At 40.6% G+C, this 57,671-nt stretch carries 47 protein-coding genes and 1 pseudogene (1 of these 48 only partly in view); 24 read left to right on the top strand and 24 right to left on the bottom strand.

Features of this window, described 5'->3' with window-relative positions; translation table 11 throughout:
* Window positions 1–255: 255 nt before the first annotated feature.
* The 6 genes from AWW68_RS12610 to AWW68_RS12585 all read right to left on the bottom strand — a co-directional run bounded on the left by AWW68_RS12610 (window position 256) and on the right by AWW68_RS12585 (window position 10,562).
* Window positions 256–2,937 (bottom strand): ABC transporter permease, encoded by a 2,682-nt coding sequence (locus AWW68_RS12610; protein WP_068221573.1) that lies wholly within the window; start codon window positions 2,935–2,937, stop codon window positions 256–258.
* Complete coding sequence (locus AWW68_RS12605; protein WP_068221571.1) at window positions 2,934–3,266, bottom strand: PadR family transcriptional regulator; 333 nt, start codon at window positions 3,264–3,266, stop codon at window positions 2,934–2,936. The genes AWW68_RS12610 and AWW68_RS12605 overlap by 4 nt, the downstream gene beginning before the upstream one ends.
* A 174-nt stretch (window positions 3,267–3,440) precedes the next feature.
* The gene (locus tag AWW68_RS12600) at window positions 3,441–3,911 is read right to left on the bottom strand and encodes a phage tail protein (protein ID WP_068221569.1); all 471 of its coding nucleotides are present in this window, start codon (window positions 3,909–3,911) and stop codon (window positions 3,441–3,443) included.
* A 3-nt stretch (window positions 3,912–3,914) separates the two neighbouring features.
* Window positions 3,915–5,468 carry a phage tail sheath family protein gene (locus AWW68_RS12595; protein WP_068221567.1) on the bottom strand — a complete coding sequence of 518 codons (1,554 nt, stop codon included), beginning with the start codon at window positions 5,466–5,468 and terminating at the stop codon, window positions 3,915–3,917.
* A 224-nt stretch (window positions 5,469–5,692) separates the two neighbouring features.
* Window positions 5,693–8,098, bottom strand: coding sequence for an ABC transporter permease (locus AWW68_RS12590; RefSeq protein WP_068221565.1), 2,406 nt, complete (start codon window positions 8,096–8,098; stop codon window positions 5,693–5,695).
* Between the two features lie 46 nt (window positions 8,099–8,144).
* Window positions 8,145–10,562 (bottom strand): ABC transporter permease, encoded by a 2,418-nt coding sequence (locus AWW68_RS12585; RefSeq protein WP_084375677.1) that lies wholly within the window; start codon window positions 10,560–10,562, stop codon window positions 8,145–8,147.
* A gap of 170 nt (window positions 10,563–10,732) precedes the next feature.
* On the opposite strand from AWW68_RS12585, the gene AWW68_RS12580 reads away from it, so the two are divergent.
* Genes AWW68_RS12580 through lspA form a run of 3 tightly spaced genes read left to right on the top strand, consistent with a single transcriptional unit; the run spans window position 10,733 to window position 13,987 of the window.
* Window positions 10,733–12,103, top strand: coding sequence for a sigma-54-dependent transcriptional regulator (locus AWW68_RS12580; RefSeq protein WP_068221561.1), 1,371 nt, complete (start codon window positions 10,733–10,735; stop codon window positions 12,101–12,103).
* Window positions 12,093–13,421 carry a sensor histidine kinase gene (locus tag AWW68_RS12575; RefSeq protein WP_068221559.1) on the top strand — a complete coding sequence of 443 codons (1,329 nt, stop codon included), beginning with the start codon at window positions 12,093–12,095 and terminating at the stop codon, window positions 13,419–13,421. The genes AWW68_RS12580 and AWW68_RS12575 overlap by 11 nt, the downstream gene beginning before the upstream one ends.
* A 56-nt stretch (window positions 13,422–13,477) precedes the next feature.
* The gene (gene lspA, locus AWW68_RS12570; RefSeq protein WP_068221558.1) at window positions 13,478–13,987 is read left to right on the top strand and encodes a signal peptidase II; all 510 of its coding nucleotides are present in this window, start codon (window positions 13,478–13,480) and stop codon (window positions 13,985–13,987) included.
* A 129-nt stretch (window positions 13,988–14,116) separates the two neighbouring features.
* Here lspA and AWW68_RS20115 read toward each other — a convergent pair whose 3' ends face one another.
* Complete coding sequence (locus AWW68_RS20115) at window positions 14,117–14,278, bottom strand: zinc ribbon domain-containing protein (protein ID WP_157717639.1); 162 nt, start codon at window positions 14,276–14,278, stop codon at window positions 14,117–14,119.
* Window positions 14,279–14,426: 148 nt separating this feature from the next.
* On the opposite strand from AWW68_RS20115, the gene AWW68_RS12565 reads away from it, so the two are divergent.
* The 6 genes from AWW68_RS12565 (at window position 14,427) to mnmE (ending at window position 21,000) form a co-directional block, all read left to right on the top strand.
* Window positions 14,427–15,086 (top strand): metal-dependent transcriptional regulator, encoded by a 660-nt coding sequence (locus AWW68_RS12565; protein ID WP_068221555.1) that lies wholly within the window; start codon window positions 14,427–14,429, stop codon window positions 15,084–15,086.
* Entirely contained in the window at window positions 15,086–15,997 is a 912-nt protein-coding gene (locus AWW68_RS12560; RefSeq protein ID WP_068221553.1) for a metal ABC transporter solute-binding protein, Zn/Mn family, read from the top strand. The genes AWW68_RS12565 and AWW68_RS12560 overlap by 1 nt, the downstream gene beginning before the upstream one ends.
* 56 nt (window positions 15,998–16,053) lie before the next feature.
* Window positions 16,054–16,845 carry a metal ABC transporter ATP-binding protein gene (locus AWW68_RS12555; protein ID WP_068221551.1) on the top strand — a complete coding sequence of 264 codons (792 nt, stop codon included), beginning with the start codon at window positions 16,054–16,056 and terminating at the stop codon, window positions 16,843–16,845.
* A 1-nt stretch (window position 16,846) separates the two neighbouring features.
* Window positions 16,847–18,133, top strand: a complete 1,287-nt coding sequence (locus tag AWW68_RS12550; RefSeq protein WP_068221549.1) for a metal ABC transporter permease — start codon at window positions 16,847–16,849, stop codon at window positions 18,131–18,133.
* Between the two features lie 101 nt (window positions 18,134–18,234).
* Window positions 18,235–19,140, top strand: a complete 906-nt coding sequence (locus AWW68_RS12545; protein ID WP_068221547.1) for a metal ABC transporter permease — start codon at window positions 18,235–18,237, stop codon at window positions 19,138–19,140.
* Between the two features lie 477 nt (window positions 19,141–19,617).
* Entirely contained in the window at window positions 19,618–21,000 is a 1,383-nt protein-coding gene (gene mnmE / locus AWW68_RS12540) for a tRNA uridine-5-carboxymethylaminomethyl(34) synthesis GTPase MnmE (protein ID WP_068221545.1), read from the top strand.
* 238 nt (window positions 21,001–21,238) lie between these two features.
* Here mnmE and AWW68_RS12535 read toward each other — a convergent pair whose 3' ends face one another.
* Together AWW68_RS12535 and AWW68_RS12530 are read right to left on the bottom strand one after the other, a co-directional pair.
* Complete coding sequence (locus tag AWW68_RS12535; RefSeq protein ID WP_068221543.1) at window positions 21,239–22,543, bottom strand: type II toxin-antitoxin system HipA family toxin; 1,305 nt, start codon at window positions 22,541–22,543, stop codon at window positions 21,239–21,241.
* Window positions 22,537–22,887: a helix-turn-helix domain-containing protein gene (locus AWW68_RS12530; RefSeq protein ID WP_068224080.1), complete on the bottom strand. Its 351-nt coding sequence runs from the start codon at window positions 22,885–22,887 to the stop codon at window positions 22,537–22,539. The genes AWW68_RS12535 and AWW68_RS12530 overlap by 7 nt, the downstream gene beginning before the upstream one ends.
* 243 nt (window positions 22,888–23,130) lie before the next feature.
* On the opposite strand from AWW68_RS12530, the gene AWW68_RS12525 reads away from it, so the two are divergent.
* From AWW68_RS12525 to AWW68_RS12515, 3 genes are read left to right on the top strand one after another with little or no spacing between them, the layout of a single operon-like run.
* The gene (locus AWW68_RS12525) at window positions 23,131–24,042 is read left to right on the top strand and encodes a helix-turn-helix transcriptional regulator (protein WP_068221541.1); all 912 of its coding nucleotides are present in this window, start codon (window positions 23,131–23,133) and stop codon (window positions 24,040–24,042) included.
* A gap of 19 nt (window positions 24,043–24,061) precedes the next feature.
* A complete protein-coding gene (locus AWW68_RS12520; protein ID WP_157717638.1) occupies window positions 24,062–24,532 on the top strand; it encodes a hypothetical protein in 471 nt (156 codons plus the stop codon).
* Window positions 24,529–25,404 carry a hypothetical protein gene (locus tag AWW68_RS12515; protein ID WP_157717637.1) on the top strand — a complete coding sequence of 292 codons (876 nt, stop codon included), beginning with the start codon at window positions 24,529–24,531 and terminating at the stop codon, window positions 25,402–25,404. Before AWW68_RS12520 ends, AWW68_RS12515 begins: the two co-directional genes overlap by 4 nt.
* Here AWW68_RS12515 and AWW68_RS12510 read toward each other — a convergent pair.
* On the bottom strand, window positions 25,401–26,024 hold the full coding sequence (locus tag AWW68_RS12510) for a uracil-DNA glycosylase family protein (RefSeq protein ID WP_068221535.1): 624 nt from the start codon (window positions 26,022–26,024) through the stop codon (window positions 25,401–25,403). The genes AWW68_RS12515 and AWW68_RS12510 overlap by 4 nt on opposite strands.
* Before the next feature lie 93 nt (window positions 26,025–26,117).
* Here AWW68_RS12510 and AWW68_RS12505 point away from each other — a divergent pair, with 93 nt between their 5' ends.
* The 5 genes from AWW68_RS12505 to AWW68_RS12485 all read left to right on the top strand — a co-directional run bounded on the left by AWW68_RS12505 (window position 26,118) and on the right by AWW68_RS12485 (window position 30,819).
* A complete protein-coding gene (locus AWW68_RS12505) occupies window positions 26,118–28,103 on the top strand; it encodes a hypothetical protein (RefSeq protein ID WP_068221533.1) in 1,986 nt (661 codons plus the stop codon).
* A 383-nt stretch (window positions 28,104–28,486) separates the two neighbouring features.
* Window positions 28,487–28,705: a helix-turn-helix domain-containing protein gene (locus AWW68_RS12500; RefSeq protein WP_068221531.1), complete on the top strand. Its 219-nt coding sequence runs from the start codon at window positions 28,487–28,489 to the stop codon at window positions 28,703–28,705.
* On the top strand, window positions 28,702–29,028 hold the full coding sequence (locus AWW68_RS12495; protein WP_068221529.1) for a HipA N-terminal domain-containing protein: 327 nt from the start codon (window positions 28,702–28,704) through the stop codon (window positions 29,026–29,028). The genes AWW68_RS12500 and AWW68_RS12495 overlap by 4 nt, the downstream gene beginning before the upstream one ends.
* Before the next feature lie 5 nt (window positions 29,029–29,033).
* The gene (locus AWW68_RS12490; RefSeq protein ID WP_245660235.1) at window positions 29,034–30,014 is read left to right on the top strand and encodes a type II toxin-antitoxin system HipA family toxin; all 981 of its coding nucleotides are present in this window, start codon (window positions 29,034–29,036) and stop codon (window positions 30,012–30,014) included.
* Between the two features lie 109 nt (window positions 30,015–30,123).
* Window positions 30,124–30,819 carry a DsbA family oxidoreductase gene (locus tag AWW68_RS12485; RefSeq protein WP_068221525.1) on the top strand — a complete coding sequence of 232 codons (696 nt, stop codon included), beginning with the start codon at window positions 30,124–30,126 and terminating at the stop codon, window positions 30,817–30,819.
* 130 nt (window positions 30,820–30,949) lie between these two features.
* Here AWW68_RS12485 and AWW68_RS12480 read toward each other — a convergent pair whose 3' ends face one another.
* Window positions 30,950–31,972 (bottom strand): acyl-CoA dehydrogenase family protein, encoded by a 1,023-nt coding sequence (locus tag AWW68_RS12480; protein WP_221405998.1) that lies wholly within the window; start codon window positions 31,970–31,972, stop codon window positions 30,950–30,952.
* Window positions 31,941–32,546 (bottom strand): nicotinamide riboside transporter PnuC, encoded by a 606-nt coding sequence (gene pnuC, locus AWW68_RS12475; RefSeq protein ID WP_068221523.1) that lies wholly within the window; start codon window positions 32,544–32,546, stop codon window positions 31,941–31,943. The genes AWW68_RS12480 and pnuC overlap by 32 nt, the downstream gene beginning before the upstream one ends.
* 293 nt (window positions 32,547–32,839) lie before the next feature.
* Between pnuC and map the strand changes: the two are divergent.
* The 4 genes and pseudogenes from map to AWW68_RS12455 all read left to right on the top strand — a co-directional run bounded on the left by map (window position 32,840) and on the right by AWW68_RS12455 (window position 35,720).
* Window positions 32,840–33,604, top strand: a pseudogene (map, locus tag AWW68_RS12470) (type I methionyl aminopeptidase).
* 64 nt (window positions 33,605–33,668) lie between these two features.
* Window positions 33,669–34,352, top strand: coding sequence for a hypothetical protein (locus tag AWW68_RS12465; protein WP_068221521.1), 684 nt, complete (start codon window positions 33,669–33,671; stop codon window positions 34,350–34,352).
* A gap of 180 nt (window positions 34,353–34,532) precedes the next feature.
* Entirely contained in the window at window positions 34,533–34,868 is a 336-nt protein-coding gene (locus AWW68_RS12460; protein ID WP_068221519.1) for a hypothetical protein, read from the top strand.
* Window positions 34,869–34,937: 69 nt separating this feature from the next.
* Entirely contained in the window at window positions 34,938–35,720 is a 783-nt protein-coding gene (locus AWW68_RS12455) for an oxygenase MpaB family protein (RefSeq protein ID WP_068224076.1), read from the top strand.
* 864 nt (window positions 35,721–36,584) lie between these two features.
* Here AWW68_RS12455 and AWW68_RS12450 read toward each other — a convergent pair.
* The 4 genes from AWW68_RS12450 to AWW68_RS12435 form a co-directional block, all read right to left on the bottom strand.
* A complete protein-coding gene (locus AWW68_RS12450) occupies window positions 36,585–37,238 on the bottom strand; it encodes a response regulator (protein ID WP_068221517.1) in 654 nt (217 codons plus the stop codon).
* Between the two features lie 392 nt (window positions 37,239–37,630).
* Window positions 37,631–39,586, bottom strand: a complete 1,956-nt coding sequence (locus tag AWW68_RS12445) for a tetratricopeptide repeat-containing sensor histidine kinase (protein ID WP_068221515.1) — start codon at window positions 39,584–39,586, stop codon at window positions 37,631–37,633.
* 30 nt (window positions 39,587–39,616) lie between these two features.
* A complete protein-coding gene (locus AWW68_RS12440; RefSeq protein ID WP_068221513.1) occupies window positions 39,617–40,264 on the bottom strand; it encodes a hypothetical protein in 648 nt (215 codons plus the stop codon).
* 6 nt (window positions 40,265–40,270) lie between these two features.
* Window positions 40,271–41,242, bottom strand: coding sequence for a hypothetical protein (locus AWW68_RS12435; RefSeq protein WP_068221511.1), 972 nt, complete (start codon window positions 41,240–41,242; stop codon window positions 40,271–40,273).
* A 954-nt stretch (window positions 41,243–42,196) separates the two neighbouring features.
* On the opposite strand from AWW68_RS12435, the gene AWW68_RS12430 reads away from it, so the two are divergent.
* Complete coding sequence (locus tag AWW68_RS12430; protein WP_068221509.1) at window positions 42,197–43,141, top strand: NYN domain-containing protein; 945 nt, start codon at window positions 42,197–42,199, stop codon at window positions 43,139–43,141.
* A gap of 142 nt (window positions 43,142–43,283) precedes the next feature.
* Here AWW68_RS12430 and AWW68_RS12425 read toward each other — a convergent pair whose 3' ends face one another.
* The 5 genes from AWW68_RS12425 to AWW68_RS12395 form a co-directional block, all read right to left on the bottom strand.
* Window positions 43,284–45,206 carry a hypothetical protein gene (locus AWW68_RS12425; RefSeq protein ID WP_068221507.1) on the bottom strand — a complete coding sequence of 641 codons (1,923 nt, stop codon included), beginning with the start codon at window positions 45,204–45,206 and terminating at the stop codon, window positions 43,284–43,286.
* A gap of 730 nt (window positions 45,207–45,936) precedes the next feature.
* Window positions 45,937–46,275 carry a hypothetical protein gene (locus AWW68_RS12415; RefSeq protein WP_157717636.1) on the bottom strand — a complete coding sequence of 113 codons (339 nt, stop codon included), beginning with the start codon at window positions 46,273–46,275 and terminating at the stop codon, window positions 45,937–45,939.
* A 17-nt stretch (window positions 46,276–46,292) separates the two neighbouring features.
* Window positions 46,293–47,063: a tetratricopeptide repeat protein gene (locus AWW68_RS12410; RefSeq protein ID WP_221405997.1), complete on the bottom strand. Its 771-nt coding sequence runs from the start codon at window positions 47,061–47,063 to the stop codon at window positions 46,293–46,295.
* A gap of 720 nt (window positions 47,064–47,783) precedes the next feature.
* Window positions 47,784–50,651 carry a CHAT domain-containing protein gene (locus AWW68_RS12400; protein ID WP_157717635.1) on the bottom strand — a complete coding sequence of 956 codons (2,868 nt, stop codon included), beginning with the start codon at window positions 50,649–50,651 and terminating at the stop codon, window positions 47,784–47,786.
* 9 nt (window positions 50,652–50,660) lie between these two features.
* Entirely contained in the window at window positions 50,661–51,389 is a 729-nt protein-coding gene (locus AWW68_RS12395) for an MORN repeat-containing protein (RefSeq protein WP_068221495.1), read from the bottom strand.
* A 425-nt stretch (window positions 51,390–51,814) separates the two neighbouring features.
* Between AWW68_RS12395 and AWW68_RS20110 the strand changes: the two genes are divergently transcribed.
* On the top strand, window positions 51,815–52,171 hold the full coding sequence (locus tag AWW68_RS20110) for a hypothetical protein (protein WP_157717634.1): 357 nt from the start codon (window positions 51,815–51,817) through the stop codon (window positions 52,169–52,171).
* A 308-nt stretch (window positions 52,172–52,479) separates the two neighbouring features.
* Here AWW68_RS20110 and AWW68_RS12380 read toward each other — a convergent pair whose 3' ends face one another.
* On the bottom strand, window positions 52,480–53,499 hold the full coding sequence (locus AWW68_RS12380; RefSeq protein WP_068221488.1) for a hypothetical protein: 1,020 nt from the start codon (window positions 53,497–53,499) through the stop codon (window positions 52,480–52,482).
* Window positions 53,500–53,503: 4 nt separating this feature from the next.
* On the bottom strand, window positions 53,504–55,333 hold the full coding sequence (locus tag AWW68_RS12375; protein WP_068221486.1) for a hypothetical protein: 1,830 nt from the start codon (window positions 55,331–55,333) through the stop codon (window positions 53,504–53,506).
* Between the two features lie 443 nt (window positions 55,334–55,776).
* On the opposite strand from AWW68_RS12375, the gene AWW68_RS12370 reads away from it, so the two are divergent.
* Window positions 55,777–56,862 (top strand): sensor histidine kinase, encoded by a 1,086-nt coding sequence (locus AWW68_RS12370; RefSeq protein ID WP_068221484.1) that lies wholly within the window; start codon window positions 55,777–55,779, stop codon window positions 56,860–56,862.
* A 478-nt stretch (window positions 56,863–57,340) separates the two neighbouring features.
* Here AWW68_RS12370 and AWW68_RS12365 read toward each other — a convergent pair whose 3' ends face one another.
* On the bottom strand, window positions 57,341–57,671 hold the final stretch of the coding sequence (locus tag AWW68_RS12365) for an excinuclease ABC subunit UvrA (protein WP_068221482.1). Its footprint extends 4,454 nt past the window's final position; only the last 331 of its 4,785 coding nucleotides appear in the window; its start codon lies off the right edge, out of view; the stop codon is at window positions 57,341–57,343.

Below are 57,671 nucleotides of genomic sequence, written 5' to 3'. Positions count from 1 at the left end.
TGGTCAATTAGGAATTTGGCCTGTAGAGTCCAAATAGGACCGTTTAACAGTCTTGCGGAGATCCAAAATGAATACTATTGAATTTTGTGGTAATCTGAAGGTTCTCAACACCGATTCAAATAAGAGAAAAGCTGTTTAAGCATTTAAGCGAAGTAGTGACTCAATTATTAAAGGATGTCATCTTCATATCTTTTGCAAAGAAAGAGATGACATCCTTTTTCAAAGAAACCTAAAGACACTATAGCCCTCTTATAGCTACTCTACCCTCAATGCTTTGACAGGATTAATTCGTGAAGCTCTGATGGCATGATATGCGATTACCATTAGCATCAATAAAAATGATAGCAATCCGCTGATAAGGAAAACCACAATTCCCACATCTATTCTATAGGCAAAATCGCTTAACCACTGATTCATGATATACCAGGTTATCGGAATAGAAATAACGAATGCTAGTAATAACTGAATACCAAACTGACGAACAAGAATATTCATGATTGTCATTGGCGAAGCACCAAGAACTTTGCGTATTCCAATTTCTTTAACCTTGGTATTGACGACCAAAATAGTAAGTCCTAACAAACCAAAGGAAGCAATAAGAACACTGATTATGGTGGCAATTCCCGCGATTTTATTCACCCTAGCTTCGTCTTCATACATCAACTTCAAACGCTCATCTACAAAGTCAAAAACGAGCTCTTCATTCGGAAAAGTCTCGGCCCAAACATTCTCCAGAAGCGCTTGAACGCCTAACAAACTCTCACCTTTATATTTAAAAAACACTTTCGGAATGGGGTAACTATCGAAGGTCAAATCGCTGATACCTTGGGTAATTGGCTCACTATTTTGAGAAATAACAAGTGGCTCAACTTGGGTATGTAATGACTGAAAATTGAAATCTTTAGTAACCCCAATAATAGTATGTTTCCCAAACTCTTCACCTGGTAACTTTTTGCCAACGGGATCTTCCGTTCCAAAGAAATACTCTGCAGCAGACTCATTGATAAGAATAGATTCTCGTTTATCAATCTCCAAATTCGGGTCGAAATCTCTACCAGCAACCATCTCTATTCCAAAACCAGAAATGAAATATGGGTCGGTTAATACCAAGTGAAACTGACGGAATTGATCATTGAGGTCTCTGAAACCCATGGTTGTCCACCCAGGTGTTCCGAAAATATGCATTGTTGCCCCTAAATCGGTTACCTCAGGGTATTGGCTTAGCTTCGCTTTGATGATTTCTGCATTCTCAAATCCAGAATCGATCTGTCGAAAAATGCCCTCACTTCCATCTTTAGGATACATGTTTAGGTAAACCATAGCCTCTTTCTCATAGCCCACATCAGAATTTTGAAGAAAATTCAACTGTTGTTTCATAACTAAAGAGCCAGAGATCAGGAAAATGGTCAGCAGCAACTGAAACACAATCAGCGCTTTGCGAAGCACACCTACTCCTCTTCCACCCGAAGAACCTCCACGAATTATGGCTATAAGTTTAAGGTTTGAGAGCACAAAGGCAGGGTAAATACCCGTAGCAATTCCGACAAAAAGAACAATTAGACCATAAACGGCAATGCTTTGCGCATCTACTGGAATCTCTATTTGGGTTCCTGCCAAGTGGTTGAAAGTTGGTAAAAGCGCGTAAGCTAAACCGATTCCTACTAGGGTTGCACAAGCTGTAATTAGAATACTTTCGGACAAATACTGCCAAATTAAGCCTCCTTTTTGAGCACCAACTACCTTTCTAATACCAACCTCCTTGGCTCGTCTAATAGATTGACCAGTTGAAAGAGTGGTATAATTAATACATGCCATAATGAGCACCAATAGCCCTATGGTAGCCAAAACGTATACATAATTGGGGTTTCCGACAGGATAAGCGGATGCTGGAAAATCTGGGTTTAGGTGAATATCCTCTAACGGTTGAAGACCAAGTACATACTGTCCCTCCTCGATATCATCGCCCAAAACAGAATTAATCATTGCAGGAAACTTCGATTCTACTGCGTCTTGAGCGGTGTTTTCCTTCAACAAAACAAATGTCTCAGGGCCTATATTGAACCATGCCTGCTGAGCTCTTGCGCTGTAGAACCGTTCCATATCTTCATTCGATACAATCATATTCATCTGAAAGCCTGTATTCTTAGGCATATCAGGAATAATCGCTGAAACGTTGTAATTCACCTTTTCAGACCCTAACTGAACGGTAAGCGTCTTTCCCACCGGCTCATCAGAACCAAAGTATTTTAAGGCATATGACTCCGTAAGTACAATGTCATTTCTGCCTAGCGCATTGGCCTGATTACCCTTTATCAGTTCGAATGAGAACACATCGAAGAAGTTATTGCTGACCATTGCAATACGTTCATTCAACCTATTCTCACCCTCACCAACCAAATAGTTTCCATAGTCTACCAAGGTTATGGCTTCTACCTCTGGAATGTTCTCTTCTAAGGTTGGTGCAAGCGGTAAAGGAGAAGAAGTGTAGAAAAACCGCTGTCCCTCTCCATAGTCTTCTTCAGACCATGTACGATAGATTCTATCTCCATTTTCGTGGAACTTATCAAAGCTAACTTCCTGCTTAACATAAAGCGAGATGAGAATAAAGCAGGCCATTCCTATGGCTATACTACCTACATTAAGAACGGTATTGGTTTTCTGCTTCCAAAGCACCCTAGCCGCAATTTTGAAATTGTTTCTTGTCATTTGAATGAAATTTGAGTTTGACTTTTTGATTTGTTTAATGTTCGAAAGGCGAAAAAACCTGAGCACATCCCAATGGAAAAGCAGCTTAGCCTTTGCCGGACTTTCCTCTACCCTTCTTTCGAAGAGTTCGAATACATCGCCTTCAATTTCTTCTAAGAACTCGCTTTTGCAGTAAAGCTGTAAGAAGCGTCTGGCGAGTCTGGGAGGTGATATTTTCCTGTTAATACTCAAGATTGACCGAATGAGATATCAGGAATTCTGTTGTAAAGCTTTGCACGCATAGACTGTGCATCGTCTAATGCTTTTTTACCGTAGCTGGTTAATTCGAAGTAACGTTTGCGTCTGCCACCTCTTTCGTTAGTGGCTCCACCCATAAAGCTCTTTACAAAGCCTTTATCTTCTAGCCTTCGCATAGCAGAATGAATGGCAGAAATATTTACTGACCTACCAGTTTCACTTTTAATATCATCCATAATGGCCACTCCATAGGCCTCTGGATATAATGCTCCTACCGTGAGCAAAACCAGTTCTTCAAATTCTCCGAGATATGTTCCTTTCATATTAGCGCAACATTAGTTACACAAATATAAAAGAAATATTTCTTTCACTTATGTACAACTAATTAACACCTGTTAACTGAAAGAAAGGATTGAACTGTTTAAATACTGAAGTGAACTGTCTAGTACGTTGCCAACAATTGCCAGTTTAGAAGGAATACAAGCTAAAAAAGACTGTCATCTATCCGCCTGATTAGAAAAGGCTAGTTCCTGATAGGCTAATTCTATCGAATCTATGCCAACTTCATTACCGTCAGACTTTAGGTCTGTCGAAGAAATTTTAGTAGGCCACGCATTTATAAGAGTCCAAGTAATGACTACTTTCCCAATTTCATCTATGAGTTTAATAGTTACTGTTCGTCTTTTGATTGTATTCAATTTAAGCTCATCGTATAATTTCCAAAATGAACCTGAGTTCAAGAAGACACCTCTCTTTAAAGTAACGTTTCCATACTTGGCAATTCCTGGCATTTTCACTGGACCAAAGTCAGGGCTATCGCCTTTTCTATACTCTATCAACTGAGTCTCAGAATCCAGGCCTGATACTTCTTGAAACAAGATATTCTGCACAATATCTCCCCAGTCTACCCTAAACCTGTAATTCGGCATTGGCCATCCCTTGCTATTCGCTGAACTATTACTGCTCATACTTTAAGACGATTGTTGTTGCTGTTCTAGGCTTATAACTATGTATTCCGCAGGGAGAACAACCGCCAATTTTACAATTACCCTTAAGGTGCCATTCATTATGTCTTCAGCAGTTATTGAGCTTCCAAGACCAACACTTATCGAAAAAGCATCATCCGATTTTGCCCCTTGAAGTGCCCCTTGTTTCCAAATGTTATATAGAAAGCTACTAATCATGCTTTTAATAGCAATCCATGTGTTTGCATCATTCAGTTCAAAAATGTAGGCTTTCATTGCTAATTTTATTGACTGCTCAATCATAGTGATTGTCCTTCTTACATTGATATACCTCCAGTCTGGGCTATTTCCGTCTAGAGTTCGAGCTCCCCAAACTAAAACTCCCCGCCCCATGAATGCACGAATAGCATTGATAGACTTTCCTGTCAAGGCATCTACATTGAGATCCGCTTGCATCGATTCGCTAATATTTAAAGTAAGAGCGCTAGTACTCATCACTGCAACATTGGCCGGAGCTTTCCAGACTCCGCTGTTGTTGTCTACATTGGTATAAACGCCTGCCATAGCGCCACTAGGTGGAAGCGTATTGATTTTCTCAACTACTATTTTCATCAATTGCCTATATGGCAAACAGATGCTACTTAACATACTGCTTATTTGAGCTTCTTCCTCATCTGGATGATTCTTGAGTGTATTTATAATCTGTAACGCTTGTGCATTTGGGCTTCCCGAGTTGCTTACAAAGTTTGTTAAGAACTCTAAATCGCCATTATTGACATTGTGGTAACTTACTTGATTCTCTGCCGTCACCGTGGTGATTAAGAAAGGATAATAGACCGCACCATAACTAAGCCCATTGGTGCCAACAGCAGTTCTAAAACTTTCAATGTCTTCTGTGTACAGTTTAGGATCTGGGGCTTCTCCACCTTTAACATCTAAAATGGAAACTGCTGTCCGCACTTCCATATTCTGTTTAAGCATGGTCTGCATGAGTGTGCTATTATCTACCTTATTCAACAAGGTAGCTTCTGGCACTACATACATAGTAACCTCTGGTTCTTTTTGTAAGGCACTAAGTCCATTTAAGAGCTCTGAAAGCTTAACATTCGGGTTTTCTAATGGAGCCCCTAGTGCCTTGGCTTTACCAGATGGTTTTCCATAAGAACCTACAGAAACGATATAGGCCTCACCGCCTCCATTCTGGTAAAACAATTGAATACTGTTATATAAATAGTATATAGTAGCAGGGTCTGGCTCTATAGCGTAGTCTTTGCCTTGAATGTAATGGGATTGGCCATTTTCTGCCTCTTTTTCCAATTCAGACACATAGTACATTGGTTTATGCTGAGTAGCATTTTGGTCTGCATAGCCGAAAAAAGTTAAAAACTCCATCAGTGAACAAACCTTCACTGGCCTGTTTAGGTATGATTTACCTTCATACTCTGTTCTGGAGGTATAACCTATAAACGCTGGAATAGCCGTTGGTACTTCTTGAACTGAGTTAGGAAATGCGTTTACCTCTTTGATATAGACTCCAGGAGTCTTAATGGTTTTAGACATGTTTGTGTTTATTGATTTCAGTTTCAATATATGCCTATACACCTTTTAAACCAAGCTTAAACGAAAAGAGGCTGTCTTAAAAGTTAACTGTCATTCCCGACTCCGATCGGGAATCTCCGAAAAGTAGCTACAAAGGCCATTAAGGGATTCCCAGTCAAGCTGGGAATGACGAAGATCTTAGCTTTTGAGACCGCCTTTCTGATTTCATGACGTACTAGGCTAATCTACTCACTTCTGAGTGAATTGACTGGGTTAGAATTAGCTGCTCTAATTGCTCTGTAACTGACGGTAAGCATTGCTACCAAAAGTGTACCTAAGCCAGCTATTAAAAACACACCAAAGCCTAAACCTACTCTATATTGAAAGTTTTGCAACCAGTTGTTCATGATCCAATAAGCTATAGGCGAAGCGATCAAAAATGCGAGTAAAATCTGCTTAGTGAAAGCACCTGATAGGAGCATGAAAATCTTCCATTCGCTAGCTCCAAGTACTTTTCTAATTCCCAGTTCTTTCACTCTTTTCTGAATAGTGAACGATGCCAGTCCAAAAAGTCCAAGACAAGCAATAAATATACTTAGTGCAGCACCCACCTTAAAAATAACACTAGCCTGCCTGTCAGATTCATAGAAAATCTCTAATTGCTCATCTAAGAAATGATGTTCCATTACAGTTCTGGTATCAAACTGTTCGTGAACTACTCTTGCCGCCTCGATAACTTCTTGCATATTAGAACTATTCACCTTAAGCACGAAGTAATCTATCACTGAAGCACGATTATTCCATGCCCCCACAATCAAGGGTTCAATTTTAGTGTGAAGCGATTGAAAATTGAAATCTTCCATTACACCAACCACAGTATATTTACCTCTACCTGCATTGAGGGAAAGCTCTAGTGATTTGCCCACAGGATCATCCAGATTGAGCATTTCTACCGCACTCTGATTAAGCATAATTTTGGTGCTATCTGAGGCGTCATTACCAGTAAAGTTCTCCCCTGCCGTTAGCTTTATCTCGAAGGTGCTAAAGGCATCTGGATCGAAGCTCATGTAGTAGGCTTCTGTAGAATCTACCAATACTCCAGCAGGGTCTATTGTATTTACCCCCACCCGATTTATATTCTTCCATTCGCCTGGCACTCTAGATGTTACAGCCACTTTTTCAACCCCTGGTATTTGAGCAAATTCATTCTTCATGGTTTTGAAGACAGGTCGTACTGCTCCATTATTAATATCAATAACTAATAGGTTGTCTTCATTAAAGCCTAAGTTTTTATTTCTGATAAAGCTCATCTGATTAGAAACCACCAAGGTTGAAATAATCAGTACAGTAGAAAGCACAAACTGAAACACCACTAAGGCTTTTCGAATGTTGAAGGCTCCACCTTTAACCTGCTCTCCTTTTAGAATATTCACAGTCTTGAAGCCTGTCATAAACAGTGCAGGGTAAATGCCAGAAATAAGACCAATAACCAAAGTTAGTCCAAGTAGAATATCTAGGTAATTCAATAAAGCCATCCAGCTGAAATCATAATTTCTACCTGTCAGCTGATTGAAAAATGGCATAGCAATGTCAGTAAGTGCTACAGAAATAAACAGACCTATGAATGCTATGATCAGAGATTCCGTGAGAATTTGAGTAATTAACTGCCTTCTATCTGCTCCAACAACCTTTCTAATTCCAATTTCTTTAGCTCTGAAAACGGCCTTAGAGGTAGCCAAATTCATATAATTAACGGCCGCAATCACCACTAGAAATATGGAGATAAATATGAATATGGTAATGTAAGTTCTGTCGCTTTTAAATCTGGCAATATCAGACTCAATCTCTGCAGAATTGAAATGAATATCGGCCAGAGGCTGTAAATCGAATGAGACGAAGGCCGCCACGGTTGGTGGCAAATTAGACTGAGCTAAATCTAGCGTCTTCTGCTTTAGAGCTTCTAAATCTGCATCTGGCGAAAGCAATAAATAAGAGCTCGAAAACTCAAAAGCAGTCCAAGACCTAATAGTTTCCATGAGCTGAGGGGGCAACAATTCACTAAAGAACATATCAGCAAATAGATGCGAGTTATCGGGAATATCTTTTAAAATCCCTGTGACTTTAACATCGCCTCCTTGGGTCTGAATTACCTCGCCAAGTGCATCTAGCGAACCAAACAAGGCCATGGCTTTAGATTCAGAAATAATAACCGATTTAGGCTCTACTAAAGCAGTTTCCTCATCACCTCTCACCAACTCAAAATCGAAAACCTCTAACAATTCTGGTGTAGAAAAAAAGAAATCACGGTCGGAATAATTCTGACCATCGATGGTATAATTAATTTGGTTACCATAGCGATAGAGTGTCACCTGATTCTCCACTTCAGGTAGCTGCTCTTCCATAGTAGTAGCCAACACCATGGGGTTAGCCCCATAGTGTCTACTTGGTTCTACATTGGTTTGAATAGTGATTGGTCTAACAATTCTATCATAGTTAGTATGCATTTTGTCAAAGCTGAGTTCGTCTTTCACAAAAGTGAGAAACAGTGTGGCACCAGAAATGCCAATAGCCAGACCGATAATGTTAATGAAAGCATAGCCCTTATTCTTCCAAAGGGTTCTAAATGCAACTTTAAAATAATTTTTAAGCATTGTTGTTGAGTTTAGTTGCTTCTCGTAGAAGAGAAAGCATAATGACCTATTCTGCCCTAAGTGTACTTGCCGGATTAGACCAAGCTGCTTTTACAGCCTGCACACTAACAGTTAATAAAATAATGACCAAGACCAGAGCCCCTGCTAACAAAAAGCTGGTAGCTCCAATATTTATGTGGTAGGCAAAGCCTTCCAACCACTGATCTATGGCATAATAAACCAGTGGAACCGATACCAAAAAGGCAATGACAAACAGCCAAACAAACTTACTGTTGACCACCCAAACCAATTGATTTACTCCTGCACCAAGCACCTTTCTGATGCCTATTTCTTTAATTCTTCTTTCAATTGTAAAGGTTGTCATGCCATACAATCCTAAGCAGGAAATAACCAAACAGATTACCGAGAACGTTTTGATGGCACTTTCCAAACGCTTTTCCTTAGCGTAATAAGCTTGTAGGTTATCTTCTAAAAACCAATATCCCATAGGATACTCTGGCTCAACTTTGTCCCAAACAGTCCTAGCATGATTCACGGCTTCGGCTTTATGGGTTGGGTCTACCTTAAGTGTCCAAAACCAATTCATTCTTGAGTTGAGCATAAAAATAGCAGGCGATACCTTAGAGCGAAGCGACTTAAAGTTGAAGTCTTTCACTACACCGATAATTGAAACAGGAACGCCATCTGCTCCCCAAAGCCTTGCCTTTTTACCAACAATGTCTTCTAATCCATTAGCTCTAACAAATGCCTCGTTCACTACAATAGATGCCGTATCACTCTTAAGGTAAGGGTTGAAAGTTCTTCCATTAATCAGTTCTAACTCCTGCAGCTGAATAAATTCATCACCTACAGTAAAGAATGTGGCAACCGGAGCATCTTTATAGCTCTGGCCTTCTAAAAGAACAGGGCCAGAATTATTGGTGGTTTCAAAACCAAGTACATCTACACCAGTTGTGGCTCCAAGAATGTACGGACTCTTTAAAAGCTCGCTTTTAAATGTAGCCAGCTGAGCACCTACTTTGGGAGAATTGTTGGGTATAATTAGAATATCATCTTTACTAAAGCCAAGGTCTTTGCTGTTAATGAATCTCGACTGTTGCACTATCAGCAATACTGAACTCACCAACACCAAAGTGAAGAAAAGTTGAATGCCAACAAGGAAGTTTCTTAGGCCAGCACCTCTCAGAAAGCCTTTTGCATTTTGACTCCTGAGTGACTCTGATGGTCTAAAACGACTCAACACCAAGGCAGGATAAAGTCCAGAAAGTAGTGTAACCCCTACTAAAACTGACACCAACATTTTGAGGAACAACGGATTATTGATTAAAGAAAATCTCAACTCTGTTTCCATTAGGTTTTCGAAAGCAGGCAGGGTTAAGTCTGTTACCAAAACAGATAGAACAACGGCCACAAAAGACACCAAGAAGGCTTCACCTAAAAACTGGACAATCAGTTGCTTTTTGAAAGCTCCGAACACCTTTCTCACTCCAATTTCTTTGCTTCTTGTAGCAGCTTTTGCCGTAGCCGCATTAATATAATTCATGCATGCTATTAGCAATACAAAGGCTCCAATTACTCCTAAAATCAAGATATTCTGCTTGTTCCCTTTATTAAAGCCTTCATCGAATGACACATCATTCGAGTTGAAATAAATGTCTTGAATAGACTGAAACTCATAATTCTCTCTTGCCAATGCTTCTACTACATCGGGTCTGTCTTTATAGTAGTCTAGGTAATGCTGTTTAATAAGTTTAGAAGCGTCATCTGGGTCAGTATTTGGAGCTAGTTTAAAGTAACCATAAACCGAACCAGCAAACCCCTCACGCATAACGAGATAGTCGTTAATTTCATCTCTCACCTCAAAGTTTACCAGAAATTCAAAGTCTACATGAGAGTTCTTTGGGTCTTCTACTACACCAGTTACCTGAAGTGTAAAACCCATAGTACCTGAAAACTTAATTGTTTCACCCATCGGGTTAGCATCCCCAAAAATCTTTTTAGCCATGCTTTCGGTAATAACCACATCGTTTGGACCAGCTAAAGCTGTAGCCGGATTCCCCTGAAGCAACTTAAAGTTGAAGTAGTCGAAGAAATCTGCTTCAGTAAAGAAAAGGTCTCTGGTTTTAAATCTAACGTCTTTATAAGCCACTAGCAATGGACCTGCACCATGGTTTCTAGCCAGTAGAACATCTTCAATACCAGCTATTTTCTCAGGAAACTCTTCCAAAGTTTTAACACTGATAATCCCGAATTTTCTGGTTTCACCATCGCCAGTTTGCTCTTCATATAGAAAACGATAGAAGTTTTCGCTGTGAAATTGATCATAGCTCAACTCATTTTCTACATAAAGCATAATGAGACAAAAACAGCTTATACCCAGTGTTAAACCAAATACATTCAGAAAAGCGTAAACCTTATTTCTGAGTAAGTTCCTATAAGACGTGATGAAATAATTCTTCAGCATAACAATTCAATTTCGGCACAAGCTATGCACAGTATATACCAAACATTTTAGATGTTGAATATCAACCACTTAACCCTAAACCACCAGATTAAATACTTTATAAATGTCCAGCAGCAAAACACAACTGCCCAAAAATGGGCACTTTTCAATAACTTGCGTAGAGCAAACCCATGAAACAGAAGGCCAAAATACTCATACTAGATGATGATAACTACGTTCTGTTATCGCTTCGCATTTTACTAGAACAACATTACACCGATGTAAGAGGTATAAACTCTCCCACTCAGCTAACGACCGCTTTAGCCGAAAACGAATTCGACATTGTTGTGCTAGACATGAATTTTTCGGCTGGCGATACTTCAGGTAAAGATGGGCTGAAATACCTCCAACAGGTAAAAGACGCCAACCCTAATACCTCTATTTTACTGCTTACAGCCTATGGAGAAATCAATCTGGCAGTTGAAGCTATGCGACTGGGCGCTTACGATTTTCTTGTAAAGCCTTGGGAAAACGAGAAACTGTTGGCCACAATAAAAACTGCATTTGAACTAAACTCTGCTGCTAAAAAGATTGAGCATTTAGAAACTGAAAAGTCCGTTCTCTTGCAAGAACTAAATGCTCCTTTCAATGAGATTATCGGGGAATCTGAGGCCATAAAGAAAGTATTTAGCCAGATTGAAAAAGTAGCCAAGACTCAAGCCAATGTACTAATAACTGGTGAAAACGGTACTGGTAAAGAACTAGTAGCTAGAGCAATTCATAAGGCCTCCGACAGAGCTAATGATATTTTTCTAAATGTAGATATGGGCGCCATTAGCGAGACTCTGTTTGAAAGCGAACTATTCGGCCATAAAAAAGGAGCCTTTACAGATGCTAAAGCAGATAGAACTGGTAAGTTCGAAGCGGCTAACAATGGCACGCTATTTTTGGATGAAATTGGCAATTTACCCCTTCCCCTTCAGGCCAAACTTTTACGAGTAATCCAAGATCAAAAAGTGACCAAGGTTGGGGATAATAAGGAGATTGACCTTAACATTAGGCTGATATGCGCCACTAATGCCAACTTACCGGAACTAGTAAAGACTGAGGCCTTTCGCCAAGACTTGCTTTTCCGAATAAATACCATAGAAATTCATTTACCTCCTTTGCGCGAACGGCAAGAAGACATTCCTGTTTTGGCTCAGCATTTTCTAAATATCTATAAACAGAAATATAAAAAACCTGGGCTATTCGTAGCTGACTATGTTTACAACAAACTTCAGAAATACGATTGGCCAGGAAATATCAGGGAGTTGCAACATGCCATAGAGCGTGCAGTCATTATGAGTGATGGCAAGCAGCTACAAGTCAGTGACTTTAACCTAAAGGACACTAATGAGACCGAAATAGAGGCGGTAGACTCATTTAACTTAGACCAGATTGAAAAGTGGGCCATAGAATCGGCCATTAAGAAACATCAAGGCAACATTAGTCATGCCGCTCAAGAATTAGGCTTAAGCCGAGGCGCACTTTACAGAAGAATGGAGAAATATGATCTTTAGAGACTATAAATTTCAGATTGTATTTCGACTGGGCATTCTGACCCTTCTTGGTTATGGCTTGCTCTATTACACCTTTATAGATGTTAACTACATTAGAGTCTTCTTTCTGGGCATTTTTAGTCTCATTGTACTCATAGCTCTTTTCTATTATCTGATCAGGGTACACAAACTGACTTCTAGTTTTCTAGATGCCATTCTGAACAACGATTTCACTGTAAAATACCCAGAACAGCACGAGAATAAGTCTATCAAACAGCTTTTCAGAAAGTTCAACCTTGTTAATGAGCGGTTTTCTCAGAGCATTCAGGAACAAGCCAACCAATACCAGTATTTGCTAGCCTTAATTAATCAGCTAAAAATAGCAGTTGTGGCCTTTGACGCTCGAGAAAGGGTTCACGTGGTCAATTCAGCGTTCAAAGAATTGGTGAATGAAAAAGAAGTAATCAGAATGAGCTCACTAAAGAGCTTATCACCACATCTCTACAAAGAAGTAATAAGCTTAGAGCCAAACCAGCAGAAGGTTGTAAAAGCTGTTATCGGCAACACTACCCATCAGTTTTCGGTTGCTGCATCTATCTTTAAGCTGAGGCAAAAGCAATATACACTAGTTTCTATGCAAGACATTCATTCGGAGTTAGACCAGAATGAAATGCAGGCATGGCAGAAACTCATTCGTGTACTCACTCATGAAATCATGAATTCTGTAGCACCTGTGGTTTCACTTTCCGGCAGTTTGGAAAGCATAGTTCAAAGCACGAACACCAACAGCTTTGAAGAAAACAAAAAGACTTTGCTAGAAGGTATGGACGCGATAAAAGTGAGGAGTCAAGGTTTAATGAACTTCACGCAGGCTTATAGAAAACTTACAAGAGTACCTGCCCCTAACCTGAAAGAGGTGGAGGTGAGCAAATTTCTTCAACCAATAGAAACACTATTCAGGCAAAGCTTAACGGAAACAGATATTAAATTCACTGTTCAAGCTAACGGTAATGCCAATCTATTGCTCGATCCGGACTTAATGCAGCAAGTACTGATCAACCTTTTAAAGAATGCTCAAGAGGCCGTTAAAAGCACAAATGGTGAAATCCGCTTGACTTACAACAGTCAGCCTGACGGCCAAACAACTCTTATTGTTTCAGATAATGGAACAGGGATTCCAGAAGAAATTGCAGACCAAATATTCATTCCTTTTTACACTACAAAAACCGAAGGCTCGGGTATAGGACTCAGTTTAGCCAAGCAAATTATTCAACAACATGGTGGTCAGTTGACCTTTGAAACAAGTAATAATGGCACTTCTTTTTACATCAAGTTGTAATGCTTGCTTTCTGCTTTGGCTCTTTTAATTAGTTTTGGGAGAAATTTTGTGAGTAGATGAAGAAGATACCGAGAATAGCACTCATCCTAATAATCATTTTTGCCAATATTGGGTGCGATCAAATTACTAAAGACCTAGCTCGAAAGAACTTGGAATACCACAAAACGGTAGAAGTGATTGGAGAATACTTGGTGCTCACAAAAGTTGAAAATCCGGGTGCATTTCTAGGCATGGGTTCCGACCTATCTCCTATTCTGAGAACACTATTGCTCCTAATTTTACCAGGTATAGTGATGGTTGCGGTTACGGTTTATCTGTTCAGAAATAAGGAAATGAGCATGATTAACCTATGGGCACTTTCCTTTATTGTTGGTGGTGGAATTGGCAATCTTTACGACAGAATTCTTTATGGGCAGGTAACAGACATGATTTTCCTAGACTTCCAATTTGCTCATACTGGCATATTCAATATGGCAGATGTTTCTGTAATGGTAGGAACTGGTCTGATTTTACTCGATCAATTTTTGCCGAAAAAGAAAGAAGAAGGTAAACTACAAGAGTCCTAAGACACTCCTTTTAAACTTCTTATCAATTTAACGTATACCTGAAGCTTTTCATTAGAAAAGACTACAGTACTCTTATGTTCAACATACAGAGGCGTGTGTCTGAATTTTTAACTTTTAGATCTCTCCAGTCTAAAATACAAAGAGTAATAACAGCAGTATAATGAGCACAACAGCCACCCAAACTGAAACTTTAGACTGCTTAGGAAACTCATACTGACAAATAGGACAAACCTCCTCATCAGAATCTACCTGCATGGCGCAAGAAGGACATTCTTTAGTTTTATTGCTCATTGTGCCGAATTAAACTCATTTCTGAATCCCTCACAAATAAGAATTTCCAGTATCAGGTTGAATTATTTATCTAATTAAATAGTTAGACTTACTATATGTTTTTTTTAGCCATATCTAAAAAGTATATTTAAGGCGAAATTCATAGCAAGTGTATAGTCTATCTGAAGAAAACTACCTTAAAGCCATTTACCATCTTTCCAATCATGGGCAAGACAGTGTAAATACCAATGCCATAGCAGAAGAAATGAAAACTGCACCCGCTTCGGTCAGTGATATGATAAGAAAGCTATCAAAAAAGAAACTAGTTGATTATCAGAAATATAGAGGAGTAAACATCTCTACTAAAGGGAAAGACATTGCTCTAAAAGTAATTAGGAAACATAGGCTTTGGGAAGTATTTCTGGTAGAAAAACTGAATTTCCATTGGGATGAGGTACACGAGATTGCCGAACAGCTTGAGCATATTCAATCTCCAGTGCTTATTAGTAAACTAGATGAGTTTTTAGATTTTCCGAAGCACGACCCACATGGCGACCCAATTCCTGATGATGATGGCAACTTTGCTACGGTTAAGAAGGAACCTCTGTCTGAAATTGAGGAAGGAAAGAGTTGTAAAGTGGTTGCTGTAAACGACTCAAACTCTGCATTCCTAAAGTACCTAGACAAAGTTGGCATCTCAATAGGTACTAGCATTCATATTAATGAGCGCATTGAATTCGATGGCAGTATGGAAATCACGCTCAATAAAGAAAAGAGCCTAACCATTTCTCAAATAGCCGCTCAAAACTTACTTGTGACAACAGCATAATGAAGAAATACTTAATCATATTATTAGTGGCATTTGCCCTATGGTCTTGCGGTACTACCAACCAAGAAAACTCTGGTAAACTGAATATTGTGGCAACAACTGGCATGGTAGCCGATGTAGCCAAGAATGTGGGCAAAGACTCCGTAAATGTAACGGCATTAATGGGGCCAGGTGTAGACCCACATCTTTACAAAGCTACTCAGGGAGATTTGGGCAAGCTACAAGCAGCAGACATCATCTTATATAATGGGCTTCATTTAGAAGGTAAAATGGGTGAAGTTTTTGAAAAACTAGAACGTATAAAAACGGTAGTCCCAATAGCTAGAAGCATTAATGAAGCCATGCTTCTTGACGACCCTGTGTACCAAGGCACTTTCGATCCACATATCTGGTTCGATGTAAGCTTGTGGATGCAAACGGTAGTAGAAGTAACAAACACTTTAATTGAGGCTAGACCAGAATTGGCAGACTACTTTAAAGCCAATGCGGATGCCTACAGAGCAGAACTAGCAGATTTGCACGAATGGGTAATTAATGAAATGCAGAGCATCCCTCCCTCTAAACGAATTATGATCACTGCTCACGATGCTTTTAGCTACTTCGGAAGGGCTTATGGCATTGAAGTAAAAGGTTTGCAAGGCATATCTACCCTCTCAGAATTCGGATTAAAAGACCGGGTAGACCTGATCAACTTTATAGTAGACAAGCAAATTAAAGCGGTGTTTGTAGAAACATCCGTTTCAGAGAAAAACATCAAAGCCATTGTAGAAGGCTGTGCTCAAAAAGGGCACACGGTAGAGATTGGCGGAAACCTCTTTTCTGATGCAATGGGTGCAGCAGGTACAGCCGAAGGAAACTATGTAGGCATGGTAAAATCTAACGTTCGAACCATAGTTGAAGCGCTTAAATAGTGATCAGAAAGCAGGATAACTGTTTTATGTTTTCTGATAACGAATAACTGAAATACATGAGAATAGAAGCGAAAGAACCAGTTGTTGAATTTCACGACCTCACGGTTTCTTACCACAAGAAACCAGTGTTGTGGAATATTGATATGACTTTGCCAAAAGGTGCCTTGGTGGGCATTATTGGACCGAATGGTGCAGGAAAATCTACACTCATAAAATCTGCCATGGGCTTGTTGCCCTTAGCCTCTGGCTATGTAAAGATTTTTGATGAAGCCTTAGACGATGTTCGGCACAAAGTGAGCTATGTACCACAGCGAGAAAGCGTAGATTGGGACTTCCCTACTTCTGTGCTAGATGTGGTGCTAATGGGCAGATATGCCAAACTTGGCTTGCTATCTCGCCCAAGAAAGGCCGATAAAGAAATGGCGCTCAACTGTTTGGCAAAGGTAGGCATGGAAGCTTACGTAAATCGCCAAATTTCTCAGCTTTCGGGTGGGCAGCAACAGCGCGTTTTCTTAGCAAGGGCTTTAGCTCAAGAAGCTGAGCTTTACTTTATGGATGAACCTTTTGCCGGAGTAGATGCCGCTACTGAAGCCGCTATTTTGGCTATTATGCAGGAAATGACGGCACAAGGAAAAACAGTGATTGTAGTTCATCACGACCTTCAATCTGCTGCTGAATTCTTCGACTGGATTGTTTTGCTCAACATGCGATTGGTAGCTTCAGGCCCAATAAACAAGGTATTCACCAATGATATGCTACAAGAAACGTATGGTGGTAAGCTTACAGTATTAGCCGAAGTAGGCGAATTGGTTAGAAAAAGACAGATACCAAGTAGGGAGAAATACTAAAATGGAAACCTTAAGAGAGTTCTTTTCTTTTAGCGATCCCAGCATTATAGCTGTTACAGTTGGAGCTGTGCTGTTAAGCGCCTCATCTGCCGTAGTAGGTACGTTCACTTTTCTCAAAAAGAAAGCATTGGTTGGTGATGCGGTAGCTCACTCCGTTCTCCCAGGAATTTGTCTAGCCTTTATTCTTACTGGCACTAAAAATCCGCTTTGGCTTATCATTGGAGCCTTCATAACGGGCTGGATCTCTTTAGTCATCATCGATAATGTAACCCTAAAGACAAAAATCAAAGAAGATACGGCCATTGCGCTTATATTGTCGGTTTTCTTCGGAATTGGCATTCTGCTACTCACCAACATTCAGCATTCAGGTAACGCTGCCCAAACAGGTTTAGACTCCTTTCTTTTCGGAAAGGCTGCTGCTTTGGTAGGTAAAGACCTCATAGTTTTTGGCATGGTGGCTGTAATACTTTTAGCTACCGTGGCCCTCTTTTTCAAGGAACTTAAGCTAATCGCTTTCGACCCAAATTACGCAAAAGCGCTTGGCGTACCTGTCAAAGCAATGGATTTACTCCTGACCTCACTTACGGTTTTGGCCGTGGTCACTGGTATTCAGGCAGTAGGTGTTGTTTTAATGGCGGCCATGCTCATTACGCCAGCTGCTGCAGCTCGTTTTTGGACAAACGATGTGCGCGTAATGACATTCCTAGCCGCCATAATGAGTGGCTTTTCGGGGCTTTCAGGTGCCTTTGTAAGCTATGCAGCACCAGCCATGCCTACTGGCCCTTGGATTGTAATGATCATTTCAGCCATTGCTCTTACCTCTTTCTTCATCGCCCCAACCCGAGGTATTATTTCGAGAAGTATTCAACAGAGGAAATTACAGCGCATGATAATGGATGAGAACCTACTAAAAGAACTCTACCATTTGGGTGAAAAGGATGAAGATCCTTACAAGGCCAGAAGTTTAGATGAAATTATAGAGGAAAGATTCTTCCCTAAAGACAGACTGAAAAGCGCATTGAGAAGACTTAAACGAGAGGGTTATTTAGCCAAGCAAAACGGAGACTGGAAGTACACTGAAGCAGGTAAACTGAAAGGACAGAGAGTAGTAAAACTGCACAGGCTGTGGGAGCTTTATCTATCTAAATACATGAAAATTGACCCAGACCATGTGCATGAAGATGCTGAAACAATAGAGCACATTATTACACCTGAGTTAGAAAAAAGATTAGAAAAAATGCTGGAATACCCAGAAATGGATCCACATGAGGAGAGAATACCTTATTGAGATGTTTGATTTTAGATTTTGGAGTTTTGATTGTTCAACTTTTGGAAACCTTCAATCGATCGTCCTCAAATCTAAAATCGTAAATCATAAATCGTAAATCGATGGATGCCTTTTACATCATATTGACTGCCAGTTTATTCGCCATATCATGTGGCTTGCTCGGCTGTTTTTTGGTTCTCAGAAAAATGGCCATGGTGGGCGATGCTATTTCACATGCAGTGCTACCTGGTATTGTCATAGCGTTTTTACTTACAGGAACTCGCGACTCTTTTGAAATGATAATTGGTGCTGCCCTAATTGGTATTTTCAGCACTTTTCTAATTGAGTTCTTCCACAACAAAGCAGGACTTCAAACCGATGCAGCTATAGGTGTTACCTTTACCTGGCTTTTCGCTTTAGGGGTAATACTCATCTCGGTTTTTGCTGGGCAAGTAGACCTAGATCAGGAATGTGTACTGTATGGTGAAATTGCCTATGTTCCCATAGACCTATGGATTGGAGACGATGGTACAATTTTCGGCCCAAGAGCCCTCTATGTTGCAGCCATGACGCTAATCGTGAATATTGCTTTTATCCGCATTGGCTTTAAACAACTCCACCTTACAACTTTTGATCCTGCGTTTGCTGCTACTATTGGTATTTCGGTATCTCTGTGGAATTATCTTTTAATGGGAGCAGTATCTATGACCACTGTGGCCGCTTTCGACTCAGTAGGCGCCATCTTGGTAGTAGCTCTATTAGTAGGGCCAGCAGCCATTGCTTACCTGCTTACCGATCGATTCCAGACTATGATGATGATTACTGTTTTTGTTGCGATCATTAGCAGTACTCTTGGCTATTATTTGGCTGTGCTAGTAGACGGCTCAATCGCTGGTGCTATAGTTACCATCATCGGAATTCTCTTCGGAATAACCTTCCTTTTTTCGCCAAGCAATGGTGTACTGATGAAAAAAAGACTACAACGAAAAGAAGCCCAAAGACTCAAAGCAGAAGCACCTCTCTCATAGTAGCGAAAGCTATTTTGATACCCTTTTCTGCCCATGAGAAAGGTTTATTGATATCATTGAGGGAAGCTACTAATGGTTAGTCGTTAACCATTGCTCGTTATTACCCCTCACCTACTCCTTTTCCCATCCTGAACCTTGCCGAAGGATCTACCAGACAAATTCTTTAAGACTTAATCCTTAATCGAACCAAAGAACCTCTCTTTCTAGCACTAGCACAGCAAACTAGAAAACTAAGGACAGGCGAAGAAAATTGTTAAACGCTCTTCGTTATTCAACCCTCACCGACTCTTTTTCCCATCCTGAGCCCAGCCGAAGGATCTGCCAGACAAATTCTTTAAGACTTAATCCTTATTCGAACCAAAGAACCTCCACCCTAGTACTGCACTATTCGTAAATCACGCATTAACTGGTAACAAAACCACTCCATTTAGAACTGAACAATCGACATCTATCCAACCGAAAGCCTATCTTTGCGCCATGCAAAATCTCCTGCAAAATGATGACACCATAATCGCTCTAGCCACCCCACAAGGAGTTGGCGCTATAGGCGTAATTCGTTTGAGTGGAAAAGAAGCTATCAGCATCACAAATAAGGTTTTCAAAGGAAAAGACCTCAGCAAGCAGGAGTCGCATACAATTCATTTCGGAACGATTCGTGACGAAGACAACCGCATCTTAGATGAAGTATTAATCTCCCTTTTCATTGCTCCAAAGTCTTTTACAAAAGAGAACGTAGTAGAAATCTCCTGCCACGGATCGAACTTCATCATCAAGCAGATTATTCAACTCTTGATCAGAAAAGGAGCACGACCTGCCAAACCCGGTGAGTTTACCAAGCGCGCCTTTATGAATGGTCAGTTCGATTTGGCTCAAGCAGAAGCCGTAGCCGACTTAATCAATGCAGATACTGAAGCCGCCCATAATGCAGCCCTGAACCAGATGCGTGGCGGTTTCTCTGGAGAAATTAAAAGGCTTCGCGAAGAATTAATCCATTTCGCCTCTATGATTGAGCTAGAGCTCGACTTTGGCGAAGAAGATGTAGAATTCGCTAGCCGAGACGACCTGAAAGAATTGGTCAACAAGTTACAAGTGGTAGTAAATGCGCTAATCCAAAGCTTTGACTTAGGTAACGTAATCAAAAACGGAGTACCGACAGTGATTGCTGGAAAACCCAATGCCGGCAAATCTACCCTACTCAATGCCTTGCTTAACGAGGAAAAAGCAATTGTCTCCGATATAGCCGGCACCACTCGCGACTTTATCGAGGACGAAATAGTGATTGGAGGAGTTGCCTTCCGATTTATCGATACTGCTGGTCTGCGAGAAACTACCGATGCGATTGAGAAAATTGGTGTGGAGCGTACCCAAGCCAAAATGAAAACCGCTTCCATGATCATCTATCTCTTTGACCTATCTCAGGTAGATATTGTGGAAATGAATAAGGAAATCAATGTATTGGAAAATACAGGAGTGCCTTTCCTAAAAGTCGGTAACAAACTGGATAAGGTAGATGATGCTTTGGTTGAAAAACTTCAGCACCAGCATCCTGACATGCTTTTCCTGACAGCCAAAGAGCCAGAACATGTTGAAGAACTTAAAAACAGAATCCTCGAACTCGTAAACCTCAACAAGTTCAAACGAGGCGATACAGTGGTGACCAACATCCGTCATTACGACTCCCTCCTCCAGACCAAAAACGCTCTAATGAACGTAATCGAAGGCATAGACAACCAAGTCACCAATGACTTTGTCGCTATGGACATCCGCCAAGCCCTGCACTACCTCGGTGAGATCACAGGCGAAATCACAACAGACGATTTACTAGCAAATATTTTCTCGAAATTCTGTATCGGGAAGTAACTCTATATAATTAGCCCTTCTCGAAAAAAGCTTCTAATAACTGCTTATCCTCCAACCTTTTTTTAATGGTTTCTGCATTCGCGTTGGCTTGTATAGTGGCGGTAGCTTTTCGCAATTCAGCAAGTCTTGTAGGGGCAATATTCACATAAAAGTATGGGCTAACTTAGTGATTTGTATGAAGCGGTCAACATCGGATCGATACCCTATTTAATGCTCACAATATTATTGAACTAATTGTTTAAACAGCAGGAAAAGTAGACTGTAATGCGCTGATCTTTTGATTGTCAACTCCAGCGGCTTGAGCAAATTTAGGCCAATTCGACACCGCTGTTTGAATCTCATCGATGATTCTATCTGGACGTTTAACACTATTCTCCTTAGCAATTTCCAGAAGGTCTTGTTTAAGAATACCCTCCTGTTTACCTCGTACCAACATGGTCTGATTCTTCAGCCAAAAGTTCTCTGGGTTATAAGCATAGCAAACATCATATGCTGGAGTCAGCTGCCATTTACTACCTTCTTTCAGCATAAAGGCAAAATTCTTGGTATGATCGTCACAGTTTTTGGCCAAAACATTGAATACCATACGCCTAAACATCTGTTCAGCCTCAGGATAGGTTAAACGTAAGGTTCTCATGGTTTGAAAAACTTGCTCATAACTGAAGGTACCTCTAGAATTGTAATCGTAATGCTGTAAGCCACATAGCGTTTGCACATGGTGTTTTGTGTCATTTCCTTCCCTGTCGAATCTTTTTGTCATAAAATGGGCTCTTTCATTCTCTTCCAAAAGCTTCGATGGCATCATGTCTATACCACAACTAGTAGCCATTAAATAATATGCGTATTCTATTCGGCCCCAACCGGTGCTTTCACCAAACTGAGCATCACTGACACCATCTAATTTGAGTAACCAATGCTCAAACCCTTTGGGCGCATCTACCTGACCCGATCTGACTTCACTAGTAGATTCGTTATAAGCAATTACTGCTTTTGGCCTTGCTCCACCTGCTGAAGTCCCGACTTTCAGCACTTGCCTTAAAGCCTCTTTCTCGTCTCTGGATAAATCTGTTTTTAGTTGTTCTTTTTTAGCCAGTAACTGATGAGCGACCTTAACTAAACTGTCAATTTCTATATTGAACCCACCTTGTTTATTGGTCAACTGAGCGGGTTCAAACTCTAAAGCTCCCATCGCTCTTTTACCTATAAAACAGAGCTGTTCTACAGGGTTCATACTATTTTCTGGTCTACCCTGCTGGATTAGCCAGATATTGATTAATTGATTTCCATATCGATCTGGAAGTGCATCCGCCAGCAACCCTGGCAACCCCTTAAAGGTATCGTAGGCCTCATCTTTGCCTTTTCTTAACTCAGGGAAGCTGTAGATTCTTGCTCCATTACTCAAAGGCATTTTAATGGGTGAAAGATCCCAGCCTTTATCCAGAAACCTTGGAGCATATTCAAAACTGGCCAATCGTGTATTCTCGTTCCAACTGACTGCTCCCACTAATTCGCCCCACAAGTAAACCTCTGCTACATCTACCATCCTAAATCTTCATTACCTCCCGATGATCTTTTAGCGCTAGCCCTCTGCCTCGACTTCTTTTTGAGCTTAGCATAGGCCAAAGGGCTCACTTCTTCCCTCACCTCAAAGGCGTCCATCACATGAAGAACGTTTAAAACTCGCATCACTTGAATCAGTGTCGACAACTTTACCCCTTCTCCTCTTTCCAACAGACTCAAGGTAGATCGACTGATTCCAGCTGCTTCAGCAGTCTCGTCTTGCGACATATTCTGACGAACGCGATGATGTTTTACAAAAGCACCGATGGTTTCAGCCAATGCTGCATCAGTCATTTGAGCCCAGTTTACGTATGATTTATCAGTCATTAACATAATATTAAACTATTAATGAATGGTTTACCGTTCATTAACAAGAATCAAAGATACTCATTTTGAATGATTTATCAGTCTTTAACCTACTAATTACTACTTATTGAATGATTTATCAGTCTTTAATTCGCTAAACAATAAAGACTTAAGTCTGCAGATTAACCCCATACCTAACCCTTGGTATTGATTTCTTTTATATTACGACACAATTTGTCGTAGTCGCTTGCATACCTTTATCACATGGCTAATCAAAATCAACTTCGTAGGTATTACTTGATTTATGAAAAGGTGAAAAATCATTCATTTCCGAGCAGAAAGAAGATTCTAAAGGATCTTGATGAACTACATGATATCTACATAGACAAACGGACTTTAATACGGGACATCGAGCAGATACAAAACTATGGTATCGAGATTGAATATGACCGTAAAGAGAATGGGTACTACATTGCTGCGGAAGAAGGTTACTCAAGTGGATCTGTTAGGTTTTTAGAAATTGCCTATCTCGCTGATAACCTCAGTAAAGAAAACTATGCTAAGTACATCTCCTATGGTGAAGCAGATCTTTTAAAAGGTATATCAAATGTTCCCAAACTCTTAGAGGCCATAGACAAGAAAAGAGTAATTACCTTCAGACACCACAGCTATCAGAGAGAAAGCATCAATCAGCGTAGTATCCAACCTTATTTACTCCGGGAGTATCTGAATCGGTGGTATGTAATTGGCTATAAGACGGATACTAAGGAATTAAGGACTTACGGTGTAGACCGAATTTCTGACCTTGAAATCACTAAATCTTCTTTTGAAAGGAGGCCGAACCACAATATTGAAAGTCTATTTGATCATGTAATTGGTGTAGTATTCGATGCGAATCAATTGATCAAAGTAGAGTTTAAAGCTCCTCTAAGCCAAAAGAATTACCTGAACTCCCTCCCACTTCACAAATCACAGCAACACCTAATTGATGATAATGATGAGTCTTACTTTCAAATGGAAGTAGTCCACAATTACGAACTAGAGCAAAAACTGTTGATGCATTCAGCATTTATAACGGTTACTAAGCCTAAATCCTTGGTTATGGCTTTAAAAGCTATCTTTAAAGGAATTGGAGAACGTTATTCAACTATTGATAAGTGGGGTATTCGATCATGAAATGATGAACAATAAGCGCATGAGTGAACTCACTGAATACTTTGACCCAGTAGTTGCTGAAACGGTTTCCGAGCATCAATTATCTATGCGATTACACCTAAATCTAGAGAATGGAATATCATTTATTCGTGATTATTACGATGTAACCATGAATAATGGAGATCTATTGATCTATATAACCACCAATGAACTGAATGCTAATTTTGATTACTCAAAATACAATGAGGAATTCAGCTTCTATTTTTCTCATCAACATGCCGTTGAAGATTTCAGAATTAACGAGACTTTGAACGTTTACAATAATCGTGTATTAGAATCTGTCAAGAACATTAATAGCATCATTTACTATGAGCCGGAAGTGATTTCAAGAGACTTCAAAAATGCTATTCGAAATGAGTTGATTGAGCAGATTGAGGGCTATACGGAGAGGGATATCTCAAAAGGTGATAAAGATAAAATTGAACAATGGATAAAGCATACCAAACAATGAATAAGCAGCAACTTTTTACCGATTTAGTGACTTGGTCGCAAAAACATCAAATAAGGGAAATTGAGGATATTGAAGTAGAAAATGAGAATCCTCTTCGGGATACTTTTAAACATCTCCTTCATTCAGATGACGAAGAAGAGAAATTTATTTATTGGAGAGATCATTTTCTACACTTAGACAAACAGGCCCAACAAAAGTTCGCAAACCCTGTATTCCTAGGTTATGGAAACCCCGAATCTGACATACTTATTGTGGGAAAAGAAAAGGGTTTTGATATCAAACAAGTCAATGAAAGCTCCAAATACAAATACAACTTCCAGTGCTTAGAATATCAGTTATTGAAAGAATCAATTCTCAATAATTATTATTGGTCACTAAAAACAGAGGGCAAATACTTTTCAGTAAAGAAGCCTTATGGTGGAATTCAAGATGATTTTCATAGCGGTCACACTTGGAGGCTATACAGAAAGGTTGTTAACCAATTGACTAACTACAGTTCACTATTAAACTCTAAAACAGACTTTTTTAATCAATGCTTTATAACCGAATTCAACCATCTCCCATCTCAATACAGTACCGGTAAGGCTACATTACATCCCGCTAGATTAGAGATGTTCAAAAAGCCATTTTTTAAAAGCTTCTCAAAGGTGCTGCTTACGTATAGATCTTACGATAGTCTAAAGGAAAACCAGGGACTAACTGAAAAAATATATGATGTTGACTATATCGACCAAGGTAAAGTTGGGAGACAAAGCTATCTCAAATTTCAATCCTCAGATAAGGAGCGAACCGTAATTCTTACAAACCAGCTAAGTGGATCAGCTGGGTGGAGTGAAGTAGAACTACAATTACTATCAACATTTTTGTACTAAATATGAAATATGATATCGTACTTATTAGATAGTTCTTTTCTCCACTTAATATATGAAAAATAGCGGCTTGGATGCTTTATGAATAAACATGTAATTGTTTTATCGTCTCTTTCGATATTTGATTTATAAAACCAACTACCCCCAACCTTATTCATATACCTTAAAGGTTCAACTTTAAGTTTTTGATTTTCAGACAGCCCCTTTTGCATAGTTTTCGCATTTGAATTTCCGAGGAATAAACAAATATCTGGACTTAATTTTTCAAGAATTTCATCAAATGCACTCCAGCCTAATGCGATGTCTGCTCTATTTGGTCTGGTATTTTTGGTAAACATCGGTCTTTGAATGAAATTATAGAATGCCACCTTTGACCAAAAAGCTTCTCTACTAGTATCATTTAAAGCAAACAATCGATTTACGTTTGGAAAGAAATGTGATGGATAATAGTCCTCATTTACACCAAGTGACTTTACAACTTCTTTAGTAAACTGAGGGTCCTTAGATCGATTTAAACTGTCAGGTTTTTCATCTAAATAATGACTCTCTCCAATCAAAAGTAATTTAGACTTAGCAGTACTAAAGTTGTCACCTACATAAGGACTCCATTTTAAGTGCTTCATGTTATTTCAATTTTATTTTTATTCAATTTATACTCTATACTGTGACATAACCTGTCATACTCCCCACTCTATTTTTGAAAAAAGATACAAAAGATGGACAAAGACTTCACCCAAACCTTAAAATTTAAATCGAACCTGATTGAAAAGGTATCGAATCAATTGAAAGATGAATTCATAGGGCTTGATCATATCATAGATCAGTTATCAGAATATATCTCAAGCTGGTATATTCTTTCTGAGATTCAAGAAAGGCCACTAATCGTTAATCTTTGGGGCATGACTGGAGTTGGCAAAACTTCGGTCATTAAGCGGTTTTTAGAGCTACTCCAACTTACTGATCATTCCTATCATTTTGATCTAGGGGACCTAAAAGGTGGTAAGCTCAATATTGTAGACCAATTAAAGGATTTACAACATCGGTCCAGCAGACCCACTGCGTTAATACTCGATGAGTTCCAATTAGCGAGAACTATAGATCAAAGTGGTACAGAACTCATTGAACACGAAAATAGAATTATTTGGAAACTTCTAGATAGTGGGAAATTCACTGTAGATGTTGCAAGCACTTTCAAGTTGAGAGACATGGCTAATCTCATCAAAGAGATTGAGTATTTTAGTGCTAAGGGTGTAAAAGCGAAAGATGGAATAGTAACAACTAAAAGACCTTTCTTTCAAGAGATTCAAAGAAAACGTTCAAAACTCAATGGAAACCAAGCTAAAGAAAGTGAATTCGAAAATCGATTAGTACCTCCCTCCTTCTATTTTACTCTATTAGAATCTGGTATTCCAGGCTTCAATAATCTAGCACAAATTGAGGATATCTTTATGTCGATGAATGAAGCAGAAACCGTTGATTTCATCAAGAAAGTAATCGATGAGTATATGTCTCCTACCCAGATCGACTGCAGCAAATCGATAATATTCATCATTGGCAACTTGAATAGCCTTTATCCAATGAGCAGTAATTACTCTATGGATTTGTCGGCTGATGAGTTTTATAGAGAATCACTCGAAATCAATATTAACGATGTCAAGTCTAAACTCAAAAGCTTGTTCAGACATGAGCAGGTGGCCAGATTGGGCAATAACCACATCATATATCCTTCAATTAATGAAGAGCAATACAAATCTTTCATTCAACAGGAACTCGAAGCTATATCCGTTGATGCACAAAATAATTTTGGATTCAGAATAGAGTATGAGAAGTCCTTTTTGAGTCCACTATACGATGAAGCCATAATTCCATCATTGGGCTACAGACCAGTCCTAACCAGCATTGATTCACAGGTCAGAATTCATCTCCCTAAAATTCTGAACACTTTTAGGAAAGAAAAATTAGACATTAACCTTGTAAGCTTTTGGATAAACAATGATCAAGTAATTGCCACCTTCATTAAAGAAGAAGGCATCAGTTATAAAAAGGAACGGGAGAAAGTCTATAGCTTTCTACTGAGAAAGACTCGAAGCAACCACGATAACAAAAGGTCTGATAAAGACATAATAATTTCAATTCACGAAACCGGTCATTTATTGGTCAAACTGTTACTGACTGGAAGGGTACCAGAACAAGTAGTGGTAAAATCTAAAAGCTCGGAGGTTCTAGGTTTCGTTTATCATAAATCAAATGAGCAATTACTTTCTAAATACGATTTCAGATTAGAACTAGCTGCTATGCTTGGAGGAAGAGCAGCAGAAGAATTGACCTTTGGTAAAGAACGGATTACTATTGGAGCTTATGACGACTTGAATCAGGCGACTCAATTAGCCGCAAAGGGTATTAAGCAGTATGGGTTTGGTAACGACCTAGGAGCATTCAGCAACCTAAACCAGCAAGACTCTAAAATCCGTCAAGAAAACATTGACAGTATTATTCAAAAAGAAATTACTGAAGCCTATTCATTAGCTTATGAGACTCTCCGTGACAACCGTAAGTGGCTTATCAAATTATCCTCGAAACTTCTGTTATTAGAAAAAGTCAACAAATCTAAATTACTGGGTATACTGGAAGAAATAGGTATCAACCCCAAAGACTATGAACCCAATTTCAGGTATACTTGGGAGTTTTTGAAGTTGAAATAATTTCTTTCATTTTCCTTTATTTGGAATATGGTGTAGGAAAATAATTAGTCCCTCGTTGCTATTTGGTTGCTAGTAAATTATAACTGATTGTATTTCAATATTTTATAATTTCTATATTGGGGAAGTAACCATGTCTGCGATATTTCAATTTATACGCTGTTTAATCTCATTAAGAGATTATTATTTGCTGATTTAGGCTAGTTAGCGCATTATGAATCTTTAATCCTGTACAGGATTAAACAGCTTAATAGTGCATTAAAATACACCACCTTCTTTTCTCAAGAGCTCTGACACTCTCAAAACATCAATAAGTGTATTTTAATACACTATCTATCGTTAATCATCAATACTTATGCTAACTTTGAAACAAAAAGAGCGTTAAAATGCACTTTGAGAGTATCATAAAACAACTGAAAGCACGTAGAAACGAGCTACAAGTCACCCAAGATATGCTTGCAGACATTTCAGGGGTTTCGCTACGTGCACTCAAGCAATTTGAAAGTGGCAAGGGAAATCCTACACTCGAAACACTCACTAAGCTTTCTGATGCACTCGGAATGGAAGTTCGTTTAGATGTAAAAAACAATCAAACTGAGTCATGAGAAAAGGGCAGGTTTTATTCAAAGGTGAATTAGCGGGAATGCTCATACAATTCGATGACGGCAGTTTTGAATTTAAGTATGAAGACAGATGGTTTAAAGATCCGATGAAACCTGCGGTGAGTTTAACACTTCCCAAAACAACTCAATCCTACCACTCACCCTTTCTGTTTCCATTTTTCTACCACATGTTGCCAGAAGGTTCAAATAAGCAGGCGGTCTGCTTCCACCGTAAAATCGATAAGGACGATGATTTTGGGCTTTTGCTTGCCACATCCAAAACGGATTCCATTGGTGCAGTTAGTGTGATAAAATCAAGCGAATGATGACAATGCCTATTATACAAAACTGCCCGGGCACATTGGCTGAAGGGAATAGTAGCTACAGCCGAACAGCTTTAAAGCGAGTGTTTGACGGAAAGAAGGTGAGCCATATCATGCCTTACCTTGCTCCTTACACTGATGAAACCACAGATGAACTGTTTGAAGAGAATCGTAAAAACTTGTCTATCTCTGGAGTTCAGGAAAAATTTTCTGTAAAGCTCGATTCAAACAAGGTGAGATTAATTAAAGAAGGAGAACAGGGAGAGTATATTCTTAAACCGATTCCTAGAGCAGGAAAGCACCCTGAACAAATGCCAGCAAACGAGCACCTGACCATGCAGATTGCTAGACAAGTTTTTGGAATTGAGACAGCAGAGAATGCACTCATATTCTTCAAAGATGGCTCACCCGCTTACATTACAAAAAGGTTTGATGTTCGGTCAAATAGTGAGAAATGGGCTCAAGAAGATTTTGCCTCTTTAGCCGGTTTAACTCCGCAAACGCATGGCGAGAATTACAAGTATGAAGGAAACTATCTTGAACTCTTCAAATTGATGCAGCAATATGTGCCAGCCTACACGGTAGAAGCTACCAAGTTGTTCAAGAGAATCCTTTTCAATTATTTATTCTCAAATGGAGACGCACATTTCAAGAATTTCTCATTGATTGAAACTACGCTTGGTGATTTTAAGCTGAGCCCTGCTTATGATTTGGTCAACAGCAGAATGCACATCTCCGATAGAGATTTTGCTTTAAATCAAGGCTTACTTCCTCCACAAGAAACTCAAGGAAAGGTAATTGAGCAATTCATAAAACTGGCAGAATTGGCTGAGATCTCCGAAAAACAAGTTGAGAAAACAATTAAGAACTTATTAGATGGTGTAGATAAAGTTGAAAAACTGATAGAAAATTCCTTTTTAGCAGATCGTTTCAAGCGAAATTACCTACAAGCATATCAAACACGACACAATAAACTCACAAGAACTTGAGCTACGAATAATACATTAACACCACCATAGCAGTTTTTCCAAATTACTACAAAATTGGAATCAATCTCCTCTCCTTTTGGTTCTACCAACTGACTTAGAAAAGAGAAAAATGAAAATAGAGATTTGGAGTGATGTGATGTGTCCATTTTGCTATATCGGTAAAAGACATTTGGAAGCTGCGTTGGAAGATTTCCCCCAAAAGGATCAGGTAGAGATTGTTTGGAAAAGCTTTCAGCTGAACCCTGATATGCCAGAGAGCAGTGAAGAAAATGTTTACGAATACTTGGCCAAAGCCAAAGGAATAAGCCTTGAGCAGTCTAAGCAAATGCACGAACGAGTTGAAGAAATGGCTGCCAATGCAGGTCTTGACTACAACTTCGATATTGCCAAAGTTGCCAACTCATTTAAAGCACATCGAGTGCTTCAATTAGCCAAAAGAAAAAAACTAGGTGATGAGCTCAAAGAAGCACTTCTAGAAGCCTATTTTATTAAGGGAAGAAACACCAGCGATTACAACACTTTAGTAGAATTGGCCACTTCTGTTGGAATTACTGAAGCCGAAGTTGAGCTCGCCTTAAATGAAGAGCAATTCGCAAACTATGTAAAACAAGATATTGACGAAGCAAGGCAAATCAGAGTACAAGGTGTTCCCTTCTTTGTATTCGATAGAAAATATGCGGTATCTGGTGCTCAACCAGTAGAGCATATTAAAGCTACTTTAGAAAAGGTTCAGGCTGAAAGTAGCTCTTTCATCAATACTTCGCGAGAACAAGGCGATAGCTGTGATGTTGATGGGAATTGTTGAGACAACTGATCTAATCTTAGGAAGAATTTAAAATTAGCTATCTTAAAACTGGCCTTAGTGTCTCGCTAAGGCCTAATATTAAAAGATTAACAAGGGTTCTAGGCTCATTTCCCATTTAGTTCTTTATCAATCACAAAACCTTTTCTCCTTTGGTAAATATATGATGCTGCGTTGCAGTAAAATAGTCACGGAAAATCTGGTTCAATATGTGGTCTTCCTTACTTCCCTTAATTCCTACCACCGGATAAAGACTTATGATTGCCTCGCTGAGTTTTTTCACTGAAGCACTAGCAACTCCATGTACTTCTTTGATCAAGGAATCGGTAAAAGATTTTTGAGAATCTATCAATTCATCTACAGTCTGCACTATTTCCGCTACCTCTTGATTGGCCGATCTAATGACTGAAGCCAATGAATCAATGCGATCGGTGCTCACTATTTTAGCTGATTCTTCCATAAAATGGTCGGCCATACCAATGTAATTCACCCAAAGTGTTAAATCGGCAAATACTGAAAAATGAATTTTAAAGACTGACTGAGGATGATAAAACTGATTATAAATGAAGCTGAATCGTTCGTGAAGAACTACATCATTCACCTTAAAAGAATGAGTAGCCGAAGCTTTCAGCCCCATGGTTTGCCAATCTTCAATGATGGTCACTTCAGCTGCTGGAATAACGAATGACAGGAATTTTGGTGTTCCATCCTCATTCTTCAACTCTATCCCATTCTCTATAATTTTCGCATTCAAAGTAAAATGAGTGAGATACGGTGCTCCTGTTGCATAGCGCCAAGTACCATTAAGTCGATAATCATCTCCCTCCTTTTCGGCAGTTCCAAACATACCTCCACTTCCACCTAAAATGGCTGAGTGAGCAAAAACTTCTCGGGCAACTTCGGGCTGAAGGTTACCAATGAAGAAATTAGCACCACTACAAAGAGTGACCGTCCAGCCTAAACTACCATCTAGCCTAGCCAAAGCTTGCAGAGTTTTCAAACCATCAGAAAGGGAACACTCCAGTCCGCCAAAAGCTTTTGGCACCCAGATGTTCCATAGGTTTTCTTCCTCTATCCATTGCAACACCTCTTTTCTAAAAACTGCTGCGTCATTCAAATATTCTCTAGGCGGTTGCATAAGTAAGCTCTCTTTCATTCTTCATTAATTTTCGCCATTTCAGATATCCCGATGTACCCATTATAAATAGGAACACAGTCATTCCAGCATATATATAAAGCTCTTTATAAACCATTAGTGGAATGGAAATGATGTTGCTGATATTGAGGTAAATCCAGTTTTCGATTTTACGCTTGGCCATCAGCCACATTCCAGCCCATGCAAAAGCCACTACCACGGCATCCCAAATGGGAACATCGGAATCTGTGTGAAATGTAAGCCAGTAAGACATCAGCAAAAAACAAGCTAGCACAATACCATTGGCTTTTAAAAACTCATTTTTATTGACTGAAGAAATAGGCGTTTCCGTTTTTTGCTTGCCAAATTTCCAATAAACCCAGCCATAAACACTCATGACCAAATAGTACATGTTCAGTAGAATATCAGCATAAAGTGCACTCTGATAGAGTACCCACATACTGATTAAAATGGAGGCAATGCCAAACAGATAGGTATGCACATTATTTTGACGGGCCAGCACTACTTGTACTATGCCAAAGAGAGTTCCCAGCCCTTGAAGCCAGGTAAGTTGTGTTAAAAATTCCTCGATCATTGTTTTTATGTTTCAATGAAATGAGGAGATGAACCAGCCCTTGCAGCACAGCAAAAGCTTTATTTTCCCTACGCCAGCATTATCTGGATCAGGTGCGGAGCCAAACTCCTGGGTATCATCTCAGCCTGCGTAAGCAAGCACCCCATTTTGGGCAAATGTAAGATTCCCCCAACAGGAAGGAAAGGATTCAAAAGATTTAAATTTGAAGAAATACGCACATCATCTCCTCTAGCAAGCTAATCTTCTATCTTTGAATAGAAATAGCTAAAAACTCATCAATCAAAAATACTGATATGTCCATCTCAAAAGAGTCTGAATTAGAAGGAATGAAAAGGGTAAGCGAAGTGGTTGCCACAACGCTAAGGCTAATGAGAGAACATGCAAAAGTGGGCATGTCTACGAAAGAGCTGGACAATTTTGGAGGCTAAATTCTTAAGAGCCATGGTGCCAAATCTGCTCCTTATGAGACTTATGGGTTCCCTGGCTACTCATGTATTAGTGTAAATGAAGAGGCTGCTCACGGTATTCCGTCTGATCAAAAAATCTTGAAAGAAGGCGACCTGGTGAATATTGATGTTTCTGCAGAACTCAATGGCTTTTGGGCAAATAATGGAGGCTCTTTTGTTTTAGGCAAAGACATTCACAATCATCAGCCGTTGGTAGATGCTTCTAGAGATATTCTTCACAAGGCGATCCACAGTATCAAAGGAGGGGTGAAAATCTCTGACATTGGTTATCTGATAGAAACAGAAGCCAAAAAATCGGGCTTTAAGGTAATTAAGAACCTAGCAGGACATGGTGTAGGCAGAAGCCTGCACGAAGCACCAGAAGATATTCTGAATTATAGAGTAAAAACCAATAGAGAACGATTCAGAAAAAACACCACTGTGGCTGTTGAAACCTTTATTTCGACCCAATCAACCGTAGCGGTTCAACTAAATGATGGTTGGACGTTGGTGGGCAACCGAGGTGGTTATGTAACGCAGCACGAGCACACTATTTTGATTACGGAGGGCGAGCCTGTAATCCTCACGCAGTCCAATGGTATTTGGGGCTAATACCGAACCTATGACCAATAGCAAAAAGGTAAGCAATTAAAATTAGGTACAATCAGTAGATACAATGAAAACCTATCTCTTCATCTTTTTATTTATCTCCTCAAATCTTCTGGCCCAGCAAACTAAAGAATGGGTGAATTTGCTCGAAAACCCAGAATTTCCGATGTCCGAAGAACTGAAGCCAGAGAATAAACTATCGGAATACTCACATTTCAGTTTAGAACAGGCCTTAGCACCAAAGTCAGACATTTTGGGATACATCGGTTCTGACTATCGGAGGATTAAAGTCGACATCAAATCCGTTAGTAAAAGTGATAAAATAGCAAACCCTTATTTCATCGAGGGAAACACTACTGTATCCAACAATACTTGTGATTTTGAGGGTACCATCATTATTGAGCAATTCCGAGAATTCATGCATATGGATTATGGTGTGGATAGCATGTATGCGGACGCAGGATACAAGGCTCAGGGAATTGCTATTGGTAAATACCTATTCGCAGAAAATCCAAAACAAAAACATGTCGGAACATTTCAGGGAATAATTACCCTTTGGTGGTATGTAGATAAAGATGGAAGTCTGCATTACTCTGACCTCGGCAAACACTACTCCGATCGCTTCAAGAATAACCAGTACGTTGGAACTTGGACAGAATATGGTAAAACAGAATCCAAAACATGTAATTGGGGTGAGTACCGAATACCATTTTCAGGCGATCTAGATTGGGGTGCAGCGCATTTTCTGTGAATCCTAAGTATTACAACATGGGATGGCAAGACTTTAATAAAAAATAAGACCTGTTTGGAGTTCTTTCCCAAACACCCTCAAAGCCTCATTTTTTTTCAAAACTTATTGTACCTCTCCCCTTGCATTGAATCTGATTTTATTACTTACTTTGCAATTCAAAGTACTTTTAATTAACTCAAGATGACAAACAAAAATACTTCCGTAGCACCTCCTTCTTTAGACACTTTAAAGAAACGTGCGCTCATTGGTGCAGCCATTGGTTTGGTGCTCACCTCTCTTTTCATTTTCTCAGCAGACAATGCAGATCCTGCATGGTCGAAACTCTGGTTTATTAAGCCTTTGGTTCTTACTCCGATTGCAACAGCCATGGGCGGTATTTTCTATTTCTATGTGGAGCAGTTATTCTTCTTTAATGGATGGAAAAAGCCATTGGCCATTATAATCGGTCTAATTGGCTTTGTTGTAAGTCTTTGGCTAGGAATGGTGCTTGGCTTTAACGGAACCTATTGGAATTAAGCGTCTACTTACTTCAAGGCACGATTTGGATATAGTAAATTGGATAAGATAGGAACAGCTCCGGTAAATATGGAAAAGAAAACCTCGGTGTACTTTGCCCACGAAGACTCCATTGTGCGAGAAATATGGGGTAAAAGTGATACAATTCTTCTGATTTTTGCTGGAGCTGCTGCTGAGTTCGCCCTAAGTAAAGCAGTAGACTGGCTATTCTTTACTGGCAAGCTTCCAGCTGATCCAATAGGACGATTGTTTTCCACGGTTACTTACGCGAAGAGAATAGTCTTTTCGAAGGAGAAGGAAGCTTTTCAGGCTATTCACGCCATCAACTCTATTCATGGTAATCTCGAAGATAAGAGAGGCTATAAAATTCCTGAATGGGCTTACCGCGATGTGCTCTTTATGCTGATCGACTATTCCATTCGAGCCTATGAAACCTTGGAGCGGCCTCTTACTTCAGCAGAAAAGCATGAAATCCTGACGGTCTTCAACAAGCTTGGAAAGGGTTTGCAAATACCTAATTCGCCTCAAAGCTTTGCTGATTGGGAAATAGTCAGAGAAGAACACCTCATGGCTAACTTAAAATACAGCGGTTACACCAAAGACCTCTTTATCCAATATCGTAGACAATTAGGAGCTGTTCGCTACCATATGCTTTTAGGCGTTCAAGGCATTGTTGTTCCGAAAAGAGTACATGAACTGATGGGCTTCAAAAAGATGTCTATCTACCCCACCCTGATCTCAGGCTACAAATTGACTAGAGCCATACGCTTAGATGACTTCTTCAAGAATTTGATTCTACCTTCGAAGTATAAGAAGGAGATTAAGGGACTGGATGAAAAATTGGGGAATTAGGTGATTGGGGAATTGGTAAATTGGTTGATTAGTAATTTGTCATTTAGAGGATTGAAGTTTATCAGACAGGAAGAACAGCCTATCTAAGCGTCATTGCGAGGAGCAAAATGAACGAAGTGGAATTTTGAGACGTGGCAATCTGTCCATTCTGGGCAATAGGCCTTCTAATAGAAAGATTGCTTCGGCATGAAACCTATCCATGCTTCATCTCTAAGTTTAAAGGCTGAAGTTTACAGGTTTCATTTCTCGCAATGACGGTGACCGCAAACTCTGAGGTGAATCCCACATCCTCAGAGCCTCCTAAAAGGGACTCTGAGAAAGGTTTGATCAATCATCAAAGTCCTCTGCTAGAGACTCTGATAGTGGTACTATCTCCGTAATCATTTTGCCTCTCTCTTTTTACCTCGATCATAGCGGAGAGGCCTAAGTGGGGAATTGGTTGATTAGGCAATGGTCATTTACGGAATTGGAGTTTATCAAATACCACGAACTGTCTGTTAAGCCATCATTGCGAGAAACAAACTTCGCTTTAGCAGAAGATTGTGCCGAAGCAATCTCACTGTTATGGCCCATCTTGATTTGAACCCACAGATTGCCGCGTCATAAAAGCCTACATGTGTGGCTTTTTCTCCTCGCAATGATGGTGACCGCAAACTTTGTAGTGAATCCCATCACCCTCAGAGTCTCCTGAAAGGGACTCTGAGGAAGTCCTAGAACAATCATCAGAGTCCTCATGAAAGACTCTGATGGTGATAAGTTTCTGTATCCCATTAGACATTAAAAGAGATTGCGGACATTTTCCTTTGAGCTGACCCATATATCAAAGGAAAATTCCGCAATGACGTCCTGACCCAATTCCGACAGTTAAATCAAACTCTGCCTACGGGCTTTTTGAACGGCCTCTAGCTTATTATGTACTTGCAGTTTCTTGTAGATGTTCTCAATGTGTTTGCGCACTGTGCTTGGCGATAGAAACAGGTTATTTGCAATGACGGTATAGCTTAGGCCTTCAGCCAATTGCTCCAGCACTTCCTGCTCACGGGTACTGAGTTCCGTAATATCTTCTTCGATTTTGAATGACTCTTGTTTTTCAGGGAAACGGAGTAATTTGAGGGTTTTCACCGCGATAGATGGACTCATTGCTGCTCCACCTTCTACGGTTTCCAAAATAGCTTTGTGTAGCTTATCCCCTTCTATTTCCTTCAGTAAATAGCCGTCAGCGCCAGCACGAATAGCGTTGAAGATGTTTTCGTCATTATCGAAAACCGTTAGCATTAGCACCTTTATGTGCGGATATTTTTGCTTGACAATATTTACAGTTTCGATACCATCTAACACAGGCATTTCAATATCCATCAATACAATATCAAGGTTATGATTCTTCTCTAGCTTGGCCAGAAACTCACTGCCATTGTGGACGGTGTATTTGATATCCAAATCATCAAAACCAGACAATTTCTCATTGATAGCCCTCGCTAAAAATGTATTGTCATCTACTATCGCCAACCTTGTTTTCATTTTCTTACTCTTTTAAATATTGAGTCTACTTCTCTTAAGTCCCCTTTAGGGCCCCGAAACATCGGGGTTAGGGGTAAATTCTGAACTTTTCCACACCTCTCTCCAGGCATGGTGAAATATCATTAATTATTCAAAAATCCACCCCCTACCCCCGCCAGCGGGGGACAACTAAACCCGATGCAGCAACAGACTGCATTAATATCCTCCTGATCCCGATAGCTATCTGGAGTCCGAAGAATCTCCTAAACTTGTGCTAGGCTAAAGGAGATTGCTACGTCACAAAAGCTTGCTAACGCTGCTTTTCTTCCTCGCAATGACGCCTTCAATTGGCTTTGGTCGAGATTTATCGCCCTAAAACTCCAACACGTCCAAACCTCAACACCTCTCAACATTTAAACCCTCAACTCAACCTTGGTGCCTTCACCGACTGCACTGGATAGATTAAAGTCTATTCCAGCTTTTTCAGCTCGATTCTTCATAATATATAGTCCGTTTCCAGCACCTTGAACTTCAGTATCGAAGCCCTTACCGAAGTCTTGAACTACAATTTCTATCTTCTTATCAATGTCTTTGAAGGACACCAGCACTTCTTTCGTTTCTGAGTGTTTCACCGCATTATTGATACACTCCTGAATGATTCTGAACAGATTCATTCCTACAAAAGCATTCAACACTTTATCGCTTGGCTCACTTTCGGTGCGAACCCGGATGTTGTCATCTGTGGCATCGTGAATGGTGGCTGCGAGCTGCTGCGTTCTCTCCTGAATATCCTCTAAACTGATCTCATCCTTATTCATCGCCCAGATGGTATCGCGGAGTTCTGAGATAGTGACCAAAGTGAACTGCTTCATCTGCATCAACTTTTCCGCAAGGAAAACTTCCCCTTTGTTAATTCCTTTTCTAGTGGTATCCGTGATCGAAGTGATGTATGTCAATTGCGAGCCAATATTATCGTGCAGATCTCTGGCAATTCTGATGCGTTGCTCCTTCAGATTTTCCTGTGCTTTGGCTTCGGTAAGCGCTTTTTCTAGTGCTGTCTCATTCTTGATTCTCTCTGCTTTCAAGCGCTGAACTCTAATCAACGAAATTCCAACAACCACTAATAAAACCACCAAACCTCCTCCTGCAATGAGTAGGTTGTTTCTTCTTTTCAAGGTCAGCTCACTTTCGATGAGCTCATTTCGCTGACGCAGAATTTCATTCTCCTTCTGCTCCGTTTCATACTGCTCTTTCAGCTTCAGAACCTCCTTAGCTTTTTCTGTCATAAATAGACTATCCTGAGCGGCAGTGCTCTTTTGCATATAAGTTAGAGCGTCCTTATAGTTGCGTTGGTTTTCGTAAATCTTAGAAAGTGTGAGTGCTGTTTTCTGTTGAAAAGTAAGAATATCGTCATTCACCGCGCCTTGATATGCTTCAACTCCCAAGCTAGCCGCTTCAGCATAATTCCCTCTTCGGTTTAGTACATCGGCTAGGTGCATTTTAAGGAATATCTCCTCGTATTTATCTCCTCTTTCCTGCTGAAGTGCCAAGGCTTTTTTCAATGCTTCTTCAGCTTCATCTAAATTTCCAAGCCCCTTTTGCGCTACCCCAATATTGGTATAACTATAGCCAGTTACTAGCCTTTGACCTATTTTATTGAACATTTTCAATGATTTTTCGGCATAGACTAAAGCTTCTTCATACCGTTCAAATTCATTATTCAATAGCGCCAAGTTATTCTCAATAGCGGCCAGGTAGAATTCATTGCCTATTTTTTCATACAACGACCTGGCTTTTTTGTTCGCTTCTACCGACAGGTCATATTCTTTGATTACTCTATATTGATTGGCGAGGTTCAAATGCATGGAAGCCATCCCTTGAGTATCTTGAACAATTTCATACCCAGATAATGCCCGAAGGGAATAATGAATGGCGGAATCCATAGCACCGGTTTTTTCATAAACTGCTCCAAGATTGTGCGAGATATAAGTCTCCATTTTTGGCCATTTGGCAGTATCGACTAAGGCCAGAGCAGACTTAAGAGAGGCTTCAGATTTGTCAAAACTCCCCTCCTCAAGGTGGAGAATACCAATATTCATGAGTGTTCTGCTCTGCAGATTTACGTCCTTATATTCCTCAGCCATCTCATTAGCCATTAGGGTGTAATGCCAAGCACTATCTCTATTAATGTATCTATAGCGGTAACCAATTTCACCATAAGCCTTAGCCTTTTCTAAGCCCGTCTTTATGCTCAGCGAATCTTTATAGACCTCAATCTCAATTTGTTGCTGGTTTTGAGCAACCGCATCAACACACCAAACAGATAGCGTAAGCGCAAGAAATAAACGAAGGTGTTTAGCTAAAGGCATCACTAAAAATAGGCAACAAATTGAATTTGACTAGTCATTGAATTTCAAACTATTCCAAATAATTGAAGAACAGCCCTTATTACCAATGTCTTCGAATGAGGATATTGCTGAAGTTTCGTTCGATTGGAAGATGAAAACCACTCCAACTTTCGATTCTGGGTTGGGGCGAATAAGCATGGCCTGAACATGATAGGAACCAACAAATTCTGCCTCGGGGCGATCAATTTTTCCGATAGTTTGAAACATAGGATATTCCTTACCATCGAACTCTTTTTTGCCAAGAAATTCATTGCTCAACTCAAAATTGGCGACATACATTTGACGAAATTGACTGAGTAGATCTTCATTCAACGCATCCATAGTTGCTTCATCAGTGCCTTCCATGGTGTAGTAACCGATGGAGATCATTTCCTTCCTATTTCCAGCTTCATCATGTGAAACAAAAGTGGCATAGTTGTAATTCTTTTGACCTTCGACAGCCGGAGTAAACTCCATTTCAGCAGGATATTCCAATTCGAAGTTAATTTCTGGCAGCCCTGCCATCTGCGCATATTCAGCGTCTATGGTAAGTGTCTTTATTTCGCCACAAGCTTCTAAAGCCTGCTGCCCTTTGCTTTCGCAAGCAAGGAACAGCAGCACAATAGAAACAACTAGATATTTTGGTTGAAGCTTATTCATCTGCGCTTAATTAGCCTTTTTAACTAAGACCTGAATGGCCTCTTTCAAAAAGGCATTTGCTCCCAGCTCTGTGCCTTTTAAATATTTCTCAGGGTTGCACTCAACAGTAGCGTAGTTTTTCTTCTCCTTATTTTCTACTTCCCAAACTCGCAGAACTCCAAAGTCAGTACCCATTTTATCTCTGGCTGCATTCTGCCCCGACTCGAATTTCTGCTTTTCAATAACATCAGTTACTTCAACTCCACCCTTTGGATAAACAGTACCCATACCGAACCAAACCTTGCTGTCTTCGCTTATCTTGAAATTGGTTTCAGCTTTTACCTGAGCAGCTTTAGCATGTCTGTTCAAAGCCTTTGAAAGCTCTCCCTGGCTGTCTTCAAAAATGGTTACCACCAGAGACACACTGTTATAGATAAAGTCTTTTTCCTTGTTGTTTATTTTACCTACCGTTGCACCTACATACATGCCACCATAGTTTTTCGGCACCACAAATTTACCGTTAGTGGCTCTGGTGAAAATGACTCCATATTCTCCACTATCTCCAGGACCATTACCGGGCACCAGCTCCCACCTACCTTCTCTGTCTTTTGAATAAGCCTCATGGTTCCATAGCTCTTCAATTGGAGCTACTTCAAAACCCTGAGCCTTCAACTCGGCAACATAGCTGGTATACAACTCATCGGTTAGTTTTTGAAGCTGATCAGGATCCAAACCATCTAAAACAAGGTCAAGAGTAGCTTTGGCATCTCCCCTCAAACCGCCTCTCCACATTTTTCCGCCTTTTTGTGAATCTTCCAGCTCCATTGCTACCTGATATTTCACATGGAAGTCGGAGATAACTACTCTTTTAGAGAATTTCCTAAAATTCAAGTTTGCCGGCCCCAGTATTTTGGCATTGACCTCTTCTACAGTTTGGGCTACGGATGTAAGTGCAGTAAAAATGGCTAGCAGCGCTGCCAGAAATAGTTTTCTTTTCATGATGGATTTGCTTTGAGTTAATTAAAAATCATAAACAAACTTAGCCCAGTGCCCTACGGCATTCAATAAGGCAATTGACGTAATTGCTTCGAAGAAGCGGTTTAAGAGTTCAAGGTTTATAGTTCAAAGTTGGGGCTACGGCCAAAGCCCACTATAGCACGTCATGCTGACTTTATTTCAGCATCTCCCATGGCCTTGCACTTGACTTGGTTATTAGGAAACTGCGAATTTGGGGAATTTGGCAACTAGTTGATTAGGGAACTGGTGCTCGGTGCTCAGGAAAGGGTTATTAGTGGATTCGTTAATCGATGGGTCAATAAGTATTTGGAAAAGAATTCTGCCTCTACCCCAGCCCTAAAGGGTGAAGGAATAAAGCTTGGTTCATAAAATTGAATTCTTTGGCATCCCTCCCGATGCCTCGGGAAGGAATTGAGGATGATTAGAAGCAAGAAACCGTATCTTTCTCGTCATTGCGAGGCACAAAATGAACGCAGTGGAATTTTGTAACGCGGCAATCTGCCTATTCTGAGCAGTAGTCCTCTATGCAGACAGATTGCTTCGTCATAAAACCTTGTTAGCACAGGCTTTATTTCTCGCAATGACGGATACCGAAAAAGCTAAATATACCGCGTCATTCAGAGGGAGGAATGACCGAAGAATCCCCCGCGACCTTGCTCCTACCCTCTCACCCGAAGCAACCAAACAACCAAGTCGTCAGACCAATGACTGGTAAGGACGGCTGAGACCGAAACTCTGGGCAGTGTTGAGGACAATTGGTCGGACGACTAATGCTACCTCTCAGCATAATACCCCTTGTAATTATTCTTTTAAATTCTTTTCTTCCAGCAAGAAAAACACACACGTACTTTTTAAACTCCTGTGCTTTTCTCAAAACTCAAATAGTGCGCGGCACACCGCGTTAGGCTAAATTATAAAGACATTAAATAATGAATAATGAATACAGACAAGAACAATAAACTGACCCGAATTGGAGTCTTTTATGATGGGAATTATTTTCTTCATGTAAGTAACTATTACGCATATGTTCACAAGCGCAAAGCAAGAATCAGTGTCTCAGGACTTCATGACTACATTAGACATAAAGTTGCAGAAGTAGAGGGAGATTCAAGTGGTTATAGACATTGTCAAATAGTTGATTCACATTATTTCCGTGGCAGGCTAAATGCAAAAGATGCATCTGAAAAATCAAACTCTCTCTATTACGACAGACTTTTTGATGATGTTTTAATGAAGGAGGGAATCACAACCCATTATTTGCCAGTAAAGACATCCCAATCAGGACAAAAGCATGAAAAAGGAATTGATGTTTGGTTGGCTTTAGAAGCATTTGAGTTAGCTTATTATAAAAGATTTAATGTTTTAGTGTTAGTTGCATCTGACGGAGACTATACTCCATTAATAAGAAAACTTAATACACTCGGAACAAGGGTAATGCTAATGTCTTGGGACTTCGATTATACAGATGATTACGGGAATGAAAGAGTGACTCGAACTTCACAAGACTTATTGGAAGTTGTAACCTATCCAATTGCTATGCATGAAGAAATTGACAATAGAGTTGCAAGAGACTCATTTGCAGTAAACAATCTTTTCTTGCCACAACAAAAGAAGGTTGAAAGAAAAGCTAAGGCAATTCCATCAACACATAAGTCTGAGGTAGACAGCAATAATGACAGTGAAGGAGATATTGGCGAAATAATGAATATCCAAAATGGTTATGGCTTTATCAAAAGACCTCCTAATAACCTTTTCTTTCATTATCAATCTGTTAATGGTATTGACTTTAATGATTTATCTGTTGGTGATAAGGTCACCTATAATATCCAAAAAAACGATAAAGGTGACGATGTAGCTGTAGACGTTGAACCAATTGAGTAAAGAAAAACTAAACGAAAAAAGTTATTTGGAAGATTCATTAATAATTCAATGCATCAACAAAAAAAGCAGCACCGTATGTGCTGCTTTCTCAACTAAACAGGTGACTAACCTGAGACTCAACTAAAGACTACTATTTATCTTATCAATGAAACACCAGCTGTTTATACTGGCTTGCAAGGGCTTTTACGCTTACAATTCCTTCGCCATGGCAAACCGGACAGGTTACGGTTTCATAGCCGTCTAACACGGTTTCTTTTACAGTATATTCTATCGGGTCGCTCTTGCGGGTGGTGTAGTAATAATCTACTATCGCTCCGTTTACCTTTCGCACGGTGGTGGTATTGCGCGGTATAGATTTCTTTACATTAATCTCCTTAAACTTCTTTCGGGTAATCGTTCTTGGGCAAAAGCTTGTAGTAGCTGTTTTGGCGGAGTAAAGCCAATAAAGCGGTCCGGAGTTTTCATCGAGCCAAACGGGTTCGTCATAGTCGCCCATTACTTTAAGGGCCTTTCTGGTGGTGTCAATTTCCAGCACCTTTATTATGCGCTGGATTTCGGCTACATAGATATTGGCCTTGTCCTTCGGCAAATCGGTGTAAGGCATATCGCCATAATAAAGACTTCCTTTAAAGCTAAGTGGCACATTGCCAATAGAGGCAAAACCTTCAACCGGAATGTGCTTCCAGCGATTACCATTTTTATAGGTTTTGCGGGCGTTATCAATATCCAGTACGCGACCATCTACCAGTTCACCATTGTTAAAAACCCCAGCAGCACCTTTTACACGAGCAGCAAAAGCATCATAGTCTTCGGTTTCGTTTTTCGGTCGGCTTGAAAACTTGTTGTTATAGAGTCGGGTAATGTTCACCCTATACCCCATTCCATGCAATTTTCCATTTTGGAATGTGCCGACTTCCAGATAGGAATGATCTCCTCTAAAAGCAGAATCGGCCGTATAAAACTTGATACCATAACCATTGAGATTGGCGGTGTCTTTACTGAGCATTTGTCCCGACATGGTTGGCCACCAAATGGCATCCTTTTTCTCCTTCTCATCCAACATATAGGTGGGGTACGGATAGTAGGACATATTCACATCCAGGTTATTCAGCAGACTATCGACTTGCGGCTTTTCAGATATGTCGGCAGGAATAGTCATTTCCACTTCACCATCTACCACCAAAGCCCATGCATAAGGTTGTTCTGCCCATGGTCGCTCTAGAAAGAACACGCCTCCGTTGCCATATTCCATAAAAAGTGTGGGCATAAAGCCAGTAAAAGTACCTGAGCCTCGCGTGTCATAAGTTCCGGCAGTAGAGAAGCCGATGTACTTATCTCCATTCTCAAAATTGATCAGTGAAATTTCTCTGGCCTCTGGCGAAATATACTGGGTACCACCGGCACTAAATGGATAAACCATATTAGGGCTATAGACCCCAAATTTATCGGCTTTGTCTCTTTGCGAACCATTGGGTGAGTACAACATAAAGTCGTAGTCGCCATTTGGTTTTATAGCCGTCCGGTAAATGTATTGGCCGGTTTCGTCTAGCTCTTCGCTATAAAAAACGCTACCATCTTCGTTGTATAGATTGCCTGAAGATTTGATGATACTGCCTTCGATATCTTCTATACTCGCGAACAATTTACCACTACCCTGATAGCGTATATCTGAGTTCGGCACTATGGATACACCACCTATTTTAGGCACGTAATATCCATTGCGCTCAACCGTGCTCTTGCTAAAATATACTTTGCCCGAGGTTACCAGCTTTCTACCGTCTAAGGTGAAGGTGAGTTCATCGTACTTCTTTTTGCTCCTCTGTGCAGCCAGATATTCGCCTTCTGCTTTTACTAGGGAGACATCCACCAACTTACTGTATTCTGACCAGGCTAGTCTTTTGAGTTCCTTCATCTCCTCTAACTTTTTCTGGTTCATGTTATAGTAACGCTGAAAAAGTCCTCCCTCTACAATTGCTTGTGCCGAAAGATTGAAACTCATTAGCATGAGCATGGCCACACCAAAAGCTGTTTGAGTCGATTGTTTGAGTCGTTTCCTGTTCTTCATGAAAAAGGGTCTTTAGTCACTTCAAAGTTGCTCAGACCAAAGGCGGGAGTAAATAGGGCAAATGACGTAAATGCTTCGGGGAAGCAGGGAAATTGGGGAAATAGTGGATTGGTAGTTGGTGCTCAGTGCACGGGTAATGGTTATCAGTTAATCTCAAAGCCCCCATCCAAACCTTCCCCCGAGTGGGAAGGCTTTTGGCCTGTGCAATACCTAGCAACTTACGTTTTCACCTCGACCGGAGTGGAGAGGCCTAAGAGGTGAATTGGTTGATTGGTCATTGGTGTAATGAATTCAGTTTCTACCCCAGCCCTAAAGGGTGATGGATAGTGTTTCGTATCGAAAATTGATTCTTGTGGCATCCCTTTAGGGATTGAGGGTAGTTTAGGAAATTGGTGGAATTGGTAGTTGGTGCTCAGTGCACGGGGAAGTTAGCTTTAACCCCTGCCCTAAAGGGTGAAGGAATAAATCTAGGTTCATGAAATTGGATTCTTTGGTATCCCTTTAGGGATTGAGGGTGATTGGAATGGGTTTTAGACGTCATTGCGAGGCGCAAAATGAACGCAGTGAAATTTTGTAACGCGGCAATCTCTCAGTTCTCGGCAGTAGATCTACTAACAGACAGATTGCTTCGTCATTAAACCTAGCCCCGCCCCGAGGTATCGGGGTCTTGGGGGCACAGGTTTTATTTCTCGCAATGACGGTTACCGAGACTGCACAATTGACCTCCGACCTAAACATCAAAATACACAAAGCTCAGAGCGCCAAGGACAAAAGCAGACAAAATAAGAATAGAGTTAGTACGGACTAGCTTAGGATTAAGTGCCTTATAGGTTGAATAGGCATTTAACACAATGGCTAATACCAGTGCTGGTAAACTTAGATACAGGTTGAAAAGGTAAAACCAAAACCAACTGGTGCAGAGTCCCCAAACGGCTAAAACAGTGGTGAATGCTGGAATTGCTTTCAATATCTTCATTCTCCTGTTTTCGGAAAACTGAACATAAAGAAAAAGTAAAAGCAGAGCGAAGAACCCTGCAATTACAATCAACCTAGAGAATAAACCTGACATATTATGCTTGCTGTGTGTTATTGGCCACCGCCTTTATTCAGTTCTAGAAATGCTCGCATAGCATCCTGATCGCCTTGCTTACCTGCCAAACCGAACCAGTATTGTGCTTTGGCGAGATCTACCTCTACTCCCATTCCGATTTTATAGATCACACCAAGGTTTTTCTGAGACTCCAAGTGTCCTTGTCCTCCTGCCAGTGTAAATAATTCAACGGCCTTCGACATGTTCTTTTCTACTCCTTTTCCTTCCATATACAGAGCGCCCAAATTGAACTGAGCCAAAGGCAAACCTTGATCTGAAGCAAGCTCATAGTATCTCTTTGCTTCCACATAATCTTGCTCTACTCCCGCTCCATTCGTGTAGATATTCCCCATGTTGTTCTGGCTATCGGCATAACCTTTATCGGCAGCCTCTTTAAATAGCTTGAGTGCCTCTTCCATAGAAGGCTCAACACCCCAGCCATTCATATAGAAAACTCCCAAATCATGTTTGGCCGGTAAATAATCTTGCCCAGCAGAGGCTCGCAAAAACTTAAGTGCTGCTGCGCTGTCTCCTTGCTGCTGACTCACAATTCCCATAGTATATTGAGAAGGTGCGTGATTATTAGCAGCAGCTGCTTGTAAATATTCAAATGCCTTGGCGCGATTGTTTTGCCCCATGTAATAATCCAGAAGACTTAACTGAGCCTCAACATTGCCATTGCTGGCCAAAGTGGTTAAACTATCGATGTTTTGCGCCTTAATACTCAGACTGAAAAGCAGTAGCGAACTGAACAAAAGAATTTTCATGTTTCTGTGAATTTGCATGTTCAAATATCTATTGCGATTCAGTGCCGTTCCATAGGGCAATTGACGTAAATGCTTCAGGGAAGCAGGGAATTAGTGAATTGGTCATTAGTCAATGGACATTGGGGAAATGGGGAATTGGGGAAATGGGGAATAGTTATCAGTATATCGGACCCCGAGACTTCGGGGCAGAAAACGGTGTATTACCCTTGTCACTCTCCTTTTCACCCTGAGCGGAGAGGTCTAAGAGGTGAATTGGTTGATTGGTGTAATGAATTCAGTTTCTACCCCAGCCCTAAAGGGTGATGGATAGTGTTTCGTATCGAAAATTGATTCTTGTGGCATCCCTTTAGGGATTGAGGGTGATTGGTGAATTGGGTTTTAGACGTCATTGCGAGCCTGCCTGCCGCAGGCAGGGCGCAAAATGAACGCAGTGAAATTTTGTAACGCGGCAACTTGCCTGCGGCAGGCAGGTCTGTCGGTTCAGGGCAGTAGACCTCCTAACGGACAGATTGCTTCGTCATGAAACCTTGTTCCACAGGTTTCATTTCTCGCAATGACGGTGACAAACACAGCATCATGAGCGTCATTCTGAGGAAGTAAGTGAGCCCTAGGCGAATAAACGACCGAAGAATCTCCTGAAATGAGTGCCACACTCTTGGAGATTCTTCAGTCGTACATTTCTCATTTCAATCGAAATGCCCTTCTTCTGAATGACGAGGTTTAATACCCCGTATAAATAAACGGTGCCCAGAAATACGGATGTGTATGACCTTCGAACTCGCCTTTAATGAAGCTTCTTTTTACATCGGTAATAGCAGCTGAAGTGCTCATGTTTCCATTGAAAACTCGGTTATAAAGGTGAATAGTCAATAACATGGTTCCGCTGTCACTCACACTCCATAAGGAAGTGAGCGTACTGTTAGCCCCAGCATTCAACAGTGCCTGATTCAAGCCTTTGATGCCATCGCCAGGAGACTCTACTCCCAAAGCAGTTTGACAGGCACTGAGCATTACAAAGTCGACCGGCAGATTCAGTTTCTCTAACTCTCCTACTACTAGCATGCCATCTTCGCCATTCACCGGACTTGACTTCACTGTCATGGCTATGCTACTCAGGTCGAAGACATAAGGATGCACACTGGCATGACTTGAAAGGTGCACCGCGCGATATTTAGCCAATTCACCTGCAACACTCATTCGCTTCAGCTCATTTTCAGTCATCATGGCATCCATACGCGTATCGGTTTTCGGGACAATTTCCTGAATAACAGCAACTTCTTTGCGTCCACCTTCCAGGTAAGACATTGGTTCATCGCTTTGAAAAGTAGCAAAGGCATAGTCGAGCGGCTTGTTGTTCTTTAAGTCTTCACGTACTCTGTATCGGAGTTTTTCAAGATCACCCAGGGAAGCCAAAGGCGCTTTTTGTGCCGAATGTAAATCATAAGTAGCACCACCAAAGCCCAACACATTCATGGCATAAGTCCTTTTCGGTTGGGTACGTAGCGTGTGCAACATGGCCGCATTCGGAATGTAGCCAATCTCGAAACGTTCAGCCAAATATTGGCCATTGTCATCTGTCAGGGCATCGAATGGAATGGTGCCAATCAACCCTTCTGGACTGATTGTCAGTTTGTCTACTGTGAATAGCTCTACATCCAACCCACTGATAAAAGTGTGATAAAATCGGTTAAGTAAGTCTGGCAGGTTCTCCTTCTGATAGAAAACATACTTACCTTCAACCACTTTGGCTTCCATATGCTTGCGCAAATACTGAGTTATCAGTTTGAATTCGCCTTTGGCAAAAGTGTTTGTTACACGTGCTTTTGCTCCGTTCAGATAATCTAGATTCTCCTTCCTGAACTCCATTTTGGCCTGTTCTTTTTCCAGTTCAATCAACTGAGCCTTTTGGCTAGTGAGCAAATCTGAAAAGGCACCTGCCGAACGATTGTACTTCACCACCACATTATTTTTGGTGACCAAACACATCAGGTATGTTCCTTCATAAGTGGTGCCCTTCGAAACATCGATAAACGACAAATAAGCTTCACCTTCACCTAAAACAGTCTGTAACTCTTTAAGTGACAACTGCTTCTTATCGCTTCGTTTGTCATTCAACAAAGCATAAGCTCGGTTCGATTCAATAACATCGTAGATCTTATCGAACTGCTTGGTTTCGTAGTAAGCTCCTGCCAGAAATCCATTGATGCGTTGGAATTTATCCAAGTAACCACGCTGTTCTAGCGGATCCATTTTATCTAATATCGCAACCTCTTCTGCCCTAGCCTTTTCAAACTGAATAGCCGATTCAGCATACTTCTTTTGCTCCATCAATTGAACACCATCGTTGTAGGCATTTCCGGTTGAAGCCACCGTTTCATTATCCACTAAATTGGCTATGCTGGAAAGTCCATTCTTTACATAAGAGACATAGTTCATTTGTTCAATTCCCGGAGTTTTTAGGAAGTTTTCAGCTCTTTGGGCCATGGCTCGAGCTTTGTCTATTTCCTTGTTGAAAGCATAGGCGCGTAAGATCACATAATAGGCTTCGGCTATATATTCTGGCGATTTCAACTTAGGCAATTGACTAGCGTATGAATCGGCCAAAGCAGCCGCATCTTTGTAATTTCTACTTTCGGTTTTAGCCATTACCAAGTAGAAGTAGGCTTTGGCAAGCGTTGCTGTCGATGGTAATTTTCCACTCAAATCGGAAAGAATAAGGTTCGAAGAAGCTTCGACTTTATCCCAGCGTTTCATAGCCGATTGCACCCTAGCCAATCGCTCATAAGCTCTGTATCTGGAAGCGAGATTGTAGTTGGTTTGGTCGAAAACGATCTTCTCCAAATATGGCTCCAACTTCTGACCGAACTCAAAATTGACCGTCTCTGATATCTTGGCAATGTTCACCAGCGCCTCAACATACATCATTCGAGAAATGAGGCCTTGTTTTACCGCCTCTTCGGCCTTTACCCAATCGGCTAAAGTCTGAGCAGCCGTTTCGTTATTGGCAATCCCATCGTAGGACGCGCCAAGCGTTGAAGCCAAGTTCTCATAAGCTGCTTTCGCTCGCTTCACCCCCTCTTCATTGTAATTTGCTAAATACCCTTTCGCCTTTTGAACTGTGGTAGATAAATCAGGATAGTTGGCTAATGAGTTGAGATATCCGCTCATGCTTTGGTAATCGCGTTGCATATCTGCTGCTGCTTTGCCCACATTCTGCATGGTGCGCACATACTGCTGAACCTCCTGAGGACGATTTGCGAACACCGAGAAAATGAAACCATAGAAGCTCGAAACGTTATCGTAGCTATTGTATGCCACCGACCATTGCACAAAATCTGCGGCATCTTGGGGCTTATTGATGTCATAAAACGATGCTGCAGCCAATTGTAAAGCCACGGAATTACCCGGATAGGTTTCAATCAAGTTGGCTGCGGCACGCAATGCGGCATTATGATCTTTACCCTGTTTTGCTCGCTGATAAGCTGCATAATCAGGGTGGTTTTCCATTTTGGCAGGTGGAATACTGACCTGAGCCTTACTCAAAAAGCAAACGAATGTCAGGGCGAAAATCAGGGATAGACGCTTCATATTCATGTTTTAGAATGAAGTGCTTAAAACACCTGCCTTATAAATTGCTGCTTCGTGTGTGCTGTCAGTTTTCCTCTTCAAGTACTCACCATCTTTTTGGCCATCCTTCATCTGCATAATCTCAGCTGACTTGTCGAAATGCCAGATCATGTGCGATCCATTGAGTGTGCCTTCTGTGTATTCTGAAAAGATAATTTTGCTCTGAGAAGGTAGAAATTGCATGGTCATGCCGTTCATTTTACCACTCTTCCATGAGCTGTAAACCGCATCGTTACCGTTGATTTTCACTCCCCTTCCATCATTACAATTACCCAAAACACAAGGAGCTGTAGCTGTGCTTGGCAGCGGACTATTGCTCACGTGAGCATCGTTTTTATAGTCTTTGTAATCGTAGCCTTGTTGTGTACGGATAACATGTAAGCCTTCTTTCTTTCCGTCAATAAACTGACCGAAGGCGTAGAGGTTGCCATCGCTTTCATAGCTGAAGAAACCGTGTCTTTTTCCGTCTTTAAATGTTCCCCAAAACTTGCCGAAAGTTCCGGTTTGGTTGGCTACACCGTTTAGCTTTCCCTCTTTATAGTAGCCTACCTGGTAGCCATATTCCTGTCCGCTGGCATCGTGCATGGTGGCAAATCCATATCCGTTCTCACAGTCACCCTTTACACATTTGATGCTTTGGCCTAAGGCCGAAAAGCTGAAGAAACTTATTAAAACGAGTAATAATTGAAGCTTTCTCATAATTTGAATTTTCTCTAGTTGTTATTACAAACCTAGCTTCTGATATAGTGCAGCTCAATACGGCAATTGACGTAAAGTTGGGTGATTGGGGAATTGGTCAATTGGTCAATTGGCAACTGGTGCTCGGTGCTCGGTGCTCGGTGCACAGGGAATTGGTGAATTTGGAAATTGGGTGATGGATAAATCTTAGTGCAAAAAATGCATTCTTTGCCATATCTCCCGATGCCTCGGGAAGGGAACGAGGGTAATCAGAAAACAGAAGCCAGTAAACCGTAGAAACCTATTAAACCGTCATTTCAAGTGAGTCTCGACTCTTCGGAGCTACCAAAGAAATCTTCCATTCAAAGGCTCAATCACTTTTCGTATATTGTTAGCCATTAGCACCTTAAAAGCCGAAGAAGCTTTTTACAGTAAAGACCGCAAGCATGACCAAAACATCAAAAGACAAGTTAAAAGGAACAGTAATTATACCACTCGGGCTGACAGCAGTTTTAGTTCCATTCTCATTACTCATCGGGTGGAATATTTTTACACTGCTGCTGTTTTGGTTTGTCTTAATACCTGGTCTATCCATGTATTTACCAACCTTGGTTTCTAGCTACAAGAATCACTTAATAGAAACAGTCTTAGGGCTAATCATTTTCTACAGCATTATGGTATTTATGATTTACGATCATTATCAAACCGATTATTTTAAGGCTATGATTGTCAGCTTTGTGATAAATCTCATCGTGGTTACTATATGGTCTCAAGCCAAGAATTCGGACTTACAGACTGCTTAGATACTGGCTTTAATCGTCTCCCCACCTAGCTGGATAGTTTGAAATAGATACTAGCCATTTAAGAAATCTTATTACATGGCAACTTCCCTGCGACAGGCAGGCTCATCTATTCTGAGCAGTAAGCCTTCTAACGAATAGATTGCTTCGTCATGAAACCTTGCCCCGCCCCGAGGTATCGGGGTCTCGGGGGCACAGGTTTCATTTCTCGCAATGACGGTTTGAAAAGGCTTTTCAGTCTACTCCAACAGCTCATTATTCTACATACCGCTAACTAATGACCACTGACAAATGACGAATCAACCAGCTCATTAGTACAAATAATACTCCTGCTGATCCATGGTCATAATACTGAGGGGTTGCTTGCCGTATTGCGGTTTAAAAACCACTAGCCTATCTCCTACTTGTAGCTGGTCGAAAGTAACGGATTCTACCGTGATAACGCCAATGGTTGTCTTCAGTCTTTGAGCACTTTTGGAACGATTAGAAGTGAAGGTTGTCTTGTCTTCAATAATGGTAGGTATGCCACGCTTAAAGCCATAGCGCTTACTCATTTGGTAGGTTCTGTACGACCGAATGATCTTGAATAACTGATAAGCCGGAATGATTACCACTGGAAAGAAAAGAATCAAAAGACCTTCCAAACCATTGGCTAAGAAGGTGACTAACATAATCAAAGTAGGCACCAACCATACATAACGCGCCTTCTGCTGACTTTTGAAAATGTTCTTGAGCACCTCTTCATCTTTCGGAGTCAGTTTTACATCTGGAAAAGTAGTTTGAAGAAACTTGTCATTGGTTTCGCCTTCCAGCTTGTGCGCCTCTTGGTCTACCACCTCCTGACCGGTAAGCTCCATAGCTAAAGTCATCTTAGATTTTGGAGCCTTGTCCAGCACTATATGCATGCCCACTTTAGCCTTATTATAGTGCTTAAAATCTACCGAATGCTCTTCATCATCTATATATAAATAGTAGTGTCTGGTAGTTTTACTGCTATGGTTTCTGCTTGTATTATGATGATGCGTCTGGCTGTGATGTACATTCAGTCTTTTGTTGGTTACCATGCCACTGATGCGGTGTTTCACCCCTCTTTTCAGGTCAGCAAAAACTGCCCAAATCATATAACCGATCACGCTAAAAAAAATGACGCCAAAGCCGATAAAGACATAAACAGCAATATCATCAAAGGCCATTGGGTCATTAAAATTCCCTAAAACTGAGAAGCCAATAAAGGCAAAAATCAATCCTGAGAAGCCCGCAAAGGCAAAAAATGGTAGTAGCCTGAGCCTAAGTTTTTTAATGTCGGCCGCTTCTAATGGTAATTGTTGCATGGTTTTATTTTAGGGGGTTAGAAATGTAAATTCCTTCTAGGGTATTGAACACGAGTTCATCGCTAGCCGTGAGGGTAATTTCCTCATCATGAGTGTGCATATCGGCAGCGTCAAAGCTTACTTCGAGTACTTGTTCTGTGCATCCGCTAGTTGAAGAATCGCAAACAGAAATCATCATTTCTCCACCGAATTCAAATACAATGGACACGAACTTTCCAGTGCTTAATTCATAGTGACCCGTTTTGAATCCTTCAGGAACATCTTCTCCTGTTAGGGCATTCACTCCATTGATAAATGACACCCAAGTAACACCATAATCTTCGCTGAAGTAAGCCACACTATTTACTCCAGGGTTGGTGTCTCGCATGTATACCACACCATCTGAGGCAATTAATCGTGGACCTCTCCCCGCCTTATTGGTGGAAGAGCCAGAAACTTCTGTCCAGTTGATGCCATCGTTGGAAGTATAGGCAGTCATATCGACAGATCTTGTTATCGGGCCACCACCGGGTGACTGGTAACTTTTGGGTTGAACAGTTAATGCATGGTAAACGCCATCAGCGCCCTTGGTCACTAACTCAGGAGCTAGCGGATCGGTAGATTCTAAGCTCCAGTCCTTGCCATTGGAACTGGTGTAAGTTCCTGTTGCTGTATAAACTATGGTTCGGCCTTCATCATGCAATATGCTTGTGATATTGCCGATAGGCGAAGTTGCATATGCCTCGCTATTCCTATTGAATACTTTGTCTTCGGCATAAGCATATTCACCAATCAGGTATGTTTTCCCAAACATGTAGCCAGCTGGGTATTCGTAACCCATATCTAATGGCAAGTATTCCTGCTGACCGTTTACTGTTTTTATGATTCCTCCCCTAAAACGGTCTCCGCCTTCTAAAAAGCCTTGGGTGAAGACACTTTCTTCTCCGAATGCAATGGCCGAAACATTGTCTACTGGCTCAATTGAATTGCCCGTAGCCAAATGCATTTTACTTTCCCCCCAGCGATCGTAGATATTTACATAGGCCTTATCTTTATAAAGCTTCATTCCTCCTTCGGTATTTCGATAAATACGATAGTCTTCTGGGTACTCGTAATAGCGGATTTCCTTTTCTGGAGTGATGATGATAATACCTCCTTCTTTGGCGTAAGCGAAATAACCGTAGCTGTAAGCCGTTTTCACTTTGTTTCGACTGTTTCCCAAACCATAAAGTCGCTTATAATCCATATTCGCAAGGGTGGTCTGCGTGTAGGTTTGCGTGCTTACATCGAATTCAGCGATGACCTTATTTCTCCAATCGAAGAAGCCCATTTTCTCTCCCCAAGTACCGAGATAGAAGTCTTCGTCCATCTCCAAGCGAACTCCAGTACTCACATAGGTTCCATTATCATCGATAAAGAAAGTCTTGCCGTTAGCACCATCGTTTTGAATGTAGACCAGTTTGCCTGAATCAGTTACCCCAGTGGCATAATGAATAGCTGCTGAACCAGAACGGATATTATCGAGATCGTAAACGCCTCCACCATAAACAAAGAGGCCATCATTGCTGATGTTGATTGGTGTATTATCCGCATTACCGTAAACGAAAAGTTCTTCAACCGTTTGTCCACCATCTTTGGAGTAGAACGGCTTATGTGCACCAAAAAAGATCATGTACTTTTCATTCGGACTGACCATGATGGACGATGCCGTGGCATAGGCTGTTGTTGGCATTAACTGCGTAAATTTCATGTTCCCTGCAGCCTCAATAGCAGGGTCAATGTCTTCTTTGGGATCGCAGGCAAAAGCTGCTAACAAAGCAAATAGCAGTAAAAAAGTTTGGTTTTTGAGATGCATAAAAGCATGAAGGTTTGTACATCACAAACTTATCTTCAGGCAGAAAGTGGTTCAATACGGCAATTGACGTAAAATGACTGGTTGATTTGTCATTGGACAATGGTCATTAGTCAAAAGTTGGGAATTGGTGCTCTGTGCTCGGGAAATGGTTATTAGTTAATCAGCACTCAGTGTAACACCCTGACCTCACCTTTCCTCCTCGACCACCCAGATGCCTCATGTCGGAGAGGTCTGCCAGTGAATTTATTGATTACTGCTATGTGATTGGTTGAGAATTAGTTAGTCATAAACTAGAATTAGATGAAGTCGATTATCTACTCCGCCTTCATCCTGATATCTCCACTAAGTTCTTTTTTTAATTGGCAGCTAGTGTTTGAATAGTTGATTTCAAGCTAGTTTATCCATAAATTAATGTAGTTTCAATTGCTATAACGCTTCAATTCATGAACGATTTTTTAAGTGCAGATATACTTTTTAAGACTCTTGACGACTTACCCATAGGCATCGGTGTTTTTCGGGTAGAAGACCTTGATGACAACAAGAGCATACGCTATGTTTTTATGAACAAGGTGGTGCTTTATGAGATGAGGAAAACCAAGGAAGAAGTTTTTGGTAAGAAGATTCATGAAGTAGCTCCAGAGGCCTATGAACATGAAGGCGGACTTTTTGTGATTGAAACTTATAGAAAAATAGCCAAGGAAGGAGGCAGTATTAATTTGGGTCTGGTAGAATACTCGAATCATATGGTTGCTGGTACCTATGAGTGTTCTGTACACCACATTGCAGACAATTATGTGTATGTAATGCTCCGAAACGTAACGGAACTTGAACAAACCAAGAACCAATTACAGCTCAAAAACAAGGAGCTTAATCAGTTTGCGTATATCGTTTCGCACGATTTAAAGGCTCCACTCAGAACAATCACGAGTTTTATCGACCTTCTAAAAGGGCAGCATCAAAACCAGTTAGACGAGCAAACCAAAGCTATGTTTGGCTTTATCTCTGAAGCTGCCTTGCGCATGGATAAATTGATCACCGATATTCTAGACTTTAGTAGAATTGGAGAAACAAAGGAAATGGCCATGGTAGACCTCGGGAAACTAGTTGAGATTATTCAACAAGATCTAGCCGAGCGAATAAATGATACTAAGGCCTCTATTAAGATTGGTGATTTGCCCACAATAAAGGGCTATGAAACGGAACTTCGTATGCTTCTTCAGAACTTAATTGGTAACGCATTGAAATTCAACAAACCTGGCCGTAATCCTGAAATCGAAATATATGCTAAAGAGGAGAACGGATGGACAATCTTTATTAAAGACAATGGCATAGGTATAGCAGAAAAGCATCAAGAAAAAATCTTTGGTGTCTTTCAAAGACTTCACGATCAAGATAATTATGAAGGCACGGGCATTGGACTCGCCCATTGCAAGAAAATTGTCGAATTACATAATGGTGAGTTGGGGGTAGAATCCATTCCTGATGAGGGTAGTACCTTTTACTTCAGCATACCTCATCAAGACAGCTAAGCTTTCGCTGCATGCTTTCAAATTCTTTTACTCTTACGAGACACTGGTCGTTGTTAAATCAGGAGAATTAGTGAATTAGTCATTCGACAATAGAAAATTGGTCGTTGGATACTGTGACAGAAGTTGATCATCATAAACCACAAAAAGCCCATTTAAACCGTCATCGCGAGAATTAAAACCAGTGTCACCGAGACCCCGATAATTCGAGGTGGGGCAAGGTTTTATGGCGAAGCAATCTTTCTGTTAGAAGATCTACTGCTCAGAACAGACAGATTGCCACGTTCCAAAATTTCACTACGTTCATTCTGCTCCTCGCAATGACCTCTAAGACCCAATCACCAATTCAATTCTTAGGCCTCTCGAGGTGGTCATGGTGAAAAGTTGAGTGGCTAGGTTACTACACTGTTTTCCGTTTTTCGGTTTACCCTGCACCTTCGTTGGTGTTGCCACCAATGAACTCTTCACCTATATTATTCCATCACACCAACTCTCCTCCTCGTTCACCGCTCGCTGGGCCAAGTTTAATTACTCTATCGGCAGAGGCAATCATGGTTTTATTATGCTCAATGAAAATGATGGTATCTCCTTGGTCAATCAATAACTGAAACACCTCATTTAGTTGAAGAATATCGAAATAATGTAATCCTGTGCTTGGTTCATCAAATAGGTAAAGCGTAGCGCCCTTCTCTCCTTTCTTGCTCTTGCCAATTATCATAGAGTTGGCCAGCTTTAATCGTTGCGACTCACCTCCCGACAAAGTATTACCCGACTGCCCCAAAATCAGATGTCCTAAGCCCACATTCTTCAAA

It is taken from the genome of Roseivirga spongicola (assembly GCF_001592965.1).
GTDB lineage: Bacteria > Bacteroidota > Bacteroidia > Cytophagales > Cyclobacteriaceae > Roseivirga > Roseivirga spongicola.
Note: the sequence above shows the minus strand (reverse complement) of the source record. Positions and strands in the feature narration are given on the sequence as shown.

What these genes read in the sequence shown, in the direction of transcription:
- AWW68_RS12410 (WP_221405997.1), bottom strand. Translation starts at nt 47,063, where the DNA reads ATGAAAATTCTTTTGTTCAGTTCGCTACTGCTTTTCAGTCTGAGTATT.
- AWW68_RS12455 (WP_068224076.1), top strand. Translation starts at nt 34,938, where the DNA reads ATGGAAAAGAAAACCTCGGTGTACTTTGCCCACGAAGACTCCATTGTG.
- AWW68_RS20110 (WP_157717634.1), top strand. Translation starts at nt 51,815, where the DNA reads ATGACCAAAACATCAAAAGACAAGTTAAAAGGAACAGTAATTATACCA.
- AWW68_RS20115 (WP_157717639.1), bottom strand. Translation starts at nt 14,278, where the DNA reads ATGAGCAATAAAACTAAAGAATGTCCTTCTTGCGCCATGCAGGTAGAT.
- AWW68_RS12515 (WP_157717637.1), top strand. Translation starts at nt 24,529, where the DNA reads ATGAATAAGCAGCAACTTTTTACCGATTTAGTGACTTGGTCGCAAAAA.
- AWW68_RS12490 (WP_245660235.1), top strand. Translation starts at nt 29,034, where the DNA reads ATGCCTATTATACAAAACTGCCCGGGCACATTGGCTGAAGGGAATAGT.
- lspA (WP_068221558.1), top strand. Translation starts at nt 13,478, where the DNA reads ATGAAGAAGATACCGAGAATAGCACTCATCCTAATAATCATTTTTGCC.
- pnuC (WP_068221523.1), bottom strand. Translation starts at nt 32,546, where the DNA reads ATGATCGAGGAATTTTTAACACAACTTACCTGGCTTCAAGGGCTGGGA.
- AWW68_RS12585 (WP_084375677.1), bottom strand. Translation starts at nt 10,562, where the DNA reads ATGCTGAAGAATTATTTCATCACGTCTTATAGGAACTTACTCAGAAAT.
- AWW68_RS12370 (WP_068221484.1), top strand. Translation starts at nt 55,777, where the DNA reads ATGAACGATTTTTTAAGTGCAGATATACTTTTTAAGACTCTTGACGAC.
- AWW68_RS12595 (WP_068221567.1), bottom strand. Translation starts at nt 5,468, where the DNA reads ATGTCTAAAACCATTAAGACTCCTGGAGTCTATATCAAAGAGGTAAAC.
- AWW68_RS12430 (WP_068221509.1), top strand. Translation starts at nt 42,197, where the DNA reads ATGAATACAGACAAGAACAATAAACTGACCCGAATTGGAGTCTTTTAT.
- AWW68_RS12485 (WP_068221525.1), top strand. Translation starts at nt 30,124, where the DNA reads ATGAAAATAGAGATTTGGAGTGATGTGATGTGTCCATTTTGCTATATC.
- AWW68_RS12380 (WP_068221488.1), bottom strand. Translation starts at nt 53,499, where the DNA reads ATGCAACAATTACCATTAGAAGCGGCCGACATTAAAAAACTTAGGCTC.
- AWW68_RS12510 (WP_068221535.1), bottom strand. Translation starts at nt 26,024, where the DNA reads ATGAAGCACTTAAAATGGAGTCCTTATGTAGGTGACAACTTTAGTACT.
- AWW68_RS12575 (WP_068221559.1), top strand. Translation starts at nt 12,093, where the DNA reads ATGATCTTTAGAGACTATAAATTTCAGATTGTATTTCGACTGGGCATT.
- AWW68_RS12495 (WP_068221529.1), top strand. Translation starts at nt 28,702, where the DNA reads ATGAGAAAAGGGCAGGTTTTATTCAAAGGTGAATTAGCGGGAATGCTC.
- AWW68_RS12415 (WP_157717636.1), bottom strand. Translation starts at nt 46,275, where the DNA reads ATGTCAGGTTTATTCTCTAGGTTGATTGTAATTGCAGGGTTCTTCGCT.
- AWW68_RS12605 (WP_068221571.1), bottom strand. Translation starts at nt 3,266, where the DNA reads ATGAAAGGAACATATCTCGGAGAATTTGAAGAACTGGTTTTGCTCACG.
- AWW68_RS12555 (WP_068221551.1), top strand. Translation starts at nt 16,054, where the DNA reads ATGAGAATAGAAGCGAAAGAACCAGTTGTTGAATTTCACGACCTCACG.
- AWW68_RS12395 (WP_068221495.1), bottom strand. Translation starts at nt 51,389, where the DNA reads ATGAGAAAGCTTCAATTATTACTCGTTTTAATAAGTTTCTTCAGCTTT.
- AWW68_RS12400 (WP_157717635.1), bottom strand. Translation starts at nt 50,651, where the DNA reads ATGAAGCGTCTATCCCTGATTTTCGCCCTGACATTCGTTTGCTTTTTG.
- AWW68_RS12550 (WP_068221549.1), top strand. Translation starts at nt 16,847, where the DNA reads ATGGAAACCTTAAGAGAGTTCTTTTCTTTTAGCGATCCCAGCATTATA.
- AWW68_RS12460 (WP_068221519.1), top strand. Translation starts at nt 34,533, where the DNA reads ATGACAAACAAAAATACTTCCGTAGCACCTCCTTCTTTAGACACTTTA.
- AWW68_RS12535 (WP_068221543.1), bottom strand. Translation starts at nt 22,543, where the DNA reads ATGGTAGATGTAGCAGAGGTTTACTTGTGGGGCGAATTAGTGGGAGCA.
- AWW68_RS12545 (WP_068221547.1), top strand. Translation starts at nt 18,235, where the DNA reads ATGGATGCCTTTTACATCATATTGACTGCCAGTTTATTCGCCATATCA.
- AWW68_RS12500 (WP_068221531.1), top strand. Translation starts at nt 28,487, where the DNA reads ATGCACTTTGAGAGTATCATAAAACAACTGAAAGCACGTAGAAACGAG.
- AWW68_RS12525 (WP_068221541.1), top strand. Translation starts at nt 23,131, where the DNA reads ATGGCTAATCAAAATCAACTTCGTAGGTATTACTTGATTTATGAAAAG.
- AWW68_RS12480 (WP_221405998.1), bottom strand. Translation starts at nt 31,972, where the DNA reads ATGAAAGAGAGCTTACTTATGCAACCGCCTAGAGAATATTTGAATGAC.
- mnmE (WP_068221545.1), top strand. Translation starts at nt 19,618, where the DNA reads ATGCAAAATCTCCTGCAAAATGATGACACCATAATCGCTCTAGCCACC.
- AWW68_RS12425 (WP_068221507.1), bottom strand. Translation starts at nt 45,206, where the DNA reads ATGAAGAACAGGAAACGACTCAAACAATCGACTCAAACAGCTTTTGGT.
- AWW68_RS12520 (WP_157717638.1), top strand. Translation starts at nt 24,062, where the DNA reads ATGAGTGAACTCACTGAATACTTTGACCCAGTAGTTGCTGAAACGGTT.
- AWW68_RS12440 (WP_068221513.1), bottom strand. Translation starts at nt 40,264, where the DNA reads ATGAATAAGCTTCAACCAAAATATCTAGTTGTTTCTATTGTGCTGCTG.
- AWW68_RS12450 (WP_068221517.1), bottom strand. Translation starts at nt 37,238, where the DNA reads ATGAAAACAAGGTTGGCGATAGTAGATGACAATACATTTTTAGCGAGG.
- AWW68_RS12580 (WP_068221561.1), top strand. Translation starts at nt 10,733, where the DNA reads ATGAAACAGAAGGCCAAAATACTCATACTAGATGATGATAACTACGTT.
- AWW68_RS12590 (WP_068221565.1), bottom strand. Translation starts at nt 8,098, where the DNA reads ATGCTTAAAAATTATTTTAAAGTTGCATTTAGAACCCTTTGGAAGAAT.
- AWW68_RS12435 (WP_068221511.1), bottom strand. Translation starts at nt 41,242, where the DNA reads ATGAAAAGAAAACTATTTCTGGCAGCGCTGCTAGCCATTTTTACTGCA.
- AWW68_RS12445 (WP_068221515.1), bottom strand. Translation starts at nt 39,586, where the DNA reads ATGCCTTTAGCTAAACACCTTCGTTTATTTCTTGCGCTTACGCTATCT.
- AWW68_RS12375 (WP_068221486.1), bottom strand. Translation starts at nt 55,333, where the DNA reads ATGCATCTCAAAAACCAAACTTTTTTACTGCTATTTGCTTTGTTAGCA.
- AWW68_RS12505 (WP_068221533.1), top strand. Translation starts at nt 26,118, where the DNA reads ATGGACAAAGACTTCACCCAAACCTTAAAATTTAAATCGAACCTGATT.
- AWW68_RS12530 (WP_068224080.1), bottom strand. Translation starts at nt 22,887, where the DNA reads ATGACTGATAAATCATACGTAAACTGGGCTCAAATGACTGATGCAGCA.
- AWW68_RS12465 (WP_068221521.1), top strand. Translation starts at nt 33,669, where the DNA reads ATGAAAACCTATCTCTTCATCTTTTTATTTATCTCCTCAAATCTTCTG.
- AWW68_RS12560 (WP_068221553.1), top strand. Translation starts at nt 15,086, where the DNA reads ATGAAGAAATACTTAATCATATTATTAGTGGCATTTGCCCTATGGTCT.
- AWW68_RS12600 (WP_068221569.1), bottom strand. Translation starts at nt 3,911, where the DNA reads ATGAGCAGTAATAGTTCAGCGAATAGCAAGGGATGGCCAATGCCGAAT.